This window comes from Burkholderia sp. AU45388 (assembly GCF_030481585.1).
Classification (GTDB): domain Bacteria; phylum Pseudomonadota; class Gammaproteobacteria; order Burkholderiales; family Burkholderiaceae; genus Burkholderia; species Burkholderia sola.
Window position 1 is genome coordinate 57,672 of the sequence record NZ_JAUJPV010000020.1, and the last position, 57,671, is coordinate 115,342.

A 57,671-nucleotide genomic window follows, 5' to 3' on the forward strand; every position below is an offset into this window, starting at 1 on the left:
GGTCGGCGCGCAAGCCGCCGAATTCGCACTCGCGTTCGCGTCGCATCGTGCGGCCTCGCATGCGGCATCGGTCGATGCGCTCGCGCCCGTGCTGAAGGTCGCCAACCGGTAACCTCCGCATTCCGCCGCGCCCCTTCGGTTGACACGATTCGACGCAGGTGCGCGGCGCGTCTTCCGACGCCCGGCGATGCGCCGGGCGCGTCCGTCCCGCCTCTCGAACACATCGTTCCCGCGTACCGCCCCGATAACGATTCAGCCAGCCGCATGATTTGCATTGGCCGAAAGATTGGTTCACGCGGCCGGCCGGTTTTCGTACGCTGAAAGTCCGAACTTTTTACGCGCACGCCATGAACCGTACGATCCGCTACAAGGGCTATGAAGTCGCTCCCGTTGCCGCCCGGTTGCCGAACGGGTTGTTCGCCGCCAACCTGACGATCGAACGCGCGAGCGGCGGGCCGTCGCCGCGCTCCGTGTCGTTCGACGCAATCGATTTCTTCTTCGAGGAAGAGCACGCCCTCGCGTACGCATCGCGCTGGGGCCGCCTCTGGGTCGACACGAACGCGTGACCCGCGCGAGGCCCGCGTGCACATGGCCCCCGAAAATACGCGATGACGGAAGCTGTGCCAGAATCTTTCGATCCGTAATCGCATAACAATAGCCATGACCGACACGCTGCAGGAAGAGCATGCAGCCGCAGATCACGCGATGCGCAACTGGACCTTCGAGAGGCAAGGCCCGGTCCGGATCGGATCCGATGCGCACAAGCAGATGTTCTGTCGGATGCTGCTCGACACACACAATCCGTACAAGCCGGCGGTAATCGACTGGCCGGCGCTCCAGCCGGCCGAACTCAGGCGGCTCACGTCGCTGCCGATCTGGGACATCGCGGTGCAAACCGAAGGCCGCGCGTCGATTCGCGTGGCGACCTACGCCGCGACGGTCGACGATCCACTGCTGCGCCGCGCGCTCGAGATGGACGGCGGCGAGGAAGCCCGCCACAAGGTCGTGCTGTCGAAACTCGTCGAGGCTTACGGCATCCGGCTCGCGCCCGAGCCGGCCTACCCGGCACCGACCGATCCCGAGTGGTCGTGGATGATGACGGGCTTCAGCGAATGCATCGACAGCTTTTTCGCATTCGGCCTGTTCCGCTCCGCGCAGCGCTCCGGTTATTTCCCGCCCGAGCTCGTCGAGACCTTCGAGCCCGTGATCCAGGAAGAAGGCCGCCACATCCTGTTCTTCGTGAACTGGTACGCATGGTACTGGCGCACGATGCCGTGGTGGCGCCGGCCGTGGTTCTTTGCACGCGTCGCGGCCGTGTGGGTGCAACTGATTCGCGACCGCATGAACATCGCGCGCGGCATCGATGCCGACGGCGCCGCGCGTGACGCGAACTTTCCGGCGACCGGCACCGCCGACATCGGCGATGCGCTGAACCCGCGCGAACTGATCGAGCTGTGTCTCGTGGAGAATGACCGGCGGATGGCCGGTTACGACAAGCGCCTGCTGCGCCCGATGTTCGTGCCGCGAATGGCGCGGCTCGCGCTGCGGTTTCTGAAGAAGTGAAGTCGGGCGCTTGCCGCGGGTCATGCAGCAAGCGCCCGGTTCGGCCCCCGCCCGTCGATCGGGTGTGGCGCGCCCGATACATTCGATTCCTCCCTCTGTTTCCTCGACACGTCGAGCGCCAGCGGCATGGCGGACAAATTGCCGCCCTCGGATCTCACGTTTCTGGCCCTTCCGACCCGGCGCCGCTGGCGGTCTTCGACGGCCTGTCGACACCCCGCGAAATACCCGCCGCGTGCGCGCTCCCTCGACTCCCGGCATGCGCGCCGATTCCGCCTCGACGCCGACATCAACGCGATCGTCGATAGGGCAAAACCGATAAATTGAGGCGAGTTGTTTCATTCGTCACGCCTGTAGCATTTTTTTACAACTTTCTCGGGCCGGGCAGCCCGCCACGCCCGCCGCTCGGGCCCCTGCGCCGCGCGAGATGCGCGAATCAGCACAAACCAATGTGCTCGACATCAGACAAATCCAATTATCAGATAACCAGTAAATATAAATATAAATTCAATTCAAACACAAACAATTAACAAGTTAATAAAATATCAAAAACACTATATGTTGAACCAGCTTCAAACATTACAAAAATGAAAGGATGAGATATCGCGCAAACGTTTGCGGGCTCATTCGTCTTACTTTTATGCCTACCAGTTGTGTTATCTATCGCACACATACAACGTAACACGTTGATTTTTAATATAAATTCTCACAACTCCCAGCAGAACACCGATGCTTCCCGACACATTCTTACATTTTGCTCATTAGCTTTCATCAAGCACATCAACACTCGATGCATTAACCATTCTTTAACTTTTAAAACACTTCATTTATCACTGTTTGTCAATCTCCAAAATCCACCTCCAATAAACTCCGCCCATCAATTTTGAGATTCGCGCGAACGCACGGACCAATCCTCTAACAAAAGAGACCGGTGTGTGGCGTGCACATTTGGAGGTAGTAGGACATGAACCGCACATACCGCTCGATCTGGAACGAAGCGCTTGGCGCCTGGGTCGCGGCATCGGAAATCGATTCGGCACGGGGCAAGCCGAACAAGTCGGCCGTCGTGGTCGCGGCAGTCGCGGCGCTGGCGATCAGCCTGCCGTCGCTTGCAAGCGCGTCGACCTACATACCTGGAACGGTGAACGGATTCGGGCAGTTCACGGTATCGAGCTGTACCTCCAGCAGCGGCAGTACGGCCGCCGGCCGCACGACGATGGGCGACACCAATGCGTATCCGACCGATGGTTCGGGCACGTGGTCGACCGTGACCGGCTGTAACGCATCCGGCAACGGCAATCTCGCGGCGACGGCCTACGGCACCTACTCGCAAGTCACCGGCAAGGGCGGCACCGCGATGGGCTTCCTCAGCTCGGCTGGCCTCTGGGGCGTCGCGGCCGGCCTCGAAACCACCGCCAGCGGCGCCGGCGCGACCGCACTCGGCTTTGGCTCGACGGCGAACGCGCAGAACGCCGTCGCGATCGGCGGCGCAGGCGGCAACGGAACGACGCCGCTGTCGCAGGCAAACTCGACCATCGCATCGGGCGCGGGTGCAGTCGCCATCGGCAGCAACGCAACGAAGGGCGCGCAGTCGGCCGCGTCGAACGGCATCGCGATCGGCGGTCAATCGTCCGTCGCGTCGGCCGCCACGTCGGGCATCGCAGTTGGTCGCGGCGCAACCGTCAGTAGTGCGTACGGCATCGCGCAAGGCGATGGTGCGACGGCAAGCGGCGCCTCGTCGGTCGCGCTGGGTCAATCGGCGACCGCCGGGTCGAATTCGGGCACGGGCGGCGGCATCGCAATCGGCAGCAGCGCGAACGCGGGCACCGCTGTTTCGGGCAGCACGATCGCAATCGGGAACGGTGCAACCGCGACGTCGCCGTCGGGGTCCGGCGATTCGCTGGCATTCGGCACCAGCGCGGCGGCCACGGGGCTGGACTCGACGGCGATCGGCGCCCAAACCACCGCCAACGGCACGAACTCGATCTCCATCGGCAACAATGGCACGCTCGCCACCGGGACGGGCGCGCAAGTCGTGGGCGTCGGCTCGACGGCCAGTGGCACGAATGCAACGACGTTCGGCACGAGTTCAACGGCAACGGGTACCGGTGCGCTGGCGCTCGGCGCGGGCAGCAACGCGAAGTATGCCTCCAGCGTCGCGCTCGGCGCGGGAAGCGTCACCGGTACGGTTGAGCCGACCGGCACGGGTTATCTGACGGGCAGCGCCGCACCGCTGTCGGAAGTGTCGGTCGGTAGCTCGAGCGCACTGCGCCGCATCACGAATGTCGCCGACGGCTCCGCGCCGCAAGACGCCGTCACCGTCGCGCAGCTCAGCACCGGCATGAGCACGACCACGAGCGCGATCGGCAGCCTGTCGACGTCGGCGTCGACGGGCCTTTCGTCGGCCAGTAGCTCGATTTCGTCGCTGTCGACGTCGACCTCGACCGGCATCAATTCGCTGTCTACTGGTCTCAGTTCGGCTAATAGTTCGGTTACGTCGCTTTCGTCTTCCACGTCGACGGGTCTGTCGTCAGCGAATAGCTCGATCGGCTCCCTGTCGACCTCGACTTCGACCGGCATCAACTCGCTGTCCACTGGCCTCAGCTCGGCGAACAGCTCGGTCACGTCGCTTTCGTCCTCCACGTCGACGGGCCTGTCGTCGACTAACAGCTCGATCGGCTCCCTGTCGACCTCGACTTCGACTGGCATCAACTCACTGTCCACTGGCCTCAGCTCGGCTAATAGTTCCGTCACGTCGCTGTCGTCGTCCACGTCGACGGGTCTCTCGTCGGCTAACAGCTCGATCACTTCGCTGTCGACCTCGACTTCGACCGGTATCAACTCGCTGTCCACCGGCCTCAGCTCGGCGAATAGCTCCGTCACGTCGCTGTCGTCGTCCACGTCGACGGGTCTCTCGTCGGCTAACAGCTCGATCACTTCGCTGTCGACCTCGACTTCGACCGGTATCAACTCGCTGTCCACCGGCCTCAGCTCGGCAAACAGCTCCGTCACGTCGCTGTCGTCGTCCACGTCGACGGGCCTGTCGTCGGCCAACAGCTCCATCACGTCGCTCTCGACTTCGACCTCGACGGGTATCAATTCGCTGTCGACCGGCCTCAGCTCGGCGAATAGCTCCGTCACGTCGCTGTCGTCGTCCACGTCGACGGGTCTCTCGTCGGCTAACAGCTCGATCACTTCGCTGTCCACCTCGACTTCGACCGGCATCAACTCGCTGTCGACTGGCCTCAGCACGGTCTCGACGAAGACAGACAACCTGGGTAGCAGCACCGCGTCAGCACTTGGCGGTGGTTCGACGTACGACCCGACGACGGGCAAGGTCTCGGCTCCCGCGTACACCACGTACAACGCGAACGGCACGACATCGACGGCCAACAGCGTGGGCTCGGCGATCAACAACATCAACGGCCAGGGCATCAAGTACTTCCACGCGAACTCGACCGGCGCCGACAGCACCGCGACGGGCACCGACGCCGTCGCCATCGGCACCGGCGCGGTCGCCGGCACGAACAACTCCATCGCGCTCGGCGCGAACTCGGTGACCGCCGCGGCCACCCCGACGAGCAGCGCGACCGTCAACGGCGTGACGTTCGGCGGATTCGCCGGCGCCACGCCGGTCGGCACCGTCAGCGTCGGCGATCTCAACAAGGAACGGCAGATCACCAACGTCGCTGCCGGACAAGTAACCGCGACCAGTACCGACGCGATCAACGGCAGCCAGCTTTATTCCGTCGCCCAACAAGTCGGCACCGCGACCAGCGCCATTTCGTCGCTGTCGACGTCGACTTCGACGGGCCTGTCGTCGGCGAATAGCGCGATCACCTCGCTGTCGACTTCGACTTCGACGGGTATCAATTCACTGTCGACCGGCCTCAGCTCGACCAATAGCGCGGTAACGTCACTGTCGACCTCCACGTCGACTGGCTTGTCGTCGGCCAACAGCTCGATCACTTCGCTCTCGACATCGACTTCCACAGGTCTTTCGTCGGCTAACAGCTCGATCTCCTCACTGTCGACTTCGACCTCGACGGGCATCAATTCGCTGTCGACCGGCCTCAGCTCGACCAATAGCTCGGTGACGTCGTTGTCGACTTCCACGTCCACCGGTCTTTCGTCAGCTAACAGCTCGATCACATCCCTGTCCACGTCGACCTCGACCGGCCTGTCGTCGGCCAACAGCTCCATCACGTCGCTCTCGACTTCGACCTCGACGGGCATCAATTCGCTGTCGACCGGCCTCAGCTCGACCAATAGCTCGGTGACGTCGTTGTCGACTTCCACGTCGACTGGCTTGTCGTCGGCTAACAGCTCGATCACGTCGCTTTCGACTTCGACCTCGACGGGCCTGTCGTCTGCGAACAGCTCGATTACCTCGCTTTCGACTTCGACCTCGACCGGTATCAATTCACTGTCGACCAGCCTCAGCTCCACCGATAGCACGGTGACGTCACTGTCGACCTCCACGTCGACCGGCTTGTCGTCGGCCAACAGCTCGATCACGTCGCTTTCGACTTCGACCTCGACCGGCCTGTCGTCGGCCAACAGCTCCATCACGTCGCTCTCGACTTCGACTTCGACCGGTATCAGTTCGCTGTCGACCGGCCTCAGCTCGACCGATAGCACAGTAACGTCGCTGTCGACCTCCACGTCGACTGGCTTGTCGTCGGCTAACAGCTCGATCACGTCGCTTTCGACTTCGACCTCGACGGGCCTGTCGTCCGCGAACAGCTCGATTACCTCGCTTTCGACTTCGACCTCGACGGGTATCAATTCGCTGTCGACCGGCCTTAGCTCCACGGATAGCACGGTGACATCGCTGTCGACTTCCACGTCGAGCGGCCTGTCGTCCGCGAACAGCTCCATCACGTCACTGTCGACTTCGACCTCGACCGGTATCAATTCGCTGTCGACCGGCCTCAGCTCGACCAATAGCACGGTAACCTCCCTGTCGACCTCGACCTCGACCGGCCTGTCCTCGGCGAACAGCTCGATCACGTCGCTGTCGACTTCGACCTCGACTGGCCTGTCGTCGGCCAACAGCTCCATTACCTCGCTCTCGACCTCGACCTCGACGGGTATCAATTCGCTGTCGACCGGCCTTAGCTCCACCGATAGCACGGTAACGTCGCTGTCGACCTCCACTTCGACCGGCCTGTCCTCGGCCAACAGCTCCATCACGTCGCTGTCGACTTCGACCTCGACTGGCTTGTCGTCGGCTAACAGCTCGATTACGTCGCTCTCGACCTCGACCTCGACCGGTATCAATTCGCTGTCGACCGGCTTGTCGTCCGCTAACAGCTCGATCGATTCCCTCTCGACTTCAACCTCGACGGGTCTGTCCTCGGCCAGCAGCTCGATCACGTCGCTCTCGACCTCGACTTCGACCGGCATCAATTCGCTGTCGACGGGCCTCAGCTCGACCAATAGCTCGGTAACGTCGCTGTCGACCTCCACGTCGACCGGCCTGTCGTCGGCAAATAGCTCCATCACGTCACTGTCGACTTCGACCTCGACCGGCCTGTCCTCGGCCAACAGCTCGATCACGTCACTGTCGACCTCGACCTCGACCGGCATCAGCTCGCTGTCCACCGGCCTGAGCAGCACGAACAGCTCGGTAACGTCGCTGTCGACCTCCACGTCGACCGGCCTGTCCTCGGCGAACAGCTCGATCACGTCCCTCTCGACCTCGACCTCGACCGGCATCGGCTCGCTGTCAACCGGCCTGAGCAGCACGAACAGCTCGGTGGCATCGCTGTCCACGTCCACCTCGACCGCGATCAACGCCGCGAAGACGCACTACTACAGCGTCAACGACAACGGCACGCAGCAAGCCAACTACGCGAACGACGGCGCGACGGGCACCAACGCCCTCGCCGCCGGCGTGAACGCCAGCGCGGCGGGCGCCAGCAGCGTGGCGGTCGGCGACGGTTCGAACGCGCAGACGGCAGGCGCGGTCGCGATCGGCCAGAGTGCATCGGCAACGGGCGGCAAGGCGGTATCGATCGGTTCCGGCAACACGGCGTCCGGCGACGGCGCGGTCGCGATCGGCGATCCGAACGTGGCGACGGGCACCGGCGCGGTGGCGATGGGGGCGAACAACACGGCGACCGGCGACGGCGCGGTGTCCCTCGGCAACCAGAACACGGCAACCGGCGCCAGTGCGCTTGCCCTCGGCAGCGCGAATCAGGCCACCGCGGACAACACGATCGCGCTGGGCAACCAGGCCACGGCCAGCGCCACCGGCGCCCAGGCCTACGGCTCGGCCGCCAAGGCCACGGCCGCCGACGCGCTCGCCTTCGGCACGAACGCGCAAGCGAACGTCGCGAACTCGATCGCACTCGGCGCGAACTCGGTCACGGCCGCGGCGGTCGGCACGTCGAGCGCCACGATCGGCGGCGTCACGTACCCCTTCGCGGGCAGCTCGCCGGTCGGCGTGGTGAGCGTCGGCGCACCGGGCCAGGAACGCCAGATCACGAACGTCGCCGCGGGCCGGATCTCGGCCACCAGCACGGACGCGATCAACGGCAGCCAGCTCAATGCGACAAACCAGGCGATCACGAGCCTGTCGACGTCGACGGCGTCGAACATCTCGTCGCTGTCGACCGGTATCAACTCGCTGTCGACCGGCTTGAGCACGACGAACAGCAACGTCGCCTCACTGTCCACGTCGACCTCGACCTCGATCAGCTCGCTGTCGACGGGGCTCAGCACGACGAACAGCAACGTCAACTCGCTGTCGACGTCGACCTCGACGAGCATCGGTTCGCTGTCCACCGGCCTGAGCACGACGAACAGCAACGTGGCGTCGCTGTCGACCGGCGTGACGAGCATCAACAACCAGTTGAACCAGCTGTCGACGACGATCAACAACAACACGGCGCGCGCGGTGAACAACAACGGCGTGGCGGCCGACATGAACGGCACCGGCAACGATCACCCGACCGTCACCGCCGGCTCGAACTCGGTGGCGATCGGCGCGAATTCGACGGACGGTGGCCGCTCGAACGTGGTATCGGTCGGCAGCGACACGCAGCAGCGCCAGATCACGAACGTCGCGCCGGGTACGCAGGGCACCGACGCGGTGAACGTGAACCAGTTGACGCAGGTGCAGACGACGCTGTCGACGGCCCTGTCGGGCCAGCAGGCACAGATCAACTCGCTGGGTTCGCAACTGCAGCAGACCGACCAGATGGCGAAGCAGGGGATCGCGGCCGTCGGCGCGATGGCGTCGATCCCGCAGCTCGATCGCGACGCCAACTTCGGGATGGGCGTGGGCACGTCGACCTTCCTCGGCCAGAAGGCGATGGCGGTCAACATGCAGGCGCGCATCACGGAGAACCTAAAGGCGTCGATCAACGGCGGCTTCAGCGGCGGTCAGAAGGTGATCGGCGCCGGCATGCTGTACCAGTGGAAGTAACGCGTCGCGCCGCCCGGCCGTCCGGCTCGCCAGCCGGACGGCCCGCGGCTCCGACGGCAGGACGAGCCCGCTGCGCCGCGCGTGGCGGGTTTCGCTCAACCCAAGTTTTAAGGACGTCACCGTGAACAAACTCGCTCTTGCGCTCGCGCTTTCCGCAACGGCCCTCGCCGCGTGCTCGACCGCATCCGGCCCGACCTTCAGCGCCTCCGAACTGCAGCCGCGCGACGGCGTGCGCACCTTCCAGGTGGACTGCCACGGTCTGCTGTCGGGCCCGCAGACCTGCATGAAGGCTGCTCGCAAGATCTGCGGCGACGAGCCCGTGCGCGCCGTCGACTCGGCCCGCGCGCTGCGCGACACATCCGATCCGGCCACGCTGGTCTTCCAGTGCGGCGCCGCGCCGGCCGAGGCGGCCTCGGCCGCCACACCCGCATCCACCGCCGTCGTCGAACGCGTGAACCTGTCGGGCGACGCGCTGTTCGCGACCGATCACGCGACGCTCGCGCCGACCGCGCGCGAATCGCTGGACCGGCTGCTGAGCGAGCGCGCCGACCGCACGTACTCGCTGGTGACGGTCACCGGCTTCACCGACTCGGTGGGCAGCGACGACTACAATCTCGCCCTGTCGAAGCGCCGCGCCGAATCGGTCGCCGCCTATCTGAAGGCGCATGGGCTGAAGACCGATTCGATCACGGTCTCGGGCCGCGGCAAGGCCGATCCGGTCGCCTCCAACGCGACGCCGGAAGGCCGCGCCAGCAACCGTCGCGTCGAAATCCGGCTGCAGCATTGAGCGGCCTGCGGCCGCTCATGCGGCCGCGCGATCCGGCAGGCCGCACGCGTCGCGCCGGAATTTCGCCGCCCCGGGGCGCCGCTTCGCCGGCGCCCGCTCCCGTGGGCCGCCGGCTATGTCAAAGTTCGTCACGCGCCGCCAAAACCAGCGGTTTCCATGCCACAATCGCCGCACATAGTCGCCGGGGCAGCCTGCCCGACGCGCGCCGTGCCAGGCGTGCCCGACGACACGCCGGAATCCGGGCTGCCGCCTTCGCGAATCTCGTCGCCCGATTCGCGCACCGCGGCGCACCGGCGCGAATCCAACCATGACAATCCACGGCGCGCCGCTGCCGGCCAGACGCTCGACGCGATGCCGGACGCACGACGCCGCAGAGGAAGCAACCGGTGACGGAAATCAATGAAGCCGCCGCGGGCGGCACCCGCAAGCAACGGCCGGCGGTCGGCATCTCGCTGTTTGCGCGCGACGGCCAGGCGATCTGGGAAAACGGCATTCACCAGAACATCGCGTTCCTCGCGATGATGCTCAAGCGCTCGGATCGCGTCGGCCCCGTCTATTTCCTGAACGGCGGCGACGCCCACGCGCTGCCGGCCGGCCTCGAGCTCGACGGCCTCGACATCCCGCTCGTGAAGCCCGCCGACGTCACGCACGAACTCGACGTCGTGATCGAAATGGGCGCGCAGTTGCCGGTCGAATGGCTCCGGCACATGAAGGCGCTCGGCAAGAAAACCGCCGCGTTCTTCTGCGGGCACGTGTATGCAGGGCTGGGCGAAACGCCGATCTTCGGGAAACCGTCGGGGCACGTGTTCAACGGCGCACCGTTCGACGAAGTGTGGCTGCTGCCGCAATACGACAAGACCGCCGCGCCGATGCTGCGGACGATCCTGCGTGCGCCCGTCCATCTGATGCCGCACATCTGGTCGCCGTACTTCCTCGAGCGCCGCGTGGCCGCGCTCGCCGACGAAGGCGCGACGTTCGGCTATCGGCCCGGCCAGCGGCCGTGGAAGCTCGCGATGCTCGAGCCGAACATCTCGGTCGCGAAGTCCTGTCACTACCCGATGCTCGCGTGCGACGCGTTCTACCGCGCGCGGCCTGACGCGGTGCAGCACATGTTCGTCGTCAACTCGATGCACATGAAGGAACATCCGACCTTCGTGCACTTCGCGAACAGCCTCGATCTGGTGCGCCAGCACAAGGCGACCTTCGAACCGCGCGTCGACCTGCCGGGTTTCATGGCGCGCCACGCGGATGCGGTCGTGTCGCACCACTGGGAAAACGGGCAGAACTATCTGTATTACGACGTGCTGTACGGCGGCTATCCGCTGATCCACAACTCGACGCTGATCGGCGACGCCGGCTATTACTATCCGGACTTCGACTCGGCCGCGGGCGGCCGCGCGCTGCTCGACGCGTGGCTGCATCACGACGAACGCCTCGACGACTACCGCGCGAAGGCCGGCCGGCTGCTGCACTCGGTCTCGATCGACAACCCCGCGAACCTCGACGCGTTCGTCTCGCGTCTGGTCGCCTGAACCGGAGCATACGCATGTCGGACTCCAATGCCCGTCAAGCGCCCGGCGAGGGCAAGCGTCTCGTCGTCGGCGTGTCGCTGTTCGTGCGCGGCGCCGGCCAGTCGCTGTGGGAAAACGGCATTTTCCAGAACTGCCTGCTGCTGATCCTGCTGCTGCGCCAGTCGCCGCTCGTCGCGGATGCCGTGATGGTGAACGGCGGCGAACAGGTCGCCGATCCGCAGATGATGCTCGGCGAGTGGAACGTGCCGCTGCTGTCGATGGACGAAGCGCTCGAGCGCTGCGACGTGCTGATCGAAATGAGCGCGCAGTTCGGCGTGGACTACCTGCGCGCGTTCCGCGCGCGCGGCGGCAAGGTCGTCACGATGCGGGTCGGCAACGACTACGTGATCGACATCGAACGCGCGATGTTCGACAAGCCGTCGGGCTTCCTGTTCTCGGGCGCGCCGTACGACGCGGTGTGGACGATTCCGGAATTCGAGCGCTCGTGCCTGCACTACTACCAGACGGGCCTGCGCGCGCCGGTCACGATCGTCCCGCACATCTGGCATCCGATGCTGTTCGACAAGGCGCGCGCGACGCTCGGCGCCGGTTTGACGTTTGGTTATCAGCCGGGCAAGCCGCGCTGGCGCGTGACGATGTTCGAGCCGAACATCTGCATGGTGAAGACGAGCATCATTCCGATGCTGGTCACGGAAGAGGCCTATCGCGCGAATCCGACGTTCCTCGAATTCGTGCGCGTGTGCAACACGATCCACCTGAAGGAACATCCGACGTTCGTGCACTTCGCGAAGAGCCTCGACATCGTGAACCACGGGATCACGACGTTCGAAAGCCGCTATGCGGTGTACGAGTTCATGGCCGCGTACGGCGATGCGGTGGTGTCGCACACGTGGGAGAACGCGCAGAACTATCTGTATTACGAACTGCTGTACGGCGACTATCCGCTGATCCACAACTCGCCGTTCCTCGGCAAGGCCGGGTATTTCTATCCGGATTTCGACTGCCAGGCGGGCGGCCGCGCGTTGCTGCAGGCGTTCGCCGAGCACGACGCGAATCTCGACGCATATCGCGAGCAGTCGAAGCACGTGCTCGATTCGGTCAGCATCTACAACCCCGAGAACGTCGCGGCTTATACGGACGCGATCGCCACGCTCTATCGCGACGCATGACAGTTCCTCGCCCCACGGAGCGCATCCGATGAAACTGAATGTCGCGATAACGATCAACGTGCAGCGCGACGCGACGCAGTCGATCTGGTACAACGGCGCGAACCAGCACTGCGTGTACCTGTACATGCTGCTGAAGCAATCGCCGTTGATCGGCGAGGTCTGGCTCGCGCACGACGACGGCATCGCCGAGTATCCGCAGGCACTGATGATGGACGCGTTCGGCGCCGCGCTGCGGCCGCTGTCGGCCGTCGTTCACGAGACCGACCTGCTGATCGAGATGAACGCGTTCGTCGATCCGTCGCACACGGACGTCGTGCGCCGGCGCGGCGGCAAATGCGTGTCGTATCGCTTCGGCAACGACTACGTGATCGCGGTCGAGACGATCAACTTCGAGAAGAACGACTGGCGGCCGAACCCGCACCGCGTGCAGTTCGACGAGATCTGGACCAATCCGCAGCACATGCATACGTGCGCCGCGTATTTCCAGGCCGTGTACCGCGCGCCGGTGATCGAGCTGCCGCATATCTGGTCGCCGTATTTCATCGAGCGCAGTCTCGACGCGGACCCCGAACTGAAGGCGCGCTTCGGCTATCGCAACCACGGCCCGGCCAAGCGCATCGCGTTCTTCGAGCCGAACCTGAACGTCGTGAAGAGCGCGATCGTGCCGATGCTCGCCGCGAACGCGTGCTACGTCGACCATCCGGAGCTCGTCGAGCACGTGTACATGACCAACACGTTCGACAAGAAGGAAAACGTCGCCTTCAAGCATCTCGCGCTCGGACTCGAGATGGTGCGCGACGGCAAGGCCACCGCCGACGTGCGCGCGCCGTTCGTCGCATGGGCGGCGCATCACACCGACATCGTCGTGTCGCATCACTGGGAAAACGGCCTGAACTACCTGCTGTACGACGCGCTGTACGGCAACTACCCGCTCGTGCACAACTCGCCGTTCCTGCGCGACGTCGGCTACTACTATCCGGACTTCGAGATCTTCGATGCGGCGAACGCGATTGCGACCGCCGCGCGCACGCACGACGTACGGCTCGACGACTACGCGGCGGCCGCCCGCCGCTGCCTGCATCAGGTCGACACGCTCGCCGAGCACAACGTCCGCGCCTATTCCACGCAGATCCAGCACCTGTTCGCCGGCCGCCCGCTCGGCTGATTGCCGTCGCACGCGCCGGTTGCGTTACGCCAGCACCCGATCGCCGCTTTGCGCGGCGAACGCGCGGCCATGGCGCCGCCCGATGCGCGCGAGCACCGCGAAACAGCGGGTTGCCGACCGGCCTGCGTCGGCCGATTGCCGCACGAGGCTGTCGGATACCCCGCGCGCGATCGCCGACTCGTCGCCGCACGCGCCGGCGATGACGCCCGCGTAATAGTGCCGGGCCGCCCGTTCGCGGCCGCCCGCGTCGAGCGGGATCATTCGCTGAATACGGCGTGCGACGCGTGTCAGGCCGTCCAGATAGGGGGCGACGTCGATCGGCGCATCGGCCGATTCGGCGCCCAGTTGCCGCAGCATGTCGGCCAACTCGACGATCGCGACCAGTTCGCGCGCATCGACCACCTGCGTACCCATTCCGCCTCCGGCTTTCGTTTCCGCCATGCCCACGCCCCTTTGCGATTCGTCCCGCTCCCGACGCGCACGCCGCGCGCCGTCCTGCCCGTTCCTACGATCACGCGGCGGCCGGCGATCGCCATGAAAAGCGAATGCCCTGCGCCCACGTCACGCCGGCATCCACGATGATCTGCCGGTCGGTCTCGCTTTCCACGCCTTCGACGACGACGTGCCGCGCACCTTCATGCGCAAACGCGATCAGCCGCCGGAACTGGTAGCGCCCGATCGCATTGCGCTTGATCATCGACAGGATCGAGCGATCGAGCTTCACGATGTCGGGATTGCCGACCACCAGATTGTTCAATGCACTGAAACCGACACCGAAATCGTCGATCGCGATCCGGCATCCGGCCCGCCGGAAGCGGTATACGAACGACCGGCCCGCGACGGGGTTCAGCGGCCCCGTCTCCGTGATCTCGACCACCAGCCGCGCCGCCACCGACGGCTCGCGCTCGAGCCGCCTGAATATCGCCAGCCACGCGTCGTCCACCACCGCACTTGTCGCCGTGACGTTGCACCCGTACACGGCGCCCGGATCGGCGCGCAGCGCGTCGATCGTGCGAGCCACCACCAGCCGGTCGAACCAGCGCATCAGGCCGAGCGATTCGAGGCGCGGCAGAAAGGCGAGCGGCGGCAGCGCATCGCGCTCGCCCCACCTCAACCGCGCCAGGCGTTCCTCGTACAGCACGCCACCCGACAGATCGGCGCGGCACACGGGCTCGTGCGCGAATCCGAGCCGGCTTTCGACGAAACTGCGTACCGACGCAAGGTCGGGATGATCGTCGCGCGCACCGAACACGAGATCGATTTCGTCGCAATTCGCTTTCCGATTCGCCTCCTGGCGAGCTTCGACCGCATTCATCCGGCGCTCCGGCAAATGGCGAGCCGCGATCGCGGCTCGACCTCAACACCCAGGCGGAACGTGCCAACCTCGACGCGCTCCACCGCCTACCCGGCCTTTCCTGTATGTCGATTTTTTCCGGGGAGCGTACTGGTCGCTTCGGCGCCGTCAAATTCGATATTTTTACGATATTCGATTACTTGAAATACACCATGCACGCACGATGCCGACAGTGCGACAGGTTACACAACACGAATGACGAGAACCTCGAATCCGAATCGCTTGTCTTTTTCATCCGGACGGTTTTATCCAAATCGCCTTTTCCTGAATTTGCTTCTCGCGCGAATCCGGACACCGCCAATCGATCAGATAACCATCATGCGGCGAAGGACCGCCCGCGCCCGATATATCGGCGCGAAATGCCGCTCTCCGCGCATGTCGCCTCCCCGGTTGACACCTGCGCCGCACGCCATTCGATCCTCGCAGCGCGCAATTTTCATGTTTCAAACGATATTATCAAACTCCAAACGCGAACCGATCCCCGGTTAACCAATAATACCAATTTCAATTATATGAAGATTATTAATTGAAACATATTTAACAATCATTCCAACTTGTTAACCTATAAACTTGTTTTTGACGGACTTCCCTCGGAGCCGTCAATTTCGTGCCTTCGAAAACCGTCGAATCCATCGGGTTCGACGGTTTCTTTTTAACGGCACTATTTCGTCAGACATTAGGGCGGGACAAACCCGACGGTGGCCGGCAGCGCAACGGACGTGCGCCGCAGGAAACGTGCCTTATGCCGCCGGCGCGCCGATCAGGTTCGCGAGCAGCGCGTCGTACTCGGCGACGAGCGCCGGATTCGCCGACGTGTAACGGCGAAGGATCTCGCGCTGGCGTCGCGCATACGCTTGCCAGTCGTCGTCGTGCGTATGCAGCGCGCGCAGCAGCGCATCGGCGCCCTGCTGCACGTCGTTGTCCGGATAGTAGTAGCCCAGATCGGGGGCGAGACTCGCGTTGTGCACGAGCGGATAACCCTGCCAGCACACGTCGAAATAGAAATAGTTCAGCGGGTTCGACCATTGGTGCGACACGACGATATCGGTCAGGTCGGCCAGGAACAGCGGCGTATCGAAGCGCCCGACGAAGCTTGCCTTGCCCGCGCGCACGATGTCCAGGTAGTTCATCAGCATCACGAACTCGGGGCTGTCGTGCGCGAGGCGATCGGCATTCGTCACGTGCGCGAAGCAGATCGCGTCGGGGTCGCGGCGATACGCCTCGTCGATGATCAGCATCGGATACACGCAGAACTTCACGACGTTGTGGTTCGGCTCCATCACCGTGAGCCGCTTGCCAGGCTCGCTGCGCGGCCGGTATTCGCCGTGCTCGGGCAGCGACTGCGCCCGCTCGGTCAGGAACATCGGATCCCACACGAACGGCACGACACGCCCCGGACAGCGGCGCAGCGACTGCAGGAACGGCAGCGACGACGGCGCGATCTGCGGAATCGCCCACACCTCGTCGTAGCCGCGGTTGATGAACAGCGAATCCCACAGCCGGCGGCCGAACAGCATCGACTCCATCGCGTTGATGTACTCGACACCGCAGCAATAGCTGACGAGCTTCGCGCCGCGCGCTTTCAGGTAGGCCGTCTGCTCGCCGTCGATCTGCCCGCCGAGCTCGATCACCACGTCGAGCGCGTCCTTCATGTCGGCGAACGCGCGCGTGTCGTATACGCTGCGATCCCATGGCAGGGCGTCGGTCAGCGGCACGTCGGTCGTGTTGACCAGCGTCACGCGGTAACCGTGCGGCGACGCCATCAGCAGCTTCGCGAGGAACAGCGCGTTCTGCTTGATGCCGTTGATCCACAGGCTTTCGTCGGGGGCACGCAATCCGATCGTGATACCGATGCGCAGGCCGGTCAGGACAGGAGACGTCATCGTCGGCGGGATGGAAGGTTGAACGGGGATGGCACGGCGCAGTGTAGCGCGCGATGCGCCGCCCGCGTCAAGCGGCGGCGATCCGGCATTCTAGCGGAGCGCCGGCCGCACACTGTCAGGGATGGTCAGCGGCCGGCCCGACCGTGCCAATCGGCCCGCCGGCCGGATGCAACCGGCCGGCGCGTCCTTGCATCGGTTGCCGTCGTCAGATCGCCGCGATCGTCGGCGCCACGGCCGCCGGGTCGGTAATGCTCGGCTTGCCGGTCTCAACGTGGCCCGCGATGCGGCGCGTCCAGCCGGCATTGCCCGCCACCGCGAACTGCAGGTCGTACCAATGGCTGCTGCACGACAGGTCCCAGTGCGCTTCGACGCGCTGCCCGGCCGGGACCGTCAGCGTGCGTGCCGCGCCGCCGTATGCGACATCGGTTGCCGTGACCGTGAGCGGGCCGGTGCCGGCATTGGCGATCGTCACGTAAACGTCGCCGTTCGCGGTGTCGTAGCACGGCGTGATTTCAGGCTTGGCAGCGGCATCCGCGGCGGCCGAACCCGCGAAGCGCCGGAAATAGCCGTTCGGCCCCCACACGCTCACCAGATAGTTGCCGTTCGCATCGAGCGCCCACGTATCGGTCAGTTGCTTGCCCGCTTCGACCGTATAGCGGCGCGGCATCGCGGTGGGGTCGCCCGTATAGACCCAGAAGTGCGCGCCCTGCGTGCCGGTATTCGCGAACGTCACCGCATAGCCTTGCGCCTGCAACTGGCCGGTGACATGCAATTCGTACGGCAGCGCGCGCGCCGGGCGCGTGCCGGGTTCCTGCGCGGTCACGACCTGCTGCGCGGTGCTGGCCGGCGCCGTCTGCGACGACGCCCGCGAGCATTGCAGATCCGCCTGCGCGACATACGCCTGCGTACTCGGCAGGGTCGGCAGCGTCGCATCCGACCTCGAGAAGTCGAGCGCCGAGGTCAGGTCGCCGCAGATCGCGCGGCGCCACGGCGAGATGTTGGTCTCCACCACGCCGAAGCGCTTCTCGATGAATTGCAGCACCGACGTGTGATCGAACACCTGCGAGCACACGAAGCCGCCCTTCGACCACGGCGACACGACGAACATCGGCACGCGCGGGCCGAGGCCGTACGGCAGGTTGTCGGCCGTATAGGTGCCGGCTTGCGTCGCGGTCACGACGTTGTGCCGCTCGAGCGATACGTCCACGGTGCTCATGCCCGAGCCGGGCAGCGTCGGCGCCGACGGCGGCACGACATGGTCGAAGAAGCCGTCGTTCTCGTCGTACATGATCAGCAGGACGGTCTTGCTCCACACGTCCGGATTGGACGTCAGCGCATCGAGGATCGTCGACAGGTAGTACGCGCCGTATAACGGCGTGAACTTCGGATGCTCGGAATACGCGGCGGGCGGCAGCAGCCACGACACCTGCGGCAGCGCGTTCGCCTGCACGTCGGCCTTGAGCTGCGTGATCGGACGCGTGCTCATCCCGCGCGTCTGCAGCGACGAACCGGCCGGCGCGTTCACGAAGTTGTCGAAGCACGCGAGCATGTTCGTGCCGTAGTTGCCGGTGAAGTTGTCGAACCCGGTGCCCTGCTGATAGATCTGCCACGAGATGCCGGCTTTTTCGAGGCGTTCCGGGTAGGTCGTCCAGTTGAAGGGCGGCAGCTGGACCTTGTCGAACTGATTGTCGATGTAGTCGGTGTTGTCGAGCAGCGGGCCGCCGCCCGTGCCGAGCGGATCGACCATGCCCGTCATCAGGTACATGCGGTTCGGGTGCGTGTTGCCCGGGATCGAGCAGAAGTAGTTGTCGCACACCGTGAACGCATCCGCGAGCGCGTAGTGGAACGGGATGTCGTCGCGAACGTGATAGCCCATCGTCATGTTCGACTTCTGCACGGCCCACTGGTCCGCGCGGCCGTTGTCGATCGCGCCGTGCGTCGTCGCCCACGTATGCGGCAGGCCGCCGATACATTGCGCGTTGACGCCCGGGTTGGTCGTGTCGTAGCGGAACGGCGCGATCACGCTCGACTTGTCCTCCTGGCGCGGCTGGAACCACACCGGCTTGCCGTTCGGCAGCGTGACCGGGAAGCGGTCGTTGTAGCCGCGCACGCCGCTCAGGTGGCCGAGGTAGTGGTCGAACGACCGGTTCTCCTGCATGAACACGACGATGTGCTGCACATCCTGGATCGTGCCCGTCACGGTGTTCGGCTCGATCGCCAGCGCCTTGCGGATCGATTCCGGCAGTAGTGCGGTGGCGGCGGTCGCGCCGGCGAGGCCGGCCGAGAACTTCAGAAAATCGCGTCGCGAATGAGTGGCCATGCTGGTTGCTCTTGATGGGATTTCTGGTGGAAACGGCCGGTATCAGGAAGCGGGCGACGAAGCAGGCGCGGTGAAACCCGGCGGGCAGCGCATCTGCGCGGTGGCGACCACGGCGCCGCCGCACGCGGCCTTCTGCTGCGCGACGGGCGCGGCCGGTGCGGTCAGGTCGTCGTTGCAGGCGCCGAGGACGGCGGTCAGCGCGACCAGGCCGACGATCGCGAAAGGCCGTAGGGCCGACGTTCGCATAACGGTTCTCCGTGAGGATGATGACGTGACGCGGACGCGAACCCCGCGCCGGTCATATCGACGCCGAGATGCTATGTTCGACGTGTTACACGATGGTGTCGCGCGACAGGGGCCGACGCGCATGCAGATCACCGCGTTGGTGCGGAAATGACAGGTGCGCCATCGACTAGCCCTTTTTCGAACCGTTACATCGTCCACCGCCCGGTTTCAATCGCCGTCTTCATCATTTTGATGGTGAGCGGACGCTCCAGTATTTTGTCCCTGGCGTCGGCACTAAATGGCGACCTGAATACCGTCATCAAGAATCGGCCCCTTCCCAGTTTCCGGGAAGGGTAATAATAATCAATGTCGAAATCAGAAATATCGACACCAAACGTTTCCGAAAATCTCCGCATCAATCTCAACATGGCCCTGTCGGAAATTTCAAGATCGATGCAGAGATCCGTGTCCTCGGTAATCTCGAGCGCGCCCCATAGTGGCGAATCGGCCTCATCCCGCACCATCTCTATCAGACGACCGTCCATTAAAAGCGATCCTCCTGCTTGACCAAGCGATTGTACGTGACTGTCGAGCGATACATGATGACCGATATATCGATAGCGGTAATGACCCAACCGACCACCGGTACGGCCCGCCCGACAAAGGCGCCGAGCTCCCGGGTAAATTTGATCTTGAGCAGCAGGAGACTCCCGAATGACGTTACCGTCGGCAGAATTTTGTACTTGAATTCATAGGGCAACACCTTTCTCGATACCTTGGATGCGATCGAAGTCCCCTTGACCGCTCCGCCGAATTTCCCTCTGGTCGGCACGAACCGCTGACCTAACAAAATCATTGCGATCCCGACAGCATCATCGATACCCAATTCATCACAGGCCACGTCGATAACAATCAGGCAGAAAAGTTCTGGCGGGGTAAGGTCGATATGAATTCCGTATTTATATTTGTTCGCCATCTCAGTCTTTCTCTCGGCTACATTGCGCAGGACACCGGGCCGCACATTCCGGCGATTACGCTAACGCAACCATGTCGAGCATGGGCAGGAACGCGCAGCCGTTTCTCCAATCGAGCCTGATTTACCGGACACCCCGGAAAGCAGTCGCGATCGCGTGCAGCCTTTCTCCACAAGAGGAAGCAGCCAGTTCGTTTTGGCGAAGAAGTCCGGGCGGGTCCGGTTTCGATCTTTGAACAACTGTTGCAATGGGCAAACCGGTGCAAGGCAGCGCTACAGCGCATGTCGAGCGGCCGGTCGCCGGCGAGAATCCCGGGATTATTCAAAAATCTGGAAGATGCGACACGCAAATTATTTGTTTTTGTCTATGCGCGACGAGCGCGACGGTCGCGACACAAGAATGCAATGTCGTCCTGATGCAGGCACATCAAGTATTCACAGTCGGATAGCGTCCGGGACGCTCGAATAATACGGGGCACGACGGTCCGTACGTGAGAGCCGGTAACGGCCCTCACGCGTATGCAACTCAGCCTTCCGCCATCATCAGCAACTGCGCGCCATCAGCCACCTGATCGCCGACGCCGTACAGCACTTCCGCGACGACGCCCGCGCTCGGCGCGCCGATCGTGTGCTCCATCTTCATCGCTTCCATCACGATCAGCGGCGTGCCGGCTTCGACCTTCTGCCCCGGCTCGACCAGCACCGCGATCACCTTGCCGGGCATCGGCGCGGTCAGGCGGCCGCCGCCCTGCTCCGCGTCGCCCGCATGCGCAAGCAGGTTGCGCCATTCGAACGTCTCGGCCGCGCCCTGCGTGAACACGTGGAACGTGTCGCCGTCCGCATACACGCGGCCGCTGCTGCGCACGCCGCCCAGCGTCACGTCGAAATCGAGCGGCGTGGCGCCGCGCGTCCACGCGAACGGTTGGGGGGCCGCGTCACCCACAGCGATGCGCGCGCCGGCGCCGGCGTCGTCGTACGTGACCGTCACGTCCGCTTCGCGATCAACCGCGTGCCATTCGAGCGTGCGGCGATAGCCGCCGTTCAGCCGCCAATCCGGCAGCGAACGCCACGGCGACGCGCCTTCCTGCGCGCCGCCGCCGCGTTCGCGTGCGAGCAGTGCCGCACATGCGAGCGCAAGCATCGCACGCGGCGGCTGTTGCGGCGCGAACAGCGCATCGTGGTTGCGCTCGATCAGCCCTGTGTCGAGATCGGCGATCGCGAACGGCTCGCAGGCGACGATCCGCTGCAGGAACGCGGCGTTGGTGTGCAGGCCGACCACTTCGCACGCGCGCAGTGCACGCAGCATCAGGCCCAGCGCTTCCGCGCGATCCGCGCCGTGCACGATCAGCTTCGCGATCATCGGGTCGTAGAACGGCGTGATCGCATCGCCTTCACGCACGCCGCTATCGACACGCACCGCCGCACCGACGTCGAACTCGACGCCTGCCGGCAACCGCAGGTGTTTCAGCGTACCCGTCGACGGCAGGAAGCCGCGCGCGGGGTTCTCCGCGTACAGGCGCGCCTCGAGCGCATGGCCGCGCACGCGCAGTTCCTCCTGCTTCAGCGGCAGCGGTTCGCCCGACGCGACGCGCAATTGCCATTCGACGAGATCGAGCCCCGTGACCATCTCGGTCACTGGATGCTCGACTTGCAGGCGCGTGTTCATCTCCATGAAGTAGAACGCTTCGCCCGTCATGATGAATTCGACGGTGCCCGCGCCGACGTAGCCCACCGCGCGCGCGGCCGCGACGGCCGCTTCGCCCATCGCCTGGCGCACGTCCTCGTGCAGGCCGGGCGCCGGCGCTTCCTCGAGCACCTTCTGGTGACGGCGCTGCACCGAGCAGTCGCGATCGAACAGGTAGACGGTATTGCCGTGCGTGTCGCCGAACACCTGCACTTCGACGTGGCGCGGGCGCGTCAGGTATTTCTCGATCAGCACGCGGTCGTTGCCGAAGCTGCTCGCGGCTTCGCGCTGGCACGACGCGAGCGCCGCCGGGAAATCGCCGGAGCGCTCGACCACGCGCATCCCCTTGCCGCCGCCGCCCGCGCTCGCCTTCAGCAGCACCGGGTAGCCGATCTGGTCGGCTTCGCGATGCAGGTTGGCCGCATCCTGGTCGTCGCCATGATAGCCGGGCACGAGCGGCACGGCGGCCGCGTGCATCAGCGCCTTCGCGGCAGCCTTCGAGCCCATCGCCGCGATCGCGTCGACCGGCGGCCCGATGAACACGATGCCGGCCTCTTCGCACGCGTGCGCGAAATCTTCGTTCTCCGACAGAAAGCCGTAGCCGGGGTGAATCGCCTGCGCGCCGGTCGCGCGCGCGGCTTCGATGATGCGCTCGATGCGCAGGTAGCTGTCTGCCGCGGCCGAGCCGCCGATATGCACGGCCTCGTCGCACGCGGCCACGTGTTTCGCGTTCGCATCCGCGTCGGAATAGACGGCGACGCTCGCGATCCCGAGACGTTTGCACGTCGCGGCGACGCGGCACGCGATTTCGCCGCGGTTGGCGATCAGAATCTTGTCGAACATGGCTTCGATGTCGTCCGGAAGGTTGAGGTCACGCGATCATTCACGCCACGACGGCGTGCGCTTTTCGAGGAAGGACGCGATCCCTTCGCGCGCTTCGGCGCCGGCGCGGGTCTTCGCGATCCAGTCGGCGGTCTGCTCGATCAGTGTCGCGTCGAGCGCGCGGCCGGCCACGTCGGCGACGAGCCGCTTGCACGCCCTCACCGCATCGGGGCCGTTCGCGACGAGCGTCGCGGCCAGCTTCGCGACCGTTTCGTCGAGCGCGCCGGCCGGCACGGCATCGTGAATGAAGCCGAGCGACGCGGCGCGCGCGCTGTCGAACACTTCGGCCGTCGTGAAGTAGCGCCGCGCCGCGCGCTCGCCCATCGCACGGATGACGTACGGCGCGATCGTCGCGGGAATCAGCCCGAGCCGCGCTTCCGACAGGCAGAACTTCACGCCGTCCGCGGCGATCGCGATGTCGGCCGCCGCGACGAGGCCCACGCCGCCCGCATACGCGTCGCCATGCACGCGCGCGATCACCGGCTTGCCGCAGCAATGGATCGCTTCGAGCATCCGCGCGAGCTTGCGCGCATCGGCACGGTTCTCGTCGTCCGAGTAACCGGCCATCTTCTTCATCCAGTTCAGGTCCGCGCCCGCGCAGAACGCGGCGCCTTCCGCGGCGAGCACGATCGCGCGCACGCCTTCGTGCGCATCGAGCCATTCGAACGCGGTGGTCAGCTCGGCGATCGCCGTCTCGTTGAACGCATTGCGCACGTCGGGACGCGCGAGCGTGACGGTCGCCACGCGGCCGGCTTCGCTTACCTTGATCGTTTCGTATCGCATCGATCGATTTTCCCGGGCGTTACATGCGGAACACGCCGAAGCGCGTGTCGTCGATCGGCGCGTTCATCGACGCGGCGAGGCCGAGCCCGAGCACGTCGCGCGTCTGCGCGGGATCGATCACGCCGTCGTCCCACAGCCGCGCGCTCGCGTAATACGGATGGCCCTGGCGCTCGTACTGGTCGCGGATCGGCTGCTTGAACGCATCCTCCTCCTCGGGCGACCACGAACCGCCCTTCGCCTCGATGCCGTCGCGGCGCACGGTCGCGAGCACCGACGCGGCCTGCTCGCCGCCCATCACCGAGATCCGGGCATTCGGCCACATCCACAGGAAACGCGGGCCGAACGCGCGGCCGCACATCCCGTAATTGCCGGCGCCGAACGAGCCGCCGATGATCACCGTGAACTTCGGCACCTTCGCGTTCGACACGGCCGTCACCATCTTCGCGCCATGCCGCGCGATACCTTCGTTCTCGTACTTGCGCCCGACCATGAAGCCCGTGATGTTCTGCAGGAACACGAGCGGGATCTTGCGCTGGCAGCACAGCTCGATGAAATGCGCGCCCTTCACGGCCGATTCGGAGAACAGGATGCCGTTGTTCGCGACGATCCCGACCGGATGGCCCCAGATGTGCGCGAAGCCCGTGACGAGCGTCGTGCCGAAGCGCGCCTTGAATTCGTCGAATTCCGAATCGTCGACGATGCGCGCGATCACCTCGCGCACGTCGAACGGCTTGCGCGTATCGACCGGAATCACGCCGTACAGGCTCTTCGCGTCGTAGCGCGGCGGCTTCGGCTCGCGCAGCGCGACGGGCGGCACGATCTTCGGTGCGAGGTGACCGACGATGTTGCGTGCGATCGACAGCGCATGCGCGTCGTTCTGCGCGAGATGGTCGGCCACGCCCGACAGGCGCGTATGCACGTCGCCGCCGCCGAGATCCTCGGCGCTCACTTCCTCGCCGGTCGCGGCCTTCACGAGCGGCGGCCCGCCGAGGAAAATCGTGCCCTGGTCCTTCACGATGATCGACTCGTCGCTCATCGCCGGCACGTAGGCGCCGCCGGCCGTGCACGAGCCCATCACGACGGCGATCTGCGCGATCCCCGCCGCCGACATCGTCGCCTGGTTGAAGAAGATGCGGCCGAAGTGGTCGCGATCGGGAAACACGTCGTCCTGGTTCGGTAGGTTCGCGCCGCCCGAATCGACGAGGTACACGCACGGCAGCCGGTTTTCCGCGGCGATTTCCTGCGCACGCACGTGCTTCTTCACGGTGATCGGGTAGTAGGTGCCGCCCTTGACCGTCGCGTCGTTGCACACGATCACGCATTCGCGGCCGGCAATGCGGCCGATGCCGGTGATGACGCCCGCGCCCGGCGCGTCGTCGTTGTACATGCCGTTCGCGGCGAGCTGCGAGAACTCGAGGAACGGCGCGCCCGGATCGAGCAGTTGCGCGATGCGGTCGCGCGGCAGCAGCTTGCCGCGCGACAGGTGCTTGTCGCGCGCGGCCTGGCCGCCGCCCTGCGCGAGCTGTTCGATCTTCGCGCGCAGGTCGGCGACGACCGCCTCGAGCGCCGCGGCATTCGCGCGGAAGTCTTCCGAACGCGGGTTCAGTTTCGATTCGATGATCGGCATCGACGGGGCTCCGTTCGCGTGACGTGGGGCGTTACATCGTTTCCGCGAACAGCTCGCGGCCGATCAGCATCCGGCGGATCTCGCTCGTGCCGGCGCCGATCTCGTACAGCTTCGCATCGCGCCACAGACGGCCGACCGGGTATTCGTTGATGTAGCCGTTGCCGCCGAGGATCTGGATCGCCTCGCCGGCCATCCACGTCGCCTTCTCGGCCGTGTAGAGGATCACGCCCGCGCAATCCTTGCGCACCTGGCGAATGTGGTCGCTGCCCGCCGAGTCGAGGTGGCGGCCGACTGCGTACAGGTACGCGCGGCACGCCTGGAACGTGGTGTACATATCGGCGACCTTGCCCTGGATCAGCTGGAATTCGCCGATCGACTGGCCGAACTGCTTGCGATCGTGGATGTAGGGCACCACCGCGTCGAGACACGCGGCCATGATGCCCGTCGGGCCGCCCGACAACACCGCGCGCTCGTAGTCGAGGCCGCTCATCAACACCTTCACGCCGCCGTTCAACTGGCCGAGGATATTCTCTTCCGGCACCTCGACGTCCTGGAACACCAGTTCGCCCGTGTGCGAGCCGCGCATGCCGAGCTTGTCGAGCTTCTGCGCGACCGAGAAGCCCTTCATCCCCTTCTCGACGATGAAGGCGGTGATGCCGCGCGCATTCGCTTCGACGTCCGTCTTCGCGTAGACGACGAGCGTGTCGCAGTCGGGGCCGTTGGTGATCCACATCTTCGTGCCGTTGAGCACGTAGCGGTCGCCGCGCTTGTCCGCGCGCAGCTTCATGCTGACGACATCGGAGCCGGCGTTCGGCTCGCTCATCGCGAGCGCGCCGATGTGTTCGCCCGATACGAGCTTCGGCAGGTACTTCTGCTTTTGCGCTTCCGTACCGTTGCGGTGGATCTGGTTCACGCACAGGTTCGAGTGCGCACCGTACGACAGGCCGATCGACGCCGATGCGCGCGAGATCTCTTCCATCGCGACCATGTGCGCGGTGTAGCCCATGTTCGCGCCGCCGTATTCCTCGGAGACGGTCATGCCGAGCACGCCGAGATCGCCGAACTTCTTCCACAGATCCATCGGGAACTGGTCGGTGCGGTCGACCTCCGCCGCGCACGGCGTGATTTCCTTCGCCGCAAACGTCGCGACGGCGTCGCGCAGCATCTCGATGTCTTCACCGAGCATGAATTGCACGCCGGGCAGGTTGATCATGTCTCCTCCGTCTCCAGAAAGTGTGTCGCATTCACCGATTTCTGAGTTTTGCTCAAATCGAATGAATACGGCTATTCATTGACCAATACAGCGGAAATTTTGCACAGTTTCGCGCCTCGCCGGGTTCGGCGTCAATAGTTTTCTGAGTGATACTCAGATATGATGCGAGCATGACAGCCGCTCCCGCCGACACCATGACCGCCACCGCCAAAGCCGACCGCGCCGACGCGCCGCGCGCCCCCGCCGGGCGCAAATCCCAGCAGCGCGTGCAGGACATCCTGCGCGCCGGCCGCGAAGTGTTCGCCGAAAAGGGTTACGAGCATGCGACGGCCGCCGAGATCGCGCAGCGCGTGGGCGTGTCGGAGGCGACGGTGTTCAGCTATTTCCGCGGCAAGCGCGAGCTGTGCGCGCGCGTGATCGCCGACTGGTACGACGAGATCATCGCCGCGTTCGAGCACGGGATGCCGCGGGACGCATCGGTGCAGCAGCAGTTCGCGTTCATCGTGCGCACCCACCTGCGGCTGATGCTCGTGAACGGCACGGGGCTGTGCGCGCTGGTGCTGTCGGAGGGGCGCGCCAAGCAGCATGCGCTGAGCGACGAGCTCACCGCGCTGCAGCGCCGCTACACGGCGCCGTTGATGGACGTGCTCGCGCGCGGCCAGGCGGCCGGGCAGGTTCGCGCGGATCTGCCGCTGAGCCTGCTGCGCTCGATGGTGTTCGGGCCGATGGAGCACGTGCTGTGGGATGCGATCCTCGGGCACCGCAAGCTCGATACGGAAACGACGGCCACGCAGTTGATCGACATGCTGTGGGCCGCCATGCAGCCGCCGGCGCCGGAGCAGGCCGCGCTGGTGCGCTTCAGGAACGAAGTAGCCGACGCCGTGCGGCGGCTGGAAGGGCAAGCGTCACGCGCGTGACGCGGATGGGCAGCGCGACGGCCGCCTCGCCGCAGCCCCTGCGCCATCGCTCACGGCGCGCCGCCGCTACGAATCCTCGCTGACCCGCAGCGGCGCGCGGCTTTGCTCGTTGTTCAAATGCACGAACTTGCGCAACAGCCGCATCAGTTCCTGCGAATCGTCGTCGCCCATTCCGTCGAAGAGGCCAGCACGCAGTTCCTTCACCGACGGCATCAGGTGCGTGAGCAGCGCGACGCCCGCCGGCGTCAACAGCAGGCGCCGCTGACGCCGCGGCAGCACCTCGCGAACGATCAATCCTTTCGCTTCGAGCCGAACCGCGAGATCGGCGGTGGTCGACGTGTCGAGCGCCACGCGCTGCGCGAGCGTCACCTGGTCGAGCCCCGGATTCTCGTAGAGCATCCGCAGCACCGCGTATTGCACGGGCGTCACGTCCCGGCCCAGCTTCTCGTAGAACATCGCGACCGCGATCTGGTGCGCGCGCCGGATCAGGTGCCCGGGTTCGTCGTACAGGTCGATCGGGAAAGCCGGCAGGTCGGCGGAATTCGTTTTTTCCATGGATGAGTCGATGACATAGGCGGCGCGCACCGTCGGCATGGCGCCGCGTCGCGCCATTTCCCGGGAAAACCAGTATACCGCTCGCCTTGTCCCGACCCATATCAATGAGTACACTGAATCTCATTCAGTACACGGAATGAAGATCGGGCCGCATCCCCGGCGGCACCGCCCCGAAAGGAGACAACGAACATGTTTCTGAAGAACGCTTGGTATGTGGCCTGCACGCCCGATGAGATCGACGGCAAGCCGCTGGGCCGCAAGATCTGCAACGAATCGATGGTGTTCTACCGCGCGGCGGACGGCCAGGTCGCCGCGCTCGAGGATTTCTGCCCGCACCGCGGCGCGCCGCTGTCGCTCGGCTTCGTGCGCGACGGCGTGCTCGTGTGCGGCTATCACGGGCTCGAAATGGGCTGCAACGGCAAGACGGCCGGCATGCCGGGCCAGCGCGTCGGCGGGTTTCCGGCGATTCGCAGCTTCCCGGCGGTCGAGCGGTACGGCTTCGTGTGGGTCTGGCCGGGCGACGCGTCCGCAGCCGATCCCGCCAAGCTGCCTGCGCTGGCGTGGGCCGAGGACCCGGCCTGGGCGCACGGCGGCGGCCTGTATCACATCCGCTGCGACTATCGGCTGATGATCGACAACCTGATGGATCTCACGCACGAAACCTACGTGCATGCGTCAAGCATCGGCCAGAAGGAAATCGACGAAGCGCCGCCGAAGACGGCGAGCCACGGCGACGAAGTCGTCACGAGCCGCTTCATGGAGAACGTGATGCCGCCGCCGTTCTGGCGGATGGCGCTGCGCGGCAACGGGCTCGCCGACGACGTGCCGGTCGACCGCTGGCAGATCTGCCGCTTCACGCCGCCGAGCCACGTGATGATCGAAGTGGGCGTCGCGCATGCGGGCCACGGCGGCTACGACGCGCCGGCGAACAAGAAGGCGTCGTCGATCGTGGTCGACTTCATCACACCGGAGACCGACACGTCGATCTGGTACTTCTGGGGGATGGCGCGCCACTTCCAGCCCGACGACGACGCGCTGACCGCCGAGATCCGCGAAGGCCAGGGCAAGATCTTCGCGGAAGATCTCGAGATGCTCGAGCGACAGCAGCGCAATCTCGAGCAATGGCCCGGGCGCACGCTCCTCAAGCTCAACATCGACGCCGGCGGCGTGCTGTCGCGCAAGGTGATCGACCGGCTGCTCGCCGCCGAAAACGCCGCGAGCCCGCAGCGGCCCGTGATTCCGGTCGCGCAGGTCAGGGAGGCGTCATGAGCGACGCGACATTGACGGTGCGCGTCGCGCGCAAGTGGCAGGAAGCGCGCGACATCTGCGGCTTCGAATTCGTCAGCGACGACGGCTCGCCCTTGCCGCATTTCGACGCCGGCGCGCATATCGACGTGCATCTGCCGGGCGGGCTCGTGCGCCAGTACTCGCTGTGCAACCACCCGGAACAACGCGATCGCTATCAGATCGCGGTGCTGCGCGAGGCCGACGGCCGCGGCGGGTCGCGCGCGATTCACGACGAAGTCCGGCAAGGCGATACCGTGCGGATCGGCCTGCCGCGCAATCAATTCCCGCTCGCGTCCGATGCACCGCATCATCTGTTGCTCGCCGGCGGGATCGGCGTCACGCCGGTTCTGAGCATGGCGGAGCGGCTGTGCTCGGCCGGCGTCCCGTTCGACATGCATTACTGCGCGCGTTCGGCCGATCGCATGGCCTTCGTCGAGCGCATCAAGGCGGCCGGGTTTCGCGATCGCGTCCGCTTCCACGTCGACGACGGCGATCCCGCGCAACGCTTCGATCTGGCTGCCGTGCTGGCCGACGCGCCCGACGGCACGCATCTGTACGTATGCGGCCCGCGCGGCTTCATGGATGCGGTGCTGAACGCCGCGCGCGAGCGCGACTGGGCCGACGCACGGCTCCACTACGAATTCTTCGGCGGCGCGGTGGCAACGTCCGGCGCGGATCGTGCATTCCAGGTCAGGATCGCGAGCAGCGGCAAGGTGATCGACGTGCCGGCCGAATGCACGGTGATCGCGGCGCTGGCGGCGAACGGCGTCGACGTGCTGACGTCGTGCGAGCAAGGCGTGTGCGGCACCTGCCTGACGCGTGTGCTCGAAGGCGAGCCCGATCATCGCGATGCGTATCTGACCGACGACGAAAAGGCGGCCGGCGACCAGTTCATGCCGTGCTGCTCGCGATCGCGAACCGACCTGCTGGTACTCGATCTGTAGATCGGTAGATGGTAGATGGACCGCCCGACCGCGGCGGCCAACCACCGCCATGGAGACGATCGATGGCGATCCTGCCGCCCATCGGTCAATACACCTGAATTCCCGACCGATCGAGGGTGCTTGCCACCCGACCCCGCCTGACCATCGCACGCCGGCGCACGCCCATCGCGCGGCTCAATCGGCGAGCCGGCAATGCGACAGCTTCAACCCCGGCAGCACCGGGGCATCGACATAGCCTTCGTTCACGCAACTGAACCGGAACGCCGCCGACGTAACGAACGGCTTGATCTCGCCGCCGGGAAATTTCGGCTTCAGCGCCTCTTGGTCGGCCACGTCGAAATGCGTGTCGAACTGCTCGCCGTCGGCCGTCAGCGCGCCGAAGTACGTGCCGCCCGGGTCGCTGCCCATCCGGATCACCGCGCCGACGAACGTGACGCGCTTGCCGTCGTACTTCGCCTTCGCGGCGGCCATGTCCTGCGTATAGGCCTCGATCATGGCGCCGTAGTGCGCGTCGATCGCGGGTTCGGCGTTCGACGCCGCACTCGCGGCCTGGTGAACGCCCGCCAGCAGCGCGCAGGCCGCAAGCGCGGCCGCCGCGAACGGCGCGGAAATCTTCTTCATGGGTGGTCTCCCGTCCAGCGTGGTGGTTGAAATGATCGAAGCCCCGGCGCGATGCCGGTTGAATTCGCTTGCGTCGCTTTAATCGTTCGAATGGCGGTACACGGCTGCGATCACTTCGTCGCCCACGCGGTCGTGCGCGGCGCGCGGCGTCGCGCCGAGCGCGACGTGACAGGAAGATGACATGGTGCGGCCCCCGGCTCTCTCGTTGAATTTCACTGCGTCTGATTTTGGCCGCTACGGTAGCAGACGACCGACAGCGCGGCAACCGACGGCCGGGCATTGCCCGATCACCCCATTACAATTGCAAATAGTTCTCATTACATATATCATGCGCGTCCTGTACACACCGCAATGTCGCGGCCCGCGCCACGATCCTTCGCCTTCCTCTTCCCGCATCGATTCATGCCATCCCGTCGAACGCCCTGCCGTGTCCGGACCTCGCGTCCGTGGCGCACGCGCCTGCCTGCCCTGCTCACCCTGTGCGCCGCGACCGGCGCGCATGCGGCCGGCGCCGAACCCGTTGCCCCCGCACCGGCTCCGGCGACCGCCGCCGAACACGAACTCCCGGCGATCAGCGTCAATGCATCGGCCACCGTCGATCCGACGATCGGCTATCAGCCGCGCACGACGAGCATCGCGGGCGGCGAAAACCGACCGCTGAAGGATATCCCGCAATCGGTCGCGGTGGTCAGCAGCAGCGTGATGCAGGACCAGCAGGCGCGCTCGCTCGACGACGTGCTCGGCAACATCAGCGGCGTCACGCAGACGAATACGCTCGGCGGCACGCGCGACGCGTTCATCAAGCGCGGCTTCGGGTCGAACAACGACGGCTCGGTGCTGGTCGACGGCGTACGCACGCCGGTGCTGCACAGCTATCTCGCGACGATCGATCGCGTCGAAGTGCTGAAGGGCCCCGCTTCGCTGCTGTACGGGATGCAGGACCCGGGCGGCGTGATCAACCTCGTCACGCGCAAGCCGGAAGACACGTTCGGCGGCTCGATCTCCGCGTCGCGCACGAACCACGGCGGCAGCAACGCCCAGTTCGATCTCACGGGGCCGCTCGGCAAGCCCGGCCAGGTCGCGGGCGGCACGCTCGCCTTCCGGCTGACCGGCGAATACGACACGAGCCGCTACTGGCGCAGCTTCGGCCGCGAACGCAGCGCGCTGATCGCGCCCGCGCTGTCGTGGCACGACGCAAACACGTCGATCGACGTCAGCTACCAGTACGTCGACTACACGACGCCGTTCGACCGCGGCACCGTGCTCGTCAACGGCCAGCTCGACGATGCGCTGCGCTATCGCCGCTACGAGGAGGCGTGGTCGCAAAGCAGCGGCATCCAGGAAACGCTGCGTACGCGCATCGAGCACCGCTTCTCCGATGCATGGCGCGTACGTGCGACCTACGGCTGGGGCCGCGACCGCTACGATCAATACCTCACCCGCGCCGCCGCGTTCAACAGCAAGACCGGCACGCTCACGCGCTCGTCCGATGCGAACCTCGGGCGCAACGATTCGGACCAGATCGCGACGCTCGGGTTGCTCGGCAACGTGACGCTTGCAGGCATGCAACACGCGATCTACGTCGGCGGCGAATACGAGCGGCAGCGCAGCTTCCGCGGCGACACGATCCGCGGCAAGGCGACGACGGGCTTCAATCTCTACGATCCCGTATACGGCCTGCTCGCGCCGGGCGGCGTGCCGAATCCGAAGCAGAGCGATTCGCGCTCGGTCGTGCATGCGTACTCGACGATCGTGCAGGACTCGGTGAAGATCACCGATCGCCTCACCGCGGTAGGCGGGCTGCGCTGGGAAAACTGGCAGCAGGAATCGGGGATGGGCCGGCCGTTCGTGTTCGCCGACCGCTCGCGCGGCAGCGTCTGGCTGCCGCAGTTCGGGCTCGCGTATGCGTTGACGCCGGCATTGACCGCCTACGCGAACGTGAGCCGCTCGTTCAAGCCGAACGTCGCGTCGAACGTCGCGGCGCCGCTCGCGCCGGAATACGGCCGCGTGCTCGAGGCCGGGCTGAAGTTCAGCCTGAAACCGGCGATCACGGGCACGCTCGCCGTCTACCAGATCGACAAGCGCAACGTCGCGATCACGGTCGGCGACATCACGTCGACGATCGGCACCGCGCGCTCGCGCGGGATCGAGCTCGACGTGGCCGGGCAGATCACGCGCCACCTGAGCGTGATCGGCAGCTATGCGTATACGAACGCGAACGATCGCGACAGCAACACGCCGCTCGTCAACGTCGCGCGCCACACCGGCAGCGTGTTCGCGGTGTACGACACGGCCATCGCGAACCTGCCCGGGCGCTGGCGCTTCGGCGGCGGCGCGCGGCTCGTCGGCGCGCGGCCCGGCGACACCGCGAACAGCTTCACGCTGCCCGGCTACGTGAGCGTCGACGCGTTCGCCGCATACGAAACGACGATCGGCAAGTTCCCGACCCGCTTCCAGCTCAACGTGAAGAACCTGCTCGACAAGACCTACTATCCGTCGAGCAACAGCAACCTGATCGTCGCGGTCGGCGAGCCGCGGCTCGTCACGCTGACGACGACGGTATCGTTCTGACGCCCTCGCGCGCTCACGGACGCCAGCGATACACGACGATGCTCGAGCCGTTGTAGTTGTCCTTCGTGATCACGTATTCGCCGGTCGAGCGCAGGTACGCCTGCACGCCGTACATCGAGTCGACGTCGTTGCCGACGTCCATCGACGACGCGTTCGAGTTCGTCAGCGTCGCGACGAGCGCACCGGTGTTCAGATCGAAGATGTCGATGTTCGGCACCGTGTGCACATAGCCGACGAACAGGTAGTGGCCGGCCGCCGCGATCGATTTCGGGTTCGCGCTCGTCAGGTTGATCACCGGGTTCGGCGTGCTCGTGTTGCCGTTCTTCCAGCCGCGATAGACCTCGATGTGCCCGTTCATCGCGGTCCAGTCCCAGTTGCCCGCGAGGCCCTGCGCGAGGATCATCGTGTCGCTGTCGGCCTGATAGAGGATGCGCGTCACGGGCGCCACGCTGCTCGGCACGGCCGTCGTCACCGGCTTGCCCCACGACGGCTTGCCGGTCGCGTCGAAGCCCGTCATCGGGTAGCGCGTGATCACGTTGGAGCCGTTCAGTCCGGCCCACACGTCGCCGTTGCCGTCGATGTCGAAGCCGGCCGTCACCTGCAGTGTCGTGTTGAACGGCTTGCCAGGCAGCGAGCCGGCCGGAATCGCGATATAGCCGCTCGCGGCGTTGAAGTAATAGAAGTTGAAGTTGCCGGGGTTCTGCCCCGACGCGACGAGGATCCGGTTGCCGCCGACCGTCACGAGCTGGCCGAAGTGCTGGCCGCGCTGGTAGTCGTTCATGTCGAGGCGCGGGTCTTTCGGATAGGTGAACGGGTCGACCGTGTTCGCGACGAACGTGCCGCCCGCGGTGCCCGTATACACGTTGTTGCCGCTGAAGAATAACGCGCCGTCGGTCGCGGGGTCGGGCGCGGCGATGCCCTCGAAGTTCAGCGCCTGCAGCTTCCATTGCAGCGTGCCGACCGGGCTGTACGAATGCAGATCGGTGCTGCCGTTGCGGCCGAGATCCCAGCCGCCGCCCCACGCGTTGTTCAGCACGTACAGGTTGCCGGCCGCATCCTTGCCGAGCGCCGCGACGCGCGTGAAGCGCTTGTCGCCGACCTGCCCCTTGATGCCCGTCGTCGTGTCGAGATAGCCGCCCTGCACGCCGAACGTGCCGACCTGCACCGGCATTCCGGGCAGCCCGCCGTACACCTTGATGTTCATGTCGGGCCCTTCGTCGCCCACCATCAACCGGCCCATCGACGCATCGAAGTACAGCGACGCCGGCCGCGCGCCGGCCGCCATCTGGAGCGTGCTCATCGCCGCACCGCTCGCGCTGAACTGCGCGACGACGCCCGCGCTCTTGCGCGCGACCCACAGGTTGCCGGCCGCATCGAGCGCCAGCGCGCCGGGGCCCGTGACGCCGATGTCGCGCTGCCACACGCCGTCGGTCGTATAGACGCGCACGCGGTTGCCGTAGAAGTCGCTCACGTACAGCAGGTTGCCGGCCGTCGCGAGGCCCGTGATCACGTCCGCATACTGGATGCCCGTCCACGTGCTGACCGGAATGCGCAGGTCGCGCTGGTTCGTGCTGCGGTTGTAGCGGCCCACCGAGCCGCTGCCGAACGTGCGGTTGTAGCCGAGCGCGACGAACAGCGACGTCGAATTGCCGGTGATCGCGCCGCCCTGGAATTCGTCGTGGATGCCGATCGTGCCGAGCGGCTGGCCGTTCTGATAGATCGCGACCCCGCCCGCGTTCTCGTCCCAGCGCGACGCCGTGTAGATCACGCCTTCGGGCGCGACCCACATCGAGCGCGCGCCGTTGCCGACGTGCGAGGCCAGCGTGCCGTACGTGTTCGCGAGCCAGTCGGTCGAGTATTGCGCCTGCGCGTGGCTTGCCGGCGCCAGCAACGCCATGCACATTCCCAGCAACGCCGCGCGGATTTGTTTCATTGACATGAATAATGCTCCCAGACGAACAATGGTCGACACTGTAAATCGCGGCGCATGAAATATTGGTGATTCCGGCAAACGCGCATTCGTCGCTCCTCCGAATTATTCACTCCACGCCTTTTGCCGTCCGGCGCTTTTTCGTCAACGATTGAAAAATCGACGAACCCACGCCAGTACGGCCTGCCAGCCGTGCTGGTTCGGCGCATTCCCCGGCATTTTCTTCCGGTACATCCAATGCAGATACGTCATTTTTTCTGATATGCCGTATTGCCTTTTCATCCCGGAATTCTTTTTGATTATTACAAATAGAAATTAAAATGAAAGGAGAAAAATATTATTCGGCGCGCTCGGCCGTTCGCGATGTCGCGCACGAAAGGGAAAGCGGGAGGGAAAGGAGGAATGCGGCGGGAACAGCCGCGCGCCGGCTGGGCCGGCACACGGCGGCGCTCGTTCAGCGCGTCAGGGCGAACGTCGGGCCGTCCCGGCCGTCGACGTATTTCGGCAGCGCATCGACGACGTCGATCACGCGTTGCCCATGGAACGGGTGCATCGTCGGTTGCAGGCGAGCATCCCGCAACGACGCCCGCGGCAGCCGCGGGCCCCGTTGCACGCGCAACGATCGCCGCGTCAGAACTTCTGGCGCAGCCCCAGGCTCACGATCGCCTGCGAGCGCGAGTCGGACGAATGGCCGTTCGCCTTGTCGGACACCGACGCGGTCGCGGCCACCGGCCGGCCGAGCGCGTCGAGCGTCGTGCCGGACGCATGCTGGTACGCGCCGAGCAGGTACACGCTGGTGCGCTTCGACAAGTCGTAGACCGCGCCGAGCGTGACGTTGTGATACTGCGCGCGGTTGTCGATGCCGTCGACGTCGCTGCCGCGCGTGTAGCTGTAGCCGGCGAACAGTTGCGTCTGCGGCTGCACGTTCCAGCGCGTGAACACGCCCGCGACGTTGAAGGTCGCATGGCCGGCGAACAGCGACTGGCCGCCGCCGCGGTACTGCACGTTGCTGTAGTTCACGCCGACGACGGCCGGGCCGAAGTCGTACGTCGCGCCGGTCGCGATCACCTGCTGCGACTGCGCGCTCGCGTAGCCTTCGTTGATCGACGAGTTGAACAGCCCGTCGTCGGTGCTCTGCCACTTGCCTGCCGTCGGGTCGGTCGCGCCCGTCTTGCTGTTGTCCGAGCGCTCGTAGCCGACGCCCACGCGCAGCGGCCCGGCGGCGTACGCGGCGCCCACGCTCCACGTGTTGCGCCGCTTCATGCTGCCCGGCTGGCCGCCGAAGCCGTACAGCGCGCCGAACGTGAAGCCCGCGTAGTTCGCGCTCGTGTACTTGATCGCGCTGTCGACGCGCGCGGTCTGGTCGAGATCGTCGATGTCGCCCGGGTGCGCGCCGAAGCCGCCGATGAACGACGACGGACCGACCGGGCTCACGAAATCGTCGAGCGACGTGTACTGACGGCCGAGCGTGATCGTGCCGTAGCGGTCACTGCCGACGCCGACGAACGCCTGCCGGCCGAACTGGCGGCCGCCCTGGCCCGACGTGCCGTTGGTGATGTCGAAGCCGTTCTCGAGGACGAACAGCGCGCGCATTCCGCCGCCGAGATCCTCGGCACCCTTGATGCCCCAGCGGCTGCCGGAGAGGTTGCCGGTCGTGAGCCCGACGCTCGAATGCCCGGTGTACGCGCCCGCCGAGCCGCCCCGTTCGTTGCTGCGATAGGTCACGCCCGCGTCGACGATGCCGTACAGCGTGACGGAGCTTTGCGCGGCGGCGACACCCGCGAGCGAGAGCAGCAGCGGCGCTGCGATCAGTTGCTTGTTCATGGTTGGTTGTCTCCGGGCGGTGAACCCGTTGTTCTAGCTATGGCGAGTAGCGCGCGCGGACGCCGACATCCGCCGGCGGTGCGAGGTCGACGACGTCCGCGCGCGACGACGCAGCGGGCATGCCCCGCTGCGGCCGGTATGGTAGTTGGAACCGGTTCCGTTCCAAAGCGGAATAATGGCAACAGTTTCTTGTCAAAATCGAGATAGTCGGCGAGCGGCCGGAAGCGCGGCTGCCGCGCCTGTACAGCGCGAGGCGACGCGGACGATAATCGGCTGCGCGCCGTCCACCGGGAGAGCTTCTTCGTGCACGAAACGACCCTGCTGATCTTCGCCGCCGTCGCGTTCGTCGGCATCGCGACACCCGGCCCGACCGTGCTGCTCGCGCTGACCAACGGCTCGCGCTACGGCGTGCGCCGGGCCGCCTACGGTTTCGCGGGCGCGATGCTGTCCGACTTCGTGCTGCTCGACGGCGTCGTGATGTTCGGCTACGCACTGCTCGGCGCACGCGCGGTGCGGCTGCTGAAGCGCTCGGGCGCGCTGTGGCTCGAACGCACGTGCGGCGCGATGCTGCTCGCGCTCGCCGGTTCGCTCGCGCTGTACCGGCGCCATGCCGCATAGGCGCCGGGCTCCATGAAAATCGCCGCGCCGCCGCGCGCCGGCTTCCCCGGCCTGTCGCTCAGGCAACTCGAACGCGCGGATCTCGACGCGTGGTACGCGTATCTGTCGAATCCCGACGTTTTCCGCCACACGAGCTGGAACCTGCGCTCGCCCGACGATCTGCTGCCAGTGTTCGACCACATCGAATCGGCCGATCCGGATTCGATCCGGCGTCTCGCGATCGTCGACACCGCATCGGGCGCACTCGTCGGGACGGTCGGGCTGCATACGGTGTCCACCGTGAACCGCTCGGCGGAGATTGCGTACGACCTCGCGCCGTCGCACTGGGGGCGCGGCATCGCGAGCGCGGTGTGCGACGCCGTCACCGCGTGGGCGTTCGCCGAAGGCGGCTTCATCCGCATGCAGGCCGTCGTGCTGACCAGTAATACGGGCTCCGCGCGCGTGCTGCAGAAGTGCGGCTACCGCTACGAAGGGCTGCTGCGCGCCTACAAGATGGTGCGCGGCGCGCCGGGCGATTTCGCGATGTACGCACGGCTCGCGACCGACTGACGCGCCCCTGCGCCTGCGCCGCCCATCCCGCACCGATGCCGTGAAGCGATTGGACGCCCCGCGCCGAATTGGCGACAATCGCCGTTCCCCTCATCGCCTTGCCGCCATGAAAATCGCCGCGCTATCCGACATCCACGGCAACCTCGCCGCGCTCGACGCGGTGCTCGACGACGTCCGCCGCCGTAGCGCCGACGTGATCGTCAATCTCGGCGACATCCTGTCGGGCGCGCTCCATCCGGCCGAGACGGCCGATCGCCTGATCGCGCTCGACCTGCCGACCATCAAGGGCAATCACGAACGGCAACTGCTGACGCGCGAGCGCGGCGCGATGGGGCTGTCGGATCGTTGGGCGCACGACACGCTGCGCGCCGACCACCGCACGTGGCTCGCCGCGCTGCCCGAACGCCTGATGCTCGACGGCGACGTGCTGATGGTGCACGGCACACCGGCCAGCGACCTCGTCTATTTCCTCGAAACGGTCACGCCCGATGGTTGCCGCGCGGCCACGCCCGACGAAGTCGCGCAGCGCGCGGGCGACACGGCGGCCTCGCTGATCCTGTGCGGCCACACGCACGTGCCGCGCACCGCGAAGCTCGGCGACGGCCGGCTGATCGTCAATCCGGGCAGCGTCGGGCTGCAGGCGTACGCGGACGATCTGCCGCATCCGCACCGGATCGAGACGGGCTCGCCGCATGCGCGCTACGCGATGGTGTCGCGCACCGCGGCCGGCTGGAACGTCGAATTCCATGCGGTCGAATACGACTGGCACACGGCCGCCGCGATCGCGGCGTCGCGCGGACGCGACGAGTGGGCCGTCGCGCTGCGCACCGGCCGCTGCTGACCCGCGCGCAGCGCCCGGTCACCCCCTTCGCTTTTCAATCACAGGAACACGAAACGTCATGCCCGTCCCGTCCCAACTGCTCTTCCTGCCCGGCGCATCGGGCAGCACCGCGTTCTGGCAGCCGCTGGCCGGCATGCTCACGCATCCGGCCGAGCGGCGGATCGTCGCGTATCCGGGCTTCGGCGACACGCCGCGCGACCCGGCGGTCGACGATTTCGACAGCCTCGTGCGTCATGTGCTCGCCAGCATCGATCGGCCGACCGCCGTGATCGCGCAATCGATGGGCGGCGTGATCGCGATGCGCGCGGCGCTCGACAAGCCGGATCTCGTCACGCATCTCGTGCTGACGGTCACGTCCGGCGGACTCGACATGGCCGGGCTCGGCGCGCAGGACTGGCGCGCCGGTTTCGCCGAAGCGAACCCGCGGTTGCCCGACTGGTTCATCACGTTTCGCGCGGACCTGTCGCAAGACATCGGCCGTATCGCGCAGCCGACGCTGCTGCTGTGGGGCGACGACGATCCGCTCAGCCCGGTCGCGGCCGGCCGGCGCCTGCTCGAACGGCTACCCGATGCGCAACTGCATGTCGTGCCGGGCGGCCGGCACGATCTCGCGGCCGTGCACGCGGAAGCGCTCGCGCCGCTCGTCGACGCACATCTGCAACGCGTGTGAAGTCGCACACATCGCACATATCCCACACATCGCACGCTTCGGCGCGCGCCTGACACCGCGGCGCTCATACGCCGCGTCGCATCACCCCGCGTGCCTCAGCGTGAGCCGCGCTTCGAGCCCACCGCCGTCCGGCCGGTTGTTCAGCGTGAGCGTGCCGCCCATCGCGAGCGCGAGTTGCCGCGCGATCGCGAGACCGAGCCCCGTGCCGCCCGTGTCGCGATTGCGCGATGTCTCCACGCGCCGGAACGGCTCGAACACCGCGTCGAGCTGATCGTCCGGAATGCCGGGCCCACGGTCGAGCACGGCGATCACCGCGCCGCCGTCCGGCGCCGCCTGCACGTCGATCTCGGCCGCGCCCGCGAACTTCAGCGCGTTGTCCACCAGGTTGCCGACGATGCGGCGCAGCGCCTTCGGCCGCGTGACGAGCGCGAGCGGCGCATGACTGTGCAGCGCGACGTCCTGCCCCGCATCCGTGTAGTCGTACACGATGCTGTCGAGCAGCGCATCGAGATCGATGCGGCGCGCGGCTTCCTCGGTGCCATGCAGCGTGCGCGCATACGCGACGCCCTCCTTCACCAGATGCTCCATCTCCAGCAGGTCCTGGCGCAGCTTCGCGCCCTGCGCGTCGTCGTCCATCACGTCGACGCGCAGCCGCATCCGCGTGATCGGCGTCTGCAGATCGTGCGAGATCGACGCGAGGATCTGCATGCGCTCGGCCATGTACTGCGCGATGCGGTCCTGCATCGCGTTGAACGCCCGCGCGGCGCGCGCGACTTCCGACGGCCCGCCTTCGCTCAGCCGTTCGCCCTTCAGGTCGGGGCCGAGCGCGTCCGCGGCCTGCGCGAGCTGCTTGAGCGGCCGCGTCGCGAGCCGCACCGCGAGCCAGCAGCATGCGGCCAGCACCGCGAGCTGCACCACGAGCACGGCCGGCAGCCAGCCCGACAGCGGCACCGTCGACATCGGGTGGATGTCGATTGTCAGCGGCGAGCCGTCGGTAAGACGCAGATGCACCTGCAGATGTTCGCGGTCGCCGGGGATCGAATTCGCGGTCAGCGGGTAGTCGCCGCCGATGCCGTCCGAGATCGAGCGCTCGACGCGCGCCGACAGCCGCGCTTCCGGCGGCGTGCCGGTTTGGCCCGGCCCGAGGATGAACGCATAGCTGCGCCGTGCGAGACGCGGCAGCCACGCGGCCCGCTCCGCCGGCGGCAGATGGTCGAGCAGCGCGACCGAGCTGGCCACCTCGCGCTCGATGTAGCCCATCATCAGGTTCGTGGTCGCCTGGTCGCGCTCGGTCACGGTGAGCCAGAACGACAGCGTCTGCGCGAGCGCGAGGCCCACGCACAGGATCAGCGCGAGCCGCGCGAACAGTGAACGCGGCCAGTGCCACGGCGTGCGCGCGCTCATGGCGTACCGTCGACGGCGGTGACGGTCGACGAGAACACGTAGCCCTCGTTGCGCAGCGTCTTGATGTAGCGCGGTTCGCGCGCGCCGTCGCGCAGGCGCTGGCGCAGCCGGCTCACGAGCAGGTCGATCGAGCGGTCGAACGGGTCGGACTGCCGCCCTTGCGTGAGATTCAGCAACTGGTCGCGCGTCAGCACGCGCTGCGGGTTGTCGAGGAACACGCGCAGCAGCCGGTATTCGGCGCCGCTCAGCGCGACCAGCGTGCCTTCGGCATCGAGCAGGTGGCGTCCGGTCGTGTCGAGCTGCCATTCGCCGAACGCGAGCAGCGCGGCCGTTTCCGTCACCTGCATGCCGGGCGGCAGCATGCGCGCGCGGCGCAGCACCGAGCGGATCCGCGCGAGCAGTTCGCGCACCGCGAACGGCTTGGCCAGGTAGTCGTCGGCGCCCATCTCGAGGCCGATGATGCGGTCGGTTTCCTCGCCGCGGGCGGTGAGCATCAGCACCGGCACCGTGCGGAACTTGCCGGCGCGCAGGTCGCGGCACAGCGTCAGGCCGTCCTCGCCGGGCAGCATCAGGTCGAGCACGATCAGGTCGGGCGCGCCGTCGTCCAGCACGTTGCGCATCTCCCGGCCGTTCGCGGCGAGCGACACGCGCATGCCGTTCTTCTCGAGGTAGTCCGCGATCAGTTCGCGGATCGCGCGATCGTCGTCGACGATCAGCACGTGGTCGATCTTGTCCATGAGTCGTGGTCGGTATCGGGGTTCGGGCGGGCGATGTCCGCTTTTATACCGCACGGCGGGCATGCGTTTGTATCCCAATGTATCGCGCCACCTTGGCGACACACAACATTGCACACCCGCGGCCAGCCGGACACATCGCAGATACGTCGGCGCCGCCTAATGGGGCCTGTCGAAACCCGTCGGGCCGCCGCGCTCGCGCCGCGGCCCCCAAAGATCAGGAGAACGCCATGCTGCCCCGACTCAAGACCGCCGCCCTCGTCATCGCCCTCGCCGCCACGGCCGGGCTCGCCGCGTTCGCCGGCACCCGCGACGACGCGGGCACGCAGGCGTCGCCGGCCGGCATGACGGCGCCGGGCTTCACCGGCATCGACCGCTGGCACAACAGCCCGCCGCTGACGCTCGACCAGTTGCGCGGCAAGGTCGTGCTCGTCGATTTCTGGACGTACTCGTGCATCAACTGCATTCATACGATTCCGTACGTGAACGACTGGTATCGGAAATATCGCGACCAGGGGCTCGTCGTGGTCGGCGTGCATACGCCGGAATATCCGTTCGAACGCGACGCGAAGAACGTCGCCGATGCGATCAAGCGCTTCGACATCCGCTATCCGGTCGCGCAGGACAACCGCTACGACACATGGCGCGCGTACGGCAACCAGTACTGGCCCGCGCTGTACCTGATCGATGCGAACGGCAAGATCGTCTATACGCGGTATGGCGAGGGCGGGTACGACAAGACGGAGGCGGCGATTCGGGGGGCGTTGGCGCAGGCGGCGGAAGGGACGAAGGATTCGACGCGCACGCAGTGACCTGGGCGGCGGGCGGGCGCGATACTCGCCGCGCCCGCTCGCGTCACGCGTTCATTCGCGCTTCGCGTCGGCCTCCGCCAGCATCGCTTCCCCGATCGCGAGCTTCCCGTCCGCGACCAGCGCCTCACCCGCGCCGCGGATATCGGCCTCGGCCTTGTTCTGCCCAAGCTTGCGCTTGCCGACGAGTCGCGTGATCTCGATCTGCAGCCCGACGATCGCCTGCAGCATCGTATCGATATAGTCCTTCGGCGCGTCGCCCATCTTCCACGGCACCGGCTGCGACGCCTCATGCGTGCGCGTCAGCCGTGCGACCACGCCGCGCACGAATTTCTCGTCGTCGCGCACCGTGATGCGGCCGTGCGCATGCACGACCCGGTAGTTCCACGTCGGCACCTGCCGGTGCGCGACGTGCTTGCTCGGATACCCGTTCGGCGAAATGTACGCGTCGCCGGCGCGGAAGATCACGAGCACCTCGTCGCCGTCCGCGATGTCCTGCCAGACCGGATTCGCGCGCGCGACGTGCGCGTGCAGTTCGCCGAGCCCGCCGTCGTCGGGCATCAGCTCGAACGGAAGGTGGTTCGCGTCGAGCCCGCTCTTGCCGTGCGTGATCAGGCTGCCGAACGGGTGCTGCACGATCAGTTCGCGCAGCACCTCGGGGTTGGGTTCGTTGAAATCGGCGGGGACGTACATGTCGGCTCCACGGTCGTGCGGGGTGGGAAATGGGGCGGGTGCGAGCCCGTCATGCGCCGATTGTGAGCCCAAACTGGTTTATCCTGTAGAGCCGGTTTAAAACAATTTCAGCAGACCAGAATCATGGCAAGAACGGCCCGGATCGTCGAAATCCCGTGGCTCGGCGCGCTCGACCGCGCGGCCGGCGACCTGAGCCGCCAGCTCGCGCAGGCGCTGCGCGACGCGGTGCGCCGCGGCGACGTCCGGCCCGGCGACACGCTGCCTTCCACGCGGCTGCTGGCCGCATCGCTGCAGGTGGCGCGCGGCACCGTCGTCGACGCGTATGCGCAACTCATCGCCGAAGGCTTTCTCGAATCGCGCGGCGGCGCGGGCACGCGGGTGGCGAACGCACTCGCGGAACCGCCGCCCGTCGATGAACCCGCTCCCGCTGCCAGCCGTCGGCCCCCGGTACGCGACGGCCTGCCCGAGCCGGCCGCCTCCTTCGCGCGGATCGCCCTCGAATTCAGTCCGCTGCCGGCCGTGCCGTTCGCGATCTCGGTGCCGGTCGGCCTCACCGCGCCCGACGACATCTGGCGCCGGCTCGGCAATCGCCTGCGCGCCCGCGGCGCCGGCGCGCCGTCCGGCTATGCCGACCCGCAAGGCGCGCTGCCGCTGCGCGAAGCGATCGCCGATTACGTGCGCCGCTCGCGCTCGGTGCGCTGCGACGCCGGCCAGGTCGTGATCACGAGCGGCACGCAGCAGGGGCTGTATCTCGCGAGCCAGGTGCTGCTCGGCGAAAACGACCGCGCGTGGGTCGAGAATCCGGCCTATCGCGGCATCACCGCGCTGCTCGAAAGCACCGGGCGGCGCGATGCGATGGTTCGCGTGCCGGTCGACGCGGACGGCCTCGACGTCGACGCCGGCATCCGGCTCGCCCCCGATGCGCGCGCCGCATTCGTCACGCCGTCGCACCAGTACCCGCTCGGCATGCCGCTGAGCATGGCGCGGCGCAATGCGCTGCTGGCGTGGGCGCGCGCGCACCGCTCATGGGTCGTCGAAGACGACTACGACAGCGAGTTGCGCTACGAAGGCTATCCGTTCCCGTCGCTGCAAGGCCTCGCGCCCGACCGCGTGATCTATCTCGGCACCTTCAGCAAGATCCTGTTTCCGTCGCTGCGGCTCGGCTACGTGATCGCCCCCGACGATCTCGTGCCCGCGTTCTGCGGCGCGCGCGTGCTGATGGACCGCCATGCGCCGACCGCCGACCAGCACGTGCTCGCCGCGTTCATCGCCGAAGGGCATCTCGATCGCCACATCCGCCGCGTGCGCGGCGTCTATGCGGAACAGCGCGCGCTCTTGATCGACACGCTCGGCGCGCGGCTGCCGCGCGAGCGCGCGTGGGTGCAGCCGGGCGACCAGGGAATGCACGTCGTGCTGTGGCTCGCGCAAGGCATCGACGATCTCGACGTAGTCGCGCGCGCCGCCCGGGCCGGTGTCGCGGTGCGTGCGGTGTCGCCGATGTTCGCGCCCGGCACGGCACGCGCCGGGCTCGTACTCGGCTTCGGCGGGTTCGGCCGCGCGCAGATGGAAGCGGCCGCGCAGCGGCTCGCGGACGTCGTTTCGTCGGCGGAATCGCGGCCCCGCGCGCGGTAAAAGGTTGGCGGCGGGCAACAAACGTAATCGTCTGTAAATCCTGCAAGCAAACGGCCGTTTCGGGCCCCGGCGTGCGGCTTCCGTTTGCTAGGATCGCGCGTCTTCCATTCGCGCGCCTGCCGCCTTGAACCGCTTCGTGCCGTTTCTCCGAAACGCGTGGCTCCGTTGCCGCGCCCGTGTCGCGCCGCTCGCCGCCGCGTGCCGCACGCGCGTCCGCGCGCTGGGCGCCGGCGCGCTGCATCGCCTGCGCCGTCCGACCCGGCGCGGCGTCGCGCTGACGCTCGCCGCGATTCCCGTGCTGGGCCTGCTGGTCCTGCTCGCGTTCGTTCCGTTCACGCCGAGCATCGGCGACATCCGCAAGGCGCGCATCGACCGCCCCGCGCGCGTGCTGTTGGCCGACGGCCAGCTGATCGCCGAATTCCGGCCCGTGAACCGCGAATGGGTACCGCTCAAGCAGATCTCGCCGCACATGGTCGACGCGCTGATCGCGACCGAGGATCACCGCTTCTACGCGCATCACGGCATCGACTGGCGCCGCACGCTCGCGGCCGGGCTGCATACGTTCTCGGGCGACCGCCAGGGCGGCTCGACGATCACGCAGCAGCTCGCGCGCAATCTGTATCCCGACGAAGTCGGCCGTGCGCCGACGCTCACGCGCAAGGTGAAGGAGCTGATCACCGCGTTCAAGATCGAAGCGGTGTACAGCAAGGACGAGATCCTCGAAACCTACCTGAACACCGTGCCGTTCCTGTACAACGCGTACGGCGTCGAAATGGCCGCGCGCACCTACTTCGGCAAGTCGGCCGACCAGCTCGACATCACGGAAAGCGCGACGCTCGTCGGGATGCTGAAGGGCAACAGCTACTACAACCCGGTGCTGAATCCGGAACGCGCGGTCCAGCGGCGCAACATCGTGCTCGGCCGAATGGCGCAAATGGGCATGCTGTCGCCGCAGCAGCTCGCGAAACTGCAGCGCCGGCCGCTGCGCGTCGACTTCGAACCGCAGACGGCGCAGCCGGGCCTCGCGCCGCATTTCGCGGTGCAACTGCGCAAGTGGCTGATCGCATGGGCCGACCGCAACAACTACGATCTCTACTCGGACGGCCTCGTGGTGCGCACGACGCTCGACGCACGGCTGCAGGGCATGGCGACGCAGGCGCTGACGCGGCAGACCGAACGGCTGCAGGCGATCGCCGACGGCGCGTGGCGCGGGCCGTCCGGTTGCGGGCTGCGCAACAACCTGTTCCTCGGCTTCATTCGGCAGACGCCCGAGTATCGTCAGGCGCGCGACACGGGGCTCACCGATGTGGTTGCGCTGAAGCAGCTCGGCGCGAATCGCGAGTTCATGCGGGCACTGTGCGAGCGCAAAACGCAGGTGCAAGCCGGCTTCGTCGCGATCGATCCGCGCAACGGTGCGATCCGCGCGTGGGTCGGCAGCCCCGACTTCGGCAGCGAGCCGTTCGATCACGTGGTACAGGCGCGGCGCCAGCCGGGTTCGACGTTCAAGCCGTTCGTCTATGGCGCCGCGTTCGCGGACGGGATGCGGCCGGGCGATACGTTCGTCGACCGCCCCGTCGCGATCCCGATCGACGGCCGCGCCGTGTGGCATCCGACCGATGCCGAGCCGCCGACCGGCGAGCCGATGACGCTGCGCGACGCGCTCGCGCTGTCGCGCAACCGCATCACCGCACAGGTCATGCAGCGCGAAGGCGCCGCGAAGGTCGCGCAGCTTGCCCGCGCGATGGGCGTGCGCGACAGCCCGCTCGATGCGGTGCCGTCGCTCGCGCTCGGCACGAGCCCCGTCACGCTGAAGGAAATGGTGTCCGCGTACGGCACGATCGCGAACCGCGGCGTGTACGTCGCGCCGCAGATGATCACGCGCATCGAGGATCGCGACGGCCGGGTGCTCGCCGCGTTCGGCAGCGCGCCGCCGGAACGTGCATTGCCGGTGGCCGCCGCGCAGACGCTCGTCGACGCGATGCGCGGCGTCGTCGATTACGGGACCGGCGCGGACATCCGCTCGCGCTACGGAATCCGGATCGACGTCGCGGGCAAGACCGGCACGACGCAGGACAACACGGACGGCTGGTTCATCCTGATGCATCCGCAACTGGTGGCGGGCGCGTGGGTCGGCTTCGACGACGGCAGCGTGACGCTGCGCAGCGACTACTGGGGCGCGGGCGCGCACAGCGCGCTGCCGATCGTCGGGTCGTTCTACGATGCGGCGCTGCGTGCGCAGGCGATCGATCCGCACGTGCAGTTCTCGCCCGATTTCCGGCCGCGCAGCGCGCCGTCGCCGAAGCGGCGCGCACCGCAGCATTCCGGCCTGTTCGACTGGTTGAGGTTCTTTCGCTGATCGGGGTGGCTGCAGCGCCCGACGTGCGCCATCGTTCAACCAAGACACCGCCCGCATGATCACGAGCGCGAACCCGCTGCCGGATTTCGAGAGCGGTGCGCAGATAGTACGAAATCCCTCGGCACGACGGTGAAGACGATCCCGCGCTCCGCATAGCGTGCGCACAGCTCGGGGTTGTCGACGATCGTATAGCCGTGATCGATGCGGTCCACCTGCAGCAGTCGACGGCCGTCTCGACGTTGCGCCACGGCGTCCCGAACTCGCCCGCATGCGCGGTCGTGCGAAAGCCGGCCGAGCGTGCATTGCGGTACGCGTTCCAGAACAGTTCGGGCGGCCCGTCGTTCTCGCGATAATCGATGCCGAGCCCCGCAACTTCGTCCGCGCGATGCGCGTTCATTCACTCGACAATCGCAACCGCTTCGTCGGGGTCCTGCTCGCGGTCGATGCTCGGAATCAGGCGCGCGCCGATGCCGAAATCGCGCGCGGCATCGCGAATCGCCGTCACGATCGCGGCCTGCGCATCCGCATACGCGATGCCCGACACGTGCACCGTTCCCGTCGGATACCAGAAGCATGCCGCATGGCTGACGTTGTGCGCGCCTTAATGTCAATAAAACGGATTTATTCTCATCCCAAGCATGCCGCGCTCGACGAACCGGCGCTCAGTCCGCCGTGTCGCCGCCCTTCGGCAGCTTCGACCACGCGCCGCGCCCCGGCATCGGCGACCACGCCGGGCGGGTCTTGCGGGCGCTGTCGATCACGACCAGGTAGCGGCCCGCGATCGGCGTGATGTCGCGATCGCGACGCAGTACCCACAACGACTTGCCGGCCTCGACGCGGGCCTGATAGTCGTCGTCGAGCAGGCCGTGCTGGTCGAGAAACGTGTTCAGCGACGCGGGAATCCGAACGCAGCCCTTCGAATGCCGGATGCCGAGCAACGCTTCGAGCCGGTCGGGGTCGGTCGCATGCATCTGGAAGCGCATCGGCGACACGCCGCCCTTGCCCCAGCCGCGCTCGCCGTCCACCCAGCCGAAGTCGTAGATGCGCATGTCGCGCCGGCCGTAGCCGCGAATGCCGTTCTCGTTCGTCGTGCCTTCCGCGCGGAAATCCATCGTGTCGGGCGAGTGATGGAATACGCCGAGCGGCGTCAGGAAATGGTCGTACTGGCCCGGCAGCCCCGTGCCGACCGGCGAGGCGCCGATCATCAACCATGCATTGGCCGGCGTCGCGCGGAAGTAGATGAACAGCGCCTGCACGTTCGGCGCGCGATCGACCATCACGACGTATTCGCCGGCAAGATCGCCGAGATCCGCATCGGCGAGCGCTTTCTGAAGGCGCTCGCCGTACGCGCGCTGTTCGTTCGCGGGCACGTTCAGGCGCCGCGTGACTTCCTGCGTGAAGCGCTTGCGCATGTCGAGCGCGCGTGTCGTCGCGTTTTGCGCCGCCTCGGCCGACAGCGGCGGATGACGGCGCGGCGGGGTGGGCGGAGCCGGTTCGGCCTCGCTGGCGGGCGTGCCGGACGCGGCCGATGCAGGCGCGGCGGCCGACGCCGCGGAAGCCGAGGAAGCGGCCGACGCCCCCGATGCCGCACTCGCGGGTTCCGTGTGATTCGCGTGATTCACGTGTGACGCGGCGGATGTCGGCGCGGCGGCAGATACGCCTAATACCGCATGCGCAGATGAAGCCGGCTGCGTGCGGGAGACCGCCGATGCGGGCAACGCAACAGAGGACGATTGCGCTGCAGATGACGGCGCATCGGACGCGGCAAAGGCGGAACGTTCAACGAGAGCGGAAATCGACGCCACGGCAGCGAGCGACACGGCTGTGGCGACTGCACGGCTGAGGCAACGCGGCTTCGCAAAGCGCCGCGTCAAGTAGGCAAGAGTCATACGTTCGAAGCCATCGGCCGATCCGGCCGCCGCATGCTGCTGGTGCGAGCGGCGCGTCTTCCGCGCAAGCCATCGACACGTCCGGCGCATCGTGTGCGCCCGGCGCCGACGCCTCTTCGCGGCGGAGCCGTTCGCTGATGCAACGCGGGCGCTCCGATGGCGGCTAATGAGTCGTCAGGCCCTTCATTCTACTCGTCGATGCGCGGATCGGCAGCGACCGGAAGCGCGCTTTTACGTGTCATTGCGCTTCGTCACGCTTTGTTTCAACTCGTTGCCGATCGGGTTGCGTTGCGTGGCAGGCTGTCGGACGGGATATCTCGGCGCGCGTTCGAAGGCTTGCATGCTTCTGGGTTGATTCGCATCCCCAATCATGTGACGACGCCGCACGTCGGAACGCAACCGCGTCGCACGCATGCCGCACGAACCGTGCGACACGCGCGCGCACCGGCCGACTACTTCGAGATGGCTTCGAGTGCGATGCCCTTCGTGCGCGGCCCCATCCCTCCGATCGCGGCCATCACGATCGCCATCGCGCCCGCGATGAACGCGAACACGCCGAACGTGCCGAAACCGCGCAGCACGGCCGCGATCACGAACGACGAGAAGATCGCCGAGAAGCGGCTCCACGAATAGACGAAGCCGACGGCCCGCGCGCGAATCGACGTCGGAAACAACTCGGCCTGGTACGCGTGGAAGCTGTACGACATGATGTTGCTCGCGAGCGTGAGGCCGATGCCGAGCACGATCAGGAACGCGCCCACCGTCGTCTGGCTGAACAGCAGCCCGCAGACGACGATCGCCGCCGCCATCGCGACGATCACCGACTTGCGCTCGAAGCGGTCGGCGATCACGAGGCCGATCAGCGGGCCGATCGGCGCCGCGAGCGCGATCACGCTCGAATACATCAGGCTCGATGTGATCGTGATCCCCTGCTTGATCAGCAGCGTCGGCACCCAGTTCGCGAAGCCGTAGAAGCCGACCGTCTGGAACACGTTGAAGATCGTCATCATGATCGTGCGGCTGCGATACGGCGGCACCCACATGTCGCGGAAGCTGCCGCGCGGCGGCACGGGTTCGGCCGGCGCGGGCGGAGGCAGCGGCCGCCCGTATTCGGCTTCGACCTTCGCCTCGAGCGCGCGCATGATGCGGTCGGCTTCGTCGACCCGCCCCTGCTGCGCGAGCCAGCGCGGGCTTTCGGGCAGCTCGCGTCGAATCCACCACACGAACAGCGCGCCATGCGCGCCGATCAGCACGACCCAGCGCCAGCCGTCGAGGCCGAACGGCGCGTGCGGCACGAGCAGGTAAGCAAGGAACGCGACCACCGGCACCGCGACGAACCCCACCGCCTGTTCGCACGCGAACGCGCGGCCGCGGATCTGCTTCGGCACGAGTTCGGAGATGTACGTGCCGATCGTGACCATCTCGACGCCGAGGCCGAGACCGACGACGAAGCGCCAGAAGTTCAGCCCGGCCGCGGTGTCCTGGAACGCCATCACGACGTTGGCGGCCGTGTACCACAGCAGCGACCACGTGAAGATCGCGCGGCGGCCGAACCGGTCGGCGAGGAAGCCGCACGCGATCGTGCCGATGAAGAGCCCGGAGAACAGCGCGGCGATGAAGCTCGCGACGCCCGTGGTGCCGAACAGGCCGTGCGTCGTCGCGGACAGGATGCCGCTTTTCACGAGGCCCGGCGCGACGTAGCCGCTGTAGAGCAGGTCGTAGAGCTCGAAGAAGAAGCCGAGGCTCAGCAACACGACGAGCTTCCAGACGCTGCGCGTCGGCGGCAGACGGTCGAGACGGGCCGAGATGGCGCCGGGGTCGATGGATGAGGATTGGGCAGGTGCCTGCGAAAGGCTGTCCGTTGAGGCCATCTTGGGCGTGTCTCCTGATCGTGTCGTGCGTTGTTCTCCGGCGGCTCGCCGAACCGCCGCCGGGCTAATCGCTGCATTGTACCGGCACGCCCGTTCGACGCATGTGCACGCCCGGCAGGACGGCCACGCCAGCCGCCGAAGCCGTTCGATGCCCCGTTTTCCGCCGGACATTGTGTAAATTGCGTAACCGTCTGTCGGGTTCGGAAAGCGCGTCGGCGGCCCGTTCCCGGCCCTGCCGCCCCGCGCCACGGCCGCGCAGAGCGGCAACAACGGGGCTGCCGCGCGGTTTCGCGCCGGCGCGCGCCGCCCGAATCGCCGTGAACGAGGGCACGCAATCGGGACAACCACGGGTGCCGCGCCCCGGTAACATGCTACCGGCCCAACTACCGGCTTCCGGCTGCCTTTCGGCAACCGGCATTGTCGGCAAATCGTAAGCATTCCATGTCCATACAACGACTATCCACGTATGCCCGCCGGATCGCGCTGATCGCGCTGCTGCAGTTCGCGACGATCGCGACCGCATCGGCGTTTCCGGCGGCCGCTTCCGCGCCCGTCGCGAGCGGCGTCGGCGCAACCGTGCCGACCATCTCGCTGCCCGACGCCATCGCGCAGCTCAAGCAGATGCAGGCCGAGCTGGACCGCATCAAGCAGCAGACCTCGACCGCGTCCAACAGCAAGGAGCTGGACGGGCTCGACGACTCGGCGCAGGAGCTGAGCACCGATGTCGCGAAACTGCAGAGCGATCTCACGCCGCAGCGCGCGCAGGTTCAGGCGCAACTCGACGTGCTCGGGCCGCCGCCGGCCGACGGCGCCGCGCCGGAAACGCCCGCCGTCGCGAAGCAGCGGGCCACGCTGGACGCGCGCAAGACGCAGATCGACGCCGCGCTGAAGCAGGCCGCCGACCAGAAGGCGAGCCTCACGAACCTGACCGAGCAGTTCGCGAAGCTGCACCGCAGCCTGCTGAAGAACCAGCTCGCGTTCCGTTCGGGCAGCATCTTCAGCGCGCAGTTCTGGCTGCCGCTGTTTCACCTGTCGCCGGACGATCGCCAGCGGCTCGACGATTTCAACGGCGAACTGTTCGACATGCTGCGTTCGTCGTGGGTGCCCGGACAACGGGCGATCACCACGCTGCTGCTGATCGCCGCATTCGCCGCATGGCTCGGCGGCCGCCGGCTCATCGAGCGCGGGCTCGCCTGGATCGCGCTGAACCGTCTGCCGCCCACCCGCCTGCGCCGCAGTGCGCTGGCGCTGTCGACCGCGCTGTCGACCTTCCTGGCGACGGCCATCGCGATCCAGATCCTCTACCTCGCCGTCGCGCGCCACTACGAGCTCACGCCGTCGCTGACCGATCTGTGGGACCAGTTCGCGAAGCTCGCCGCGACCTGCGCATTGATCGCCGGGCTCGGCCGCGCGCTGCTCTGCACGAAGCATCCGTCGTGGCGCCTGCCCGCGCTCGCCGATCCCGTCGCGCTCGCGATGAAGCCGTTCCCCGCCGTCCTGGCCGGGCTGCTGCTGGTGTCGGGCACGCTCGAATCGATCAACCGGATCGTCGACACCAGCCTGTCGGTCACGCTGTTCGGCCGCGGCATCGTATCGCTCGTCGTCGCGCTGACGGTCGGCGCGTCGCTGTTGCGCGCGAACCGCGCACGCGCCGCGCTCGCGGCGGCCGGCGAGGCGCCCGAGCAGCGCTCGACGCTCGCGGGCCTGATCCATGCCGGCGTCACGCTCGCGATCGTCGCGTCGTTGATCGCACTCCTGATCGGCTACATCACGGTCGCGCGCTTCATCACGTACGAGCTCGTGTGGTTCGAGATCGTGCTGTGCGCGACCTACATCCTGATCCAGTTGACGCGCGACGCGAGCGAAAGCCTGTTCTCGTCGAGCCTGTCGACGGGCCAGCAGATCAAGCACCTGTTCGCACTCGAAGATCGCCACCTCGATCAGGCGCGCACGGTCCTGTCCGGCTTCGGCACGAGCCTGCTGATGCTGATCGCGGCGATCGCGCTGCTGACGGGCGGCTTCGGCACGACGCCGGGCGACCTGCTCGACAGCGCGGTCGCGATGATCGGCAGCCAGCGGCTGCAGAGCCTGAACATCATGCCCGACCGGATCATGAACGCCGTGATCGGCTTCGCGATCGGCTTCTACCTGTTGCGCTCCCTGCGCCGCTGGCTCGACGGCGAGTTCATGCCCGCGCTGGGCATGGATACGGGTATGCGCGTGTCGCTGATCACGCTGTTCACCAACGTCGGCTACGTGCTGCTCGTGCTGATGACCCTCGGGCTGCTCGGCGTCCGGTGGAGCAATCTCGCGTGGATCGTCAGCGCGTTGTCGGTGGGTATCGGCTTCGGCCTGCAGGAAATCGTGAAGAACTTCGTGTCGGGGCTGATCCTGCTGACCGAGCGCCCGGTGAAGGTGGGCGACATGGTCAGCATCGCGGGCGTCGAAGGCGACATCCGCCGCATCAACGTGCGCGCGACCGAGATCCAGTTGAGCGACCGCTCGACCGTGATCGTGCCGAATTCGCAGCTGATCTCGCAGAACGTGCGCAACGTGACGATGGGCAACAGCACGCAAGGCGTCGCGACGCTGGTGCTGACGTTCCCGCTGAACACCGATCCCGAGCAGGTGCGCGACCTGCTGCTCGATGCGTATCGCGAGCACCCGGCGATTCTCGAGAAACCGGCGCCGTCGGTGACGTTCAGCCAGCTCGCGCCGGACGGGATCACGCTGAGCGTGACGGGCTACGTGTCGAGCCCGCGGATCGCGAGTTCGACGAAGAGCGACCTGCTGTTCGAGATCCTCAAGCAGTTGCGCGCGGCGGGGATCACGCTGTCGAGCCCGCAGATGCTGGTCGTGCAGAACATGCCGACGAACGACGGTCCCACTCGGCAAGAATCGTAAGTGAGCCATTGAGCGGGCACGCTCACGATCGATTGGCGCGACGCGCGCGTCGCAATAAACGACAAGGGCCGGTTACCGCTTTCGCGGCAACCGGCCCTTGTCATTCGACCGTCGAAGCGCCCTGGCCGGGCGCCTGCACTTATACGTCGAACTTCACCCCCTGCGCCAGCGGCAACTGCCGGCTGTAGTTGATCGTATTCGTCGCACGGCGCATATACGCCTTCCACGCGTCCGAACCCGATTCACGCCCGCCGCCCGTTTCCTTCTCGCCGCCGAACGCGCCGCCGATTTCCGCGCCGCTCGTGCCGATGTTCACGTTGACGATCCCGCAGTCGCTGCCGGCCGCCGACATGAACTGCTCGGCCTCGCGCATGTCGTTCGTGAAAATCGCCGACGACAGCCCTTGCGGCACCGCGTTGTGCACGTCGATCGCGTCTTCGAAGTTGTCGTAGACCATCACGTACAGGATCGGCGCGAACGTCTCCCGCTCGACCACCGCCGATTGCTTCGGCATCCGCACGATGGCCGGACGCACGTAGTAAGCATCCGCGTGACCCACGTCGACGCGCTCGCCGCCCTTCACTTCGCCGCCCTGCTCGCGCGCATCGGCCAGCGCCTTCTGCATCGCGTCGAACGATGCACGATCGACCAGCGGGCCGACCAGCGTGCCTTCCTCGAGCGGGTTGCCGACCTTCACCGACGCGTAAGCCTTCTCGATGCGCGGCAGCAGTTGCTCGACGAGGCTGCGATGCACGATCAGGCGGCGCAGCGTCGTGCAGCGCTGGCCGGCGGTGCCGACCGCCGCGAACGTGACCGCGCGCACGACGAGGTCGAGATCCGCGCTCGGCGCGACGATCATTCCGTTGTTGCCGCCGAGTTCGAGGATGCCGCGCGCCAGGCGCTGGCTCAGCACCTTCGCGACTTCCTGGCCCATCCGCACGCTGCCCGTCGCGCTGACGACCGGCACCTTCTTCGACGCCGTCAGCACCTCGCCGACGTCGCGCATGCCGAGCACCAGTTGGCTCAGCTCCGCCGGCGCGACGCCCGGATGCGTCTTCTCGAACTCGCGGAGCGCCTTCTGGAGCAGCACGTGGCACGCGATCGCGGTGAGCGGCGTCTTCTCGGACGGCTTCCACACGACCGAATCGCCGCACACGAATGCAAGCGCCGCATTCCACGCCCACACCGCGACCGGGAAGTTGAACGCCGAGATCACGCCGCACACGCCGATCGGGTGCCACGTTTCCATCATCCGGTGGCCCGGGCGCTCGGACGCGATCGTGAGGCCGTAAAGCTGGCGCGACAGACCGACCGCGAAATCGCAGATGTCGATCATTTCCTGCACTTCGCCGAGCCCTTCCGACGTGATCTTGCCGGCCTCGAGCGTGACGAGGCGGCCGAGCTCGGCCTTGTGCTCACGCAGCACGTTGCCGAACACGCGCACGAGTTCGCCGCGCACCGGCGCCGGCACCGTGCGCCACTTGAGGAATGCGTCGTGCGCGGCGTCGATCTTGCGCTCGGCGTCGGCGGGCGTGTCGACGGCCAGCGTCGCGAGCGTCGCGCCGTCGAGCGGCGAACGCGCGGTCAGCGCATTGCCTTTCCACTGGGCGAGATCGATGTCGAGCGCGGCAAGAATGTCGTTGAATTGCATCACTTCCTCTTCAGGGACAGATTGATCGGTGCGGCGGCAGCGCCGCCCGCGTGATTCGATTGGAGCGCGTTCGAGCGCGTCGTGCAAGCGGATGCGCCGCGCGGCGTGCCCGGTGCGCCATCCGGCGCATCACGCGGCGCCGCCGCCGGCAAGCCCGGCCGGACGGCGCGCCCCAGCCTCGCGAGGCACGATCCGTGAAACACATTGTCGATGGCCACAAGTCGCGCCGCTATTGATATTAACTCACGACTTCATTCCCAAAACGCAAGAAGTCAGCCGGCCGGACGCGCCCGCTCCCGTGCCGATATCGGACGTTTCCAAAGCCCGCAGACGGGTACGCGGACGCATTCCGGTCCGACACAAGTTGATGACGATCCCGCATCATCCTGTTGCGCAAATGTCGTTTGCCGCCCGTGCATCGGACCCACACAATCGGTGCGACGTCGAGGTGCGATGCACCCGGCGCGCCGCCGGCCGCCACTGCCGCCGGACGAGCGACGAAGGCGACACGCACCAGGGCCCGGCCCAGCGGGCCCGCTTCGCACCCCATCACCGCTGCCCGCCCCGCGGCCGGCCACGCGTCGCGCTTCGTCAACGAAAAACAATCCCGGAGACAGCGCCCAGCGCACGACGATTCCGCGCGCGGTCAGCCAGATCTTCTGGCGCATCCTGCTGTTCTACGTGTTCGCGATCTTCGTGATCGGCGTGCTGGTTCCGTACACCGATCCGAGCCTGCTGAAAAGCGACGTGACCGACATCGGCGTAAGCCCGTTCACGCTGGTGTTCCGCCACGCGGGCGTCGCGTTCGCGGCCGGCGCGCTGAAAACCCCATTCGACGCGGCGCGCGCGTTCAGGCAAGATCGACGCGCGCCGTCCGCTTTTCCGCCGTCACGAGTCACCGAACACGCATGCAGAACTTCTACGAAGCCACCGTTACCCGCCAGCCCTACCCGCAACTGACCGACACGATCGATACGCAAGTCTGCATCGTCGGCGGCGGCCTGGCCGGCCTTTGCACGGCGCTCGGCCTCGTCGAGCGCGGCGTGCGCGACGTCGTCGTGCTCGACGGCGAACGGGTCGGCTTCGGCGCGTCGGGCCGCAACGGCGGTTTCGTGTTCGGCGGCTACAGCCTCGACAACGCCGACCTGCTGCGCACGCTCGGCCGCGACGAAGGGCGCCGGCTGTACCGGCTCACCGTCGACGCGGTCGACCTGATCCGCGCGCGCATCGCCCGCTACGGGATCGACTGCGACATCGTCGATCAGGGCGTGATGCTCGCGAACTGGTTCGACGATCCGTCGCGGCTCGACAGCGTGCGCACGCTGATGAAGAACGAACTCGGCGTCGACTGGAAACCCGTGCCGACCGGCGCACTGCGCGAGCGGCTGAAAACGCGGCGCTATTACGGCGGCCTGTTCGAGCCGAACGCGTTCCACTTCCATCCGCTCAAGTACGTGCTCGGCGTCGCGGCGGCCGCGTCGCGCGGCGGTGCACGCGTGTACGAACGCTCGGCTGCGCTCGGCATCGCACGCGACGGCGCCGGCTACGTCGTGCGCACGGCGCAGGGTGCGGTGCGCGCGAAGGACGTCGTGTTCGCCGGCGGCGGCTACGCGCGCGGCGTGTCGCCGCGCATCGAGCGCGCGGTGCTGCCGATCGCGACCTACGTGATCGCGACCGAACCGCTCGGCACGCGCCTGCCCGACGCGATCGACGCGCCGTACGCGATCTACGACACGCGTTTCGCGTTCGACTACTACCGTCCGCTGCAGGACACGCGGATCCTGTGGGGCGGCCGGATCTCGGTGCTCG

Annotated in this window: 43 protein-coding genes and 2 pseudogenes (2 of these 45 cut by a window edge); 23 read left to right on the forward strand and 22 right to left on the reverse strand. The window is 66.7% G+C overall.

Annotation, left to right across the window (positions count from 1 at the left end; all coding sequences use genetic code 11):
- The 8 genes from QZM72_RS26435 to QZM72_RS26470 all read left to right on the forward strand — a co-directional run.
- On the forward strand, positions 1-112 hold the final stretch of the coding sequence (locus QZM72_RS26435; protein ID WP_089470483.1) for an NADPH-dependent FMN reductase. 539 nt of this gene lie to the left of the window's left edge; the window shows 112 of its 651 coding nt (coding positions 540-651); its start codon lies off the left edge, out of view; the stop codon is at positions 110-112.
- A 235-nt stretch (positions 113-347) separates the two neighbouring features.
- Positions 348-566 (forward strand): transcriptional regulator, encoded by a 219-nt coding sequence (locus QZM72_RS26440; protein WP_301739623.1) that lies wholly within the window; start codon positions 348-350, stop codon positions 564-566.
- A gap of 94 nt (positions 567-660) precedes the next feature.
- A complete protein-coding gene (locus QZM72_RS26445; protein WP_089470485.1) occupies positions 661-1,563 on the forward strand; it encodes an aminomethyltransferase in 903 nt (300 codons plus the stop codon).
- Positions 1,564-2,524: 961 nt separating this feature from the next.
- Positions 2,525-8,995 (forward strand): YadA-like family protein, encoded by a 6,471-nt coding sequence (locus QZM72_RS26450; protein ID WP_301739624.1) that lies wholly within the window; start codon positions 2,525-2,527, stop codon positions 8,993-8,995.
- A 121-nt stretch (positions 8,996-9,116) separates the two neighbouring features.
- The gene (locus QZM72_RS26455) at positions 9,117-9,782 is read left to right on the forward strand and encodes an OmpA family protein (protein ID WP_089470489.1); all 666 of its coding nucleotides are present in this window, start codon (positions 9,117-9,119) and stop codon (positions 9,780-9,782) included.
- A 386-nt stretch (positions 9,783-10,168) separates the two neighbouring features.
- Entirely contained in the window at positions 10,169-11,314 is a 1,146-nt protein-coding gene (locus tag QZM72_RS26460) for a DUF2827 domain-containing protein (protein ID WP_089470490.1), read from the forward strand.
- 14 nt (positions 11,315-11,328) lie between these two features.
- Complete coding sequence (locus QZM72_RS26465) at positions 11,329-12,483, forward strand: DUF2827 domain-containing protein (RefSeq protein ID WP_089470491.1); 1,155 nt, start codon at positions 11,329-11,331, stop codon at positions 12,481-12,483.
- Positions 12,484-12,511: 28 nt separating this feature from the next.
- Positions 12,512-13,648 (forward strand): DUF2827 family protein, encoded by a 1,137-nt coding sequence (locus QZM72_RS26470; RefSeq protein WP_301739625.1) that lies wholly within the window; start codon positions 12,512-12,514, stop codon positions 13,646-13,648.
- Positions 13,649-13,672: 24 nt separating this feature from the next.
- Here QZM72_RS26470 and QZM72_RS26475 read toward each other — a convergent pair whose 3' ends face one another.
- Both QZM72_RS26475 and QZM72_RS26480 read right to left on the reverse strand, forming a co-directional pair.
- Positions 13,673-14,089: a hypothetical protein gene (locus QZM72_RS26475; RefSeq protein WP_089470493.1), complete on the reverse strand. Its 417-nt coding sequence runs from the start codon at positions 14,087-14,089 to the stop codon at positions 13,673-13,675.
- A gap of 70 nt (positions 14,090-14,159) precedes the next feature.
- A complete protein-coding gene (locus tag QZM72_RS26480) occupies positions 14,160-14,963 on the reverse strand; it encodes an EAL domain-containing protein (protein WP_089470494.1) in 804 nt (267 codons plus the stop codon).
- A 104-nt stretch (positions 14,964-15,067) separates the two neighbouring features.
- Between QZM72_RS26480 and QZM72_RS26485 the strand changes: the two genes are divergently transcribed.
- Positions 15,068-15,532 (forward strand): hypothetical protein, encoded by a 465-nt coding sequence (locus tag QZM72_RS26485; protein ID WP_256979766.1) that lies wholly within the window; start codon positions 15,068-15,070, stop codon positions 15,530-15,532.
- A gap of 210 nt (positions 15,533-15,742) precedes the next feature.
- Here the strand turns inward: QZM72_RS26485 and QZM72_RS26490 are convergent, their stop codons facing one another.
- From QZM72_RS26490 to QZM72_RS26530, 9 genes are all read right to left on the reverse strand, one after another.
- Complete coding sequence (locus QZM72_RS26490) at positions 15,743-16,885, reverse strand: DUF2827 domain-containing protein (protein ID WP_089470495.1); 1,143 nt, start codon at positions 16,883-16,885, stop codon at positions 15,743-15,745.
- A 205-nt stretch (positions 16,886-17,090) separates the two neighbouring features.
- On the reverse strand, positions 17,091-19,205 hold the full coding sequence (locus QZM72_RS26495) for a phosphocholine-specific phospholipase C (protein ID WP_089470496.1): 2,115 nt from the start codon (positions 19,203-19,205) through the stop codon (positions 17,091-17,093).
- Positions 19,206-19,247: 42 nt separating this feature from the next.
- Positions 19,248-19,451, reverse strand: coding sequence for a hypothetical protein (locus QZM72_RS26500; protein ID WP_089470497.1), 204 nt, complete (start codon positions 19,449-19,451; stop codon positions 19,248-19,250).
- A gap of 185 nt (positions 19,452-19,636) precedes the next feature.
- The gene (locus QZM72_RS26505; RefSeq protein WP_089470498.1) at positions 19,637-19,975 is read right to left on the reverse strand and encodes a DUF1493 family protein; all 339 of its coding nucleotides are present in this window, start codon (positions 19,973-19,975) and stop codon (positions 19,637-19,639) included.
- Positions 19,975-20,406, reverse strand: a complete 432-nt coding sequence (locus tag QZM72_RS26510) for an STM2901 family protein (protein WP_089470643.1) — start codon at positions 20,404-20,406, stop codon at positions 19,975-19,977. The genes QZM72_RS26505 and QZM72_RS26510 overlap by 1 nt, the downstream gene beginning before the upstream one ends.
- Positions 20,407-20,929: 523 nt before the next feature.
- A complete protein-coding gene (locus tag QZM72_RS26515) occupies positions 20,930-22,930 on the reverse strand; it encodes an acetyl/propionyl/methylcrotonyl-CoA carboxylase subunit alpha (protein WP_089470499.1) in 2,001 nt (666 codons plus the stop codon).
- Between the two features lie 36 nt (positions 22,931-22,966).
- On the reverse strand, positions 22,967-23,752 hold the full coding sequence (locus QZM72_RS26520) for an enoyl-CoA hydratase/isomerase family protein (protein ID WP_089470500.1): 786 nt from the start codon (positions 23,750-23,752) through the stop codon (positions 22,967-22,969).
- Between the two features lie 19 nt (positions 23,753-23,771).
- Positions 23,772-25,379: a carboxyl transferase domain-containing protein gene (locus tag QZM72_RS26525; RefSeq protein ID WP_089470501.1), complete on the reverse strand. Its 1,608-nt coding sequence runs from the start codon at positions 25,377-25,379 to the stop codon at positions 23,772-23,774.
- Between the two features lie 31 nt (positions 25,380-25,410).
- Positions 25,411-26,592 (reverse strand): isovaleryl-CoA dehydrogenase, encoded by a 1,182-nt coding sequence (locus tag QZM72_RS26530; RefSeq protein ID WP_089470502.1) that lies wholly within the window; start codon positions 26,590-26,592, stop codon positions 25,411-25,413.
- 170 nt (positions 26,593-26,762) lie between these two features.
- On the opposite strand from QZM72_RS26530, the gene QZM72_RS26535 reads away from it, so the two are divergent.
- Positions 26,763-27,509: a TetR/AcrR family transcriptional regulator gene (locus tag QZM72_RS26535; RefSeq protein WP_301739626.1), complete on the forward strand. Its 747-nt coding sequence runs from the start codon at positions 26,763-26,765 to the stop codon at positions 27,507-27,509.
- Between the two features lie 66 nt (positions 27,510-27,575).
- Here QZM72_RS26535 and QZM72_RS26540 read toward each other — a convergent pair whose 3' ends face one another.
- Complete coding sequence (locus QZM72_RS26540; RefSeq protein WP_089470504.1) at positions 27,576-28,064, reverse strand: MarR family winged helix-turn-helix transcriptional regulator; 489 nt, start codon at positions 28,062-28,064, stop codon at positions 27,576-27,578.
- A 189-nt stretch (positions 28,065-28,253) separates the two neighbouring features.
- Between QZM72_RS26540 and QZM72_RS26545 the strand changes: the two genes are divergently transcribed.
- Entirely contained in the window at positions 28,254-29,333 is a 1,080-nt protein-coding gene (locus QZM72_RS26545; protein ID WP_301739627.1) for an aromatic ring-hydroxylating dioxygenase subunit alpha, read from the forward strand.
- Entirely contained in the window at positions 29,330-30,295 is a 966-nt protein-coding gene (locus QZM72_RS26550; protein WP_089470506.1) for a PDR/VanB family oxidoreductase, read from the forward strand. Before QZM72_RS26545 ends, QZM72_RS26550 begins: the two co-directional genes overlap by 4 nt.
- A 174-nt stretch (positions 30,296-30,469) precedes the next feature.
- Here QZM72_RS26550 and QZM72_RS26555 read toward each other — a convergent pair whose 3' ends face one another.
- Positions 30,470-30,916 (reverse strand): hypothetical protein, encoded by a 447-nt coding sequence (locus QZM72_RS26555; RefSeq protein WP_089470507.1) that lies wholly within the window; start codon positions 30,914-30,916, stop codon positions 30,470-30,472.
- Positions 30,917-31,318: 402 nt separating this feature from the next.
- On the opposite strand from QZM72_RS26555, the gene QZM72_RS26560 reads away from it, so the two are divergent.
- On the forward strand, positions 31,319-33,487 hold the full coding sequence (locus QZM72_RS26560; protein ID WP_301739628.1) for a TonB-dependent siderophore receptor: 2,169 nt from the start codon (positions 31,319-31,321) through the stop codon (positions 33,485-33,487).
- Between the two features lie 13 nt (positions 33,488-33,500).
- Here the strand turns inward: QZM72_RS26560 and QZM72_RS26565 are convergent, their stop codons facing one another.
- Positions 33,501-35,426 carry an SMP-30/gluconolaconase/LRE-like region family protein gene (locus tag QZM72_RS26565; protein ID WP_089470509.1) on the reverse strand — a complete coding sequence of 642 codons (1,926 nt, stop codon included), beginning with the start codon at positions 35,424-35,426 and terminating at the stop codon, positions 33,501-33,503.
- A 621-nt stretch (positions 35,427-36,047) separates the two neighbouring features.
- Entirely contained in the window at positions 36,048-37,241 is a 1,194-nt protein-coding gene (locus tag QZM72_RS26570) for a porin (protein WP_089470510.1), read from the reverse strand.
- Between the two features lie 303 nt (positions 37,242-37,544).
- Between QZM72_RS26570 and QZM72_RS26575 the strand changes: the two genes are divergently transcribed.
- From QZM72_RS26575 to QZM72_RS26590, 4 genes are all read left to right on the forward strand, one after another.
- On the forward strand, positions 37,545-37,859 hold the full coding sequence (locus tag QZM72_RS26575; protein WP_089470511.1) for a hypothetical protein: 315 nt from the start codon (positions 37,545-37,547) through the stop codon (positions 37,857-37,859).
- Positions 37,860-37,871: 12 nt separating this feature from the next.
- A complete protein-coding gene (locus QZM72_RS26580) occupies positions 37,872-38,408 on the forward strand; it encodes a GNAT family N-acetyltransferase (RefSeq protein ID WP_089470512.1) in 537 nt (178 codons plus the stop codon).
- A gap of 106 nt (positions 38,409-38,514) precedes the next feature.
- Positions 38,515-39,249 (forward strand): metallophosphoesterase, encoded by a 735-nt coding sequence (locus QZM72_RS26585; RefSeq protein WP_089470513.1) that lies wholly within the window; start codon positions 38,515-38,517, stop codon positions 39,247-39,249.
- A gap of 58 nt (positions 39,250-39,307) precedes the next feature.
- The gene (locus tag QZM72_RS26590; protein ID WP_089470514.1) at positions 39,308-39,919 is read left to right on the forward strand and encodes an alpha/beta fold hydrolase; all 612 of its coding nucleotides are present in this window, start codon (positions 39,308-39,310) and stop codon (positions 39,917-39,919) included.
- Positions 39,920-40,000: 81 nt separating this feature from the next.
- Here QZM72_RS26590 and QZM72_RS26595 read toward each other — a convergent pair whose 3' ends face one another.
- Positions 40,001-41,323, reverse strand: a complete 1,323-nt coding sequence (locus tag QZM72_RS26595; RefSeq protein WP_089470515.1) for an ATP-binding protein — start codon at positions 41,321-41,323, stop codon at positions 40,001-40,003.
- Positions 41,320-42,060: a response regulator gene (locus tag QZM72_RS26600; RefSeq protein ID WP_050016245.1), complete on the reverse strand. Its 741-nt coding sequence runs from the start codon at positions 42,058-42,060 to the stop codon at positions 41,320-41,322. Before QZM72_RS26600 ends, QZM72_RS26595 begins: the two co-directional genes overlap by 4 nt.
- Positions 42,061-42,287: 227 nt before the next feature.
- Between QZM72_RS26600 and QZM72_RS26605 the strand changes: the two genes are divergently transcribed.
- The gene (locus QZM72_RS26605; RefSeq protein WP_089470516.1) at positions 42,288-42,869 is read left to right on the forward strand and encodes a thioredoxin family protein; all 582 of its coding nucleotides are present in this window, start codon (positions 42,288-42,290) and stop codon (positions 42,867-42,869) included.
- 51 nt (positions 42,870-42,920) lie between these two features.
- On the opposite strand, the gene QZM72_RS26610 is transcribed toward QZM72_RS26605, so the two are convergent.
- Positions 42,921-43,559: an FMN-binding negative transcriptional regulator gene (locus tag QZM72_RS26610; protein WP_301739629.1), complete on the reverse strand. Its 639-nt coding sequence runs from the start codon at positions 43,557-43,559 to the stop codon at positions 42,921-42,923.
- A 123-nt stretch (positions 43,560-43,682) separates the two neighbouring features.
- Here QZM72_RS26610 and QZM72_RS26615 point away from each other — a divergent pair, with 123 nt between their 5' ends.
- Positions 43,683-45,191 (forward strand): PLP-dependent aminotransferase family protein, encoded by a 1,509-nt coding sequence (locus QZM72_RS26615; RefSeq protein WP_301739630.1) that lies wholly within the window; start codon positions 43,683-43,685, stop codon positions 45,189-45,191.
- A 124-nt stretch (positions 45,192-45,315) separates the two neighbouring features.
- Complete coding sequence (locus QZM72_RS26620; protein ID WP_301739631.1) at positions 45,316-47,547, forward strand: penicillin-binding protein 1A; 2,232 nt, start codon at positions 45,316-45,318, stop codon at positions 47,545-47,547.
- A 94-nt stretch (positions 47,548-47,641) separates the two neighbouring features.
- Here the strand turns inward: QZM72_RS26620 and QZM72_RS26625 are convergent.
- The 3 genes and pseudogenes from QZM72_RS26625 to QZM72_RS26635 all read right to left on the reverse strand — a co-directional run.
- Positions 47,642-48,145, reverse strand: a pseudogene (locus QZM72_RS26625) (adenosine deaminase); the annotation flags it as partial.
- A gap of 64 nt (positions 48,146-48,209) precedes the next feature.
- Positions 48,210-49,526, reverse strand: coding sequence for a hypothetical protein (locus QZM72_RS26630; RefSeq protein WP_301739632.1), 1,317 nt, complete (start codon positions 49,524-49,526; stop codon positions 48,210-48,212).
- Between the two features lie 362 nt (positions 49,527-49,888).
- Positions 49,889-51,307 carry an MFS transporter gene (locus tag QZM72_RS26635; protein WP_301739633.1) on the reverse strand — a complete coding sequence of 473 codons (1,419 nt, stop codon included), beginning with the start codon at positions 51,305-51,307 and terminating at the stop codon, positions 49,889-49,891.
- A gap of 441 nt (positions 51,308-51,748) precedes the next feature.
- On the opposite strand from QZM72_RS26635, the gene QZM72_RS26640 reads away from it, so the two are divergent.
- Positions 51,749-54,211, forward strand: coding sequence for a DUF3772 domain-containing protein (locus QZM72_RS26640; protein WP_301739634.1), 2,463 nt, complete (start codon positions 51,749-51,751; stop codon positions 54,209-54,211).
- A 139-nt stretch (positions 54,212-54,350) separates the two neighbouring features.
- Here QZM72_RS26640 and QZM72_RS26645 read toward each other — a convergent pair whose 3' ends face one another.
- Positions 54,351-55,862: an aldehyde dehydrogenase family protein gene (locus tag QZM72_RS26645; protein ID WP_124468179.1), complete on the reverse strand. Its 1,512-nt coding sequence runs from the start codon at positions 55,860-55,862 to the stop codon at positions 54,351-54,353.
- Between the two features lie 624 nt (positions 55,863-56,486).
- On the opposite strand from QZM72_RS26645, the pseudogene QZM72_RS26650 reads away from it, so the two are divergent.
- Positions 56,487-56,678 (forward strand): annotated as a pseudogene (locus QZM72_RS26650) (lysine transporter); the annotation flags it as partial.
- 92 nt (positions 56,679-56,770) lie between these two features.
- Positions 56,771-57,671: the 5' portion of an FAD-binding oxidoreductase gene (locus QZM72_RS26655; protein WP_089470525.1), read on the forward strand. The gene runs 368 nt beyond the window's last position; only the first 901 of its 1,269 coding nucleotides appear in the window; it begins with the start codon at positions 56,771-56,773; its stop codon lies off the right edge, out of view.

Coding starts and splice junctions, on each gene's coding strand:
- QZM72_RS26605 (WP_089470516.1), top strand. CDS start 42,288: ATGCTGCCCCGACTCAAGACCGCCGCCCTCGTCATCGCCCTCGCCGCC.
- QZM72_RS26595 (WP_089470515.1), bottom strand. CDS start 41,323: ATGAGCGCGCGCACGCCGTGGCACTGGCCGCGTTCACTGTTCGCGCGG.
- QZM72_RS26560 (WP_301739628.1), top strand. CDS start 31,319: ATGCCATCCCGTCGAACGCCCTGCCGTGTCCGGACCTCGCGTCCGTGG.
- QZM72_RS26505 (WP_089470498.1), bottom strand. CDS start 19,975: ATGGACGGTCGTCTGATAGAGATGGTGCGGGATGAGGCCGATTCGCCA.
- QZM72_RS26600 (WP_050016245.1), bottom strand. CDS start 42,060: ATGGACAAGATCGACCACGTGCTGATCGTCGACGACGATCGCGCGATC.
- QZM72_RS26545 (WP_301739627.1), top strand. CDS start 28,254: ATGTTTCTGAAGAACGCTTGGTATGTGGCCTGCACGCCCGATGAGATC.
- QZM72_RS26565 (WP_089470509.1), bottom strand. CDS start 35,426: ATGTCAATGAAACAAATCCGCGCGGCGTTGCTGGGAATGTGCATGGCG.
- QZM72_RS26470 (WP_301739625.1), top strand. CDS start 12,512: ATGAAACTGAATGTCGCGATAACGATCAACGTGCAGCGCGACGCGACG.
- QZM72_RS26570 (WP_089470510.1), bottom strand. CDS start 37,241: ATGAACAAGCAACTGATCGCAGCGCCGCTGCTGCTCTCGCTCGCGGGT.
- QZM72_RS26645 (WP_124468179.1), bottom strand. CDS start 55,862: ATGCAATTCAACGACATTCTTGCCGCGCTCGACATCGATCTCGCCCAG.
- QZM72_RS26555 (WP_089470507.1), bottom strand. CDS start 30,916: ATGAAGAAGATTTCCGCGCCGTTCGCGGCGGCCGCGCTTGCGGCCTGC.
- QZM72_RS26445 (WP_089470485.1), top strand. CDS start 661: ATGACCGACACGCTGCAGGAAGAGCATGCAGCCGCAGATCACGCGATG.
- QZM72_RS26585 (WP_089470513.1), top strand. CDS start 38,515: ATGAAAATCGCCGCGCTATCCGACATCCACGGCAACCTCGCCGCGCTC.
- QZM72_RS26510 (WP_089470643.1), bottom strand. CDS start 20,406: ATGGCGAACAAATATAAATACGGAATTCATATCGACCTTACCCCGCCA.
- QZM72_RS26635 (WP_301739633.1), bottom strand. CDS start 51,307: ATGGCCTCAACGGACAGCCTTTCGCAGGCACCTGCCCAATCCTCATCC.
- QZM72_RS26490 (WP_089470495.1), bottom strand. CDS start 16,885: ATGACGTCTCCTGTCCTGACCGGCCTGCGCATCGGTATCACGATCGGA.
- QZM72_RS26515 (WP_089470499.1), bottom strand. CDS start 22,930: ATGTTCGACAAGATTCTGATCGCCAACCGCGGCGAAATCGCGTGCCGC.
- QZM72_RS26530 (WP_089470502.1), bottom strand. CDS start 26,592: ATGATCAACCTGCCCGGCGTGCAATTCATGCTCGGTGAAGACATCGAG.
- QZM72_RS26590 (WP_089470514.1), top strand. CDS start 39,308: ATGCCCGTCCCGTCCCAACTGCTCTTCCTGCCCGGCGCATCGGGCAGC.
- QZM72_RS26535 (WP_301739626.1), top strand. CDS start 26,763: ATGACAGCCGCTCCCGCCGACACCATGACCGCCACCGCCAAAGCCGAC.
- QZM72_RS26440 (WP_301739623.1), top strand. CDS start 348: ATGAACCGTACGATCCGCTACAAGGGCTATGAAGTCGCTCCCGTTGCC.
- QZM72_RS26640 (WP_301739634.1), top strand. CDS start 51,749: ATGTCCATACAACGACTATCCACGTATGCCCGCCGGATCGCGCTGATC.
- QZM72_RS26525 (WP_089470501.1), bottom strand. CDS start 25,379: ATGCCGATCATCGAATCGAAACTGAACCCGCGTTCGGAAGACTTCCGC.
- QZM72_RS26500 (WP_089470497.1), bottom strand. CDS start 19,451: ATGCGAACGTCGGCCCTACGGCCTTTCGCGATCGTCGGCCTGGTCGCG.
- QZM72_RS26580 (WP_089470512.1), top strand. CDS start 37,872: ATGAAAATCGCCGCGCCGCCGCGCGCCGGCTTCCCCGGCCTGTCGCTC.
- QZM72_RS26495 (WP_089470496.1), bottom strand. CDS start 19,205: ATGGCCACTCATTCGCGACGCGATTTTCTGAAGTTCTCGGCCGGCCTC.
- QZM72_RS26615 (WP_301739630.1), top strand. CDS start 43,683: ATGGCAAGAACGGCCCGGATCGTCGAAATCCCGTGGCTCGGCGCGCTC.
- QZM72_RS26465 (WP_089470491.1), top strand. CDS start 11,329: ATGTCGGACTCCAATGCCCGTCAAGCGCCCGGCGAGGGCAAGCGTCTC.
- QZM72_RS26610 (WP_301739629.1), bottom strand. CDS start 43,559: ATGTACGTCCCCGCCGATTTCAACGAACCCAACCCCGAGGTGCTGCGC.
- QZM72_RS26480 (WP_089470494.1), bottom strand. CDS start 14,963: ATGAATGCGGTCGAAGCTCGCCAGGAGGCGAATCGGAAAGCGAATTGC.
- QZM72_RS26630 (WP_301739632.1), bottom strand. CDS start 49,526: ATGCGCCGGACGTGTCGATGGCTTGCGCGGAAGACGCGCCGCTCGCAC.
- QZM72_RS26485 (WP_256979766.1), top strand. CDS start 15,068: ATGTCGATTTTTTCCGGGGAGCGTACTGGTCGCTTCGGCGCCGTCAAA.
- QZM72_RS26540 (WP_089470504.1), bottom strand. CDS start 28,064: ATGGAAAAAACGAATTCCGCCGACCTGCCGGCTTTCCCGATCGACCTG.
- QZM72_RS26550 (WP_089470506.1), top strand. CDS start 29,330: ATGAGCGACGCGACATTGACGGTGCGCGTCGCGCGCAAGTGGCAGGAA.
- QZM72_RS26475 (WP_089470493.1), bottom strand. CDS start 14,089: ATGGCGGAAACGAAAGCCGGAGGCGGAATGGGTACGCAGGTGGTCGAT.
- QZM72_RS26450 (WP_301739624.1), top strand. CDS start 2,525: ATGAACCGCACATACCGCTCGATCTGGAACGAAGCGCTTGGCGCCTGG.
- QZM72_RS26520 (WP_089470500.1), bottom strand. CDS start 23,752: ATGCGATACGAAACGATCAAGGTAAGCGAAGCCGGCCGCGTGGCGACC.